Origin of the sequence: Haloferax sulfurifontis ATCC BAA-897 (assembly GCF_000337835.1) — an archaeon.
In the GTDB taxonomy this organism is placed as follows: Archaea; Halobacteriota; Halobacteria; order Halobacteriales; family Haloferacaceae; genus Haloferax; species Haloferax denitrificans.
The window spans coordinates 53,711-109,125 of sequence record NZ_AOLM01000002.1; the positions used below are offsets into that span (position 1 = coordinate 53,711).

The 55,415-nt window shown below is 68.0% G+C and carries 54 protein-coding genes, 1 tRNA gene and 1 pseudogene (2 of these 56 running past the window's edge); 24 read left to right on the forward strand and 32 right to left on the reverse strand.

Annotation, left to right across the window (positions count from 1 at the left end; all coding sequences use genetic code 11):
• Window positions 1–1,059 carry the 3' portion of an MgtC/SapB family protein gene (locus tag C441_RS00325; RefSeq protein WP_007273266.1) on the forward strand. Its footprint begins 315 nt before the window's first position, so 1,059 of the gene's 1,374 nt are visible here — the last part of the coding sequence; the start codon falls outside the window, past its left edge; it ends in the stop codon at window positions 1,057–1,059.
• Window positions 1,060–1,297: 238 nt separating this feature from the next.
• Complete coding sequence (locus tag C441_RS00330; RefSeq protein WP_004969325.1) at window positions 1,298–1,732, forward strand: disulfide bond formation protein B; 435 nt, start codon at window positions 1,298–1,300, stop codon at window positions 1,730–1,732.
• A 37-nt stretch (window positions 1,733–1,769) separates the two neighbouring features.
• On the opposite strand, the gene C441_RS00335 is transcribed toward C441_RS00330, so the two are convergent.
• From C441_RS00335 to C441_RS00360, 6 genes are all read right to left on the reverse strand, one after another.
• The gene (locus tag C441_RS00335) at window positions 1,770–3,293 is read right to left on the reverse strand and encodes a DASH family cryptochrome (RefSeq protein WP_007273267.1); all 1,524 of its coding nucleotides are present in this window, start codon (window positions 3,291–3,293) and stop codon (window positions 1,770–1,772) included.
• A 90-nt stretch (window positions 3,294–3,383) separates the two neighbouring features.
• A complete protein-coding gene (locus C441_RS00340) occupies window positions 3,384–3,923 on the reverse strand; it encodes a DUF7344 domain-containing protein (protein ID WP_007273268.1) in 540 nt (179 codons plus the stop codon).
• A gap of 8 nt (window positions 3,924–3,931) precedes the next feature.
• On the reverse strand, window positions 3,932–5,941 hold the full coding sequence (locus C441_RS00345) for a SpoVR family protein (protein WP_007273269.1): 2,010 nt from the start codon (window positions 5,939–5,941) through the stop codon (window positions 3,932–3,934).
• Entirely contained in the window at window positions 5,938–7,257 is a 1,320-nt protein-coding gene (locus tag C441_RS00350; protein WP_007273270.1) for a YeaH/YhbH family protein, read from the reverse strand. The genes C441_RS00345 and C441_RS00350 overlap by 4 nt, the downstream gene beginning before the upstream one ends.
• On the reverse strand, window positions 7,248–9,521 hold the full coding sequence (locus C441_RS00355) for a PrkA family serine protein kinase (RefSeq protein WP_049920347.1): 2,274 nt from the start codon (window positions 9,519–9,521) through the stop codon (window positions 7,248–7,250). The genes C441_RS00350 and C441_RS00355 overlap by 10 nt, the downstream gene beginning before the upstream one ends.
• Before the next feature lie 2 nt (window positions 9,522–9,523).
• Window positions 9,524–11,596 carry a PrkA family serine protein kinase gene (locus C441_RS00360; RefSeq protein ID WP_007273272.1) on the reverse strand — a complete coding sequence of 691 codons (2,073 nt, stop codon included), beginning with the start codon at window positions 11,594–11,596 and terminating at the stop codon, window positions 9,524–9,526.
• A gap of 580 nt (window positions 11,597–12,176) precedes the next feature.
• On the opposite strand from C441_RS00360, the gene C441_RS00365 reads away from it, so the two are divergent.
• Together C441_RS00365 and C441_RS00370 are read left to right on the forward strand one after the other, a co-directional pair.
• Complete coding sequence (locus C441_RS00365) at window positions 12,177–12,557, forward strand: DUF5820 family protein (RefSeq protein ID WP_007273273.1); 381 nt, start codon at window positions 12,177–12,179, stop codon at window positions 12,555–12,557.
• A 24-nt stretch (window positions 12,558–12,581) separates the two neighbouring features.
• On the forward strand, window positions 12,582–13,031 hold the full coding sequence (locus C441_RS00370; protein WP_007273274.1) for a UPF0179 family protein: 450 nt from the start codon (window positions 12,582–12,584) through the stop codon (window positions 13,029–13,031).
• Window positions 13,032–13,121: 90 nt separating this feature from the next.
• On the opposite strand, the gene C441_RS00375 is transcribed toward C441_RS00370, so the two are convergent.
• Window positions 13,122–13,988, reverse strand: coding sequence for a succinylglutamate desuccinylase/aspartoacylase domain-containing protein (locus C441_RS00375; protein ID WP_007273275.1), 867 nt, complete (start codon window positions 13,986–13,988; stop codon window positions 13,122–13,124).
• A gap of 120 nt (window positions 13,989–14,108) precedes the next feature.
• Entirely contained in the window at window positions 14,109–14,594 is a 486-nt protein-coding gene (locus C441_RS00380) for a DUF309 domain-containing protein (protein ID WP_007273276.1), read from the reverse strand.
• Between the two features lie 89 nt (window positions 14,595–14,683).
• On the opposite strand from C441_RS00380, the gene C441_RS00385 reads away from it, so the two are divergent.
• Complete coding sequence (locus tag C441_RS00385; RefSeq protein WP_007273277.1) at window positions 14,684–14,872, forward strand: hypothetical protein; 189 nt, start codon at window positions 14,684–14,686, stop codon at window positions 14,870–14,872.
• Between the two features lie 161 nt (window positions 14,873–15,033).
• Window positions 15,034–15,117 (forward strand) — tRNA-Leu (locus tag C441_RS00390).
• Window positions 15,118–15,931: 814 nt separating this feature from the next.
• On the opposite strand, the gene C441_RS00395 is transcribed toward C441_RS00390, so the two are convergent.
• Window positions 15,932–16,201 carry a hypothetical protein gene (locus C441_RS00395; protein WP_007273278.1) on the reverse strand — a complete coding sequence of 90 codons (270 nt, stop codon included), beginning with the start codon at window positions 16,199–16,201 and terminating at the stop codon, window positions 15,932–15,934.
• 91 nt (window positions 16,202–16,292) lie between these two features.
• Here C441_RS00395 and C441_RS00400 point away from each other — a divergent pair, with 91 nt between their 5' ends.
• The 3 genes from C441_RS00400 to C441_RS00410 all read left to right on the forward strand — a co-directional run bounded on the left by C441_RS00400 (window position 16,293) and on the right by C441_RS00410 (window position 18,894).
• Entirely contained in the window at window positions 16,293–17,090 is a 798-nt protein-coding gene (locus C441_RS00400) for an inositol monophosphatase family protein (protein WP_007273279.1), read from the forward strand.
• Between the two features lie 96 nt (window positions 17,091–17,186).
• Window positions 17,187–17,657: an Lrp/AsnC family transcriptional regulator gene (locus tag C441_RS00405; protein ID WP_004044674.1), complete on the forward strand. Its 471-nt coding sequence runs from the start codon at window positions 17,187–17,189 to the stop codon at window positions 17,655–17,657.
• Between the two features lie 118 nt (window positions 17,658–17,775).
• Window positions 17,776–18,894 carry a DUF63 family protein gene (locus C441_RS00410; protein ID WP_007273280.1) on the forward strand — a complete coding sequence of 373 codons (1,119 nt, stop codon included), beginning with the start codon at window positions 17,776–17,778 and terminating at the stop codon, window positions 18,892–18,894.
• Window positions 18,895–19,133: 239 nt separating this feature from the next.
• Here the strand turns inward: C441_RS00410 and C441_RS00415 are convergent, their stop codons facing one another.
• Together C441_RS00415 and tbsP are read right to left on the reverse strand one after the other, a co-directional pair.
• Window positions 19,134–20,822 (reverse strand): YcaO-like family protein, encoded by a 1,689-nt coding sequence (locus C441_RS00415; protein ID WP_007273281.1) that lies wholly within the window; start codon window positions 20,820–20,822, stop codon window positions 19,134–19,136.
• Between the two features lie 49 nt (window positions 20,823–20,871).
• A complete protein-coding gene (gene tbsP / locus C441_RS00420; protein WP_049920349.1) occupies window positions 20,872–21,699 on the reverse strand; it encodes a transcriptional regulator TbsP in 828 nt (275 codons plus the stop codon).
• 366 nt (window positions 21,700–22,065) lie between these two features.
• On the opposite strand from tbsP, the gene glyA reads away from it, so the two are divergent.
• The 5 genes from glyA (at window position 22,066) to C441_RS00445 (ending at window position 25,799) form a co-directional block, all read left to right on the forward strand.
• Window positions 22,066–23,313: a serine hydroxymethyltransferase gene (gene glyA / locus C441_RS00425; RefSeq protein ID WP_007273283.1), complete on the forward strand. Its 1,248-nt coding sequence runs from the start codon at window positions 22,066–22,068 to the stop codon at window positions 23,311–23,313.
• A gap of 106 nt (window positions 23,314–23,419) precedes the next feature.
• Window positions 23,420–23,719 carry a DUF211 domain-containing protein gene (locus tag C441_RS00430; protein WP_007273284.1) on the forward strand — a complete coding sequence of 100 codons (300 nt, stop codon included), beginning with the start codon at window positions 23,420–23,422 and terminating at the stop codon, window positions 23,717–23,719.
• Window positions 23,719–24,288: a VIT1/CCC1 transporter family protein gene (locus tag C441_RS00435; RefSeq protein WP_007273285.1), complete on the forward strand. Its 570-nt coding sequence runs from the start codon at window positions 23,719–23,721 to the stop codon at window positions 24,286–24,288. Before C441_RS00430 ends, C441_RS00435 begins: the two co-directional genes overlap by 1 nt.
• 99 nt (window positions 24,289–24,387) lie before the next feature.
• Entirely contained in the window at window positions 24,388–25,281 is an 894-nt protein-coding gene (folD, locus tag C441_RS00440; RefSeq protein WP_007273286.1) for a bifunctional methylenetetrahydrofolate dehydrogenase/methenyltetrahydrofolate cyclohydrolase FolD, read from the forward strand.
• Window positions 25,282–25,286: 5 nt separating this feature from the next.
• Window positions 25,287–25,799, forward strand: a complete 513-nt coding sequence (locus C441_RS00445; RefSeq protein WP_007273287.1) for an NUDIX domain-containing protein — start codon at window positions 25,287–25,289, stop codon at window positions 25,797–25,799.
• A gap of 28 nt (window positions 25,800–25,827) precedes the next feature.
• On the opposite strand, the gene C441_RS00450 is transcribed toward C441_RS00445, so the two are convergent.
• Window positions 25,828–26,061 (reverse strand): DUF7385 family protein, encoded by a 234-nt coding sequence (locus C441_RS00450; RefSeq protein ID WP_007273288.1) that lies wholly within the window; start codon window positions 26,059–26,061, stop codon window positions 25,828–25,830.
• Window positions 26,062–26,120: 59 nt separating this feature from the next.
• A complete protein-coding gene (locus C441_RS00455) occupies window positions 26,121–26,831 on the reverse strand; it encodes a DUF7117 family protein (RefSeq protein ID WP_007273289.1) in 711 nt (236 codons plus the stop codon).
• Between the two features lie 125 nt (window positions 26,832–26,956).
• Here C441_RS00455 and C441_RS19755 point away from each other — a divergent pair, with 125 nt between their 5' ends.
• Entirely contained in the window at window positions 26,957–27,103 is a 147-nt protein-coding gene (locus C441_RS19755; RefSeq protein ID WP_004969297.1) for a hypothetical protein, read from the forward strand.
• A gap of 611 nt (window positions 27,104–27,714) precedes the next feature.
• On the forward strand, window positions 27,715–28,002 hold the full coding sequence (locus C441_RS00460; protein ID WP_004044685.1) for a PadR family transcriptional regulator: 288 nt from the start codon (window positions 27,715–27,717) through the stop codon (window positions 28,000–28,002).
• Between the two features lie 15 nt (window positions 28,003–28,017).
• On the opposite strand, the gene C441_RS00465 is transcribed toward C441_RS00460, so the two are convergent.
• Window positions 28,018–29,286: an AI-2E family transporter gene (locus C441_RS00465; RefSeq protein WP_007273290.1), complete on the reverse strand. Its 1,269-nt coding sequence runs from the start codon at window positions 29,284–29,286 to the stop codon at window positions 28,018–28,020.
• A 221-nt stretch (window positions 29,287–29,507) separates the two neighbouring features.
• Here C441_RS00465 and C441_RS00470 point away from each other — a divergent pair, with 221 nt between their 5' ends.
• Window positions 29,508–30,860: a class-III pyridoxal-phosphate-dependent aminotransferase gene (locus C441_RS00470; RefSeq protein WP_007273291.1), complete on the forward strand. Its 1,353-nt coding sequence runs from the start codon at window positions 29,508–29,510 to the stop codon at window positions 30,858–30,860.
• Between the two features lie 60 nt (window positions 30,861–30,920).
• Here C441_RS00470 and C441_RS00475 read toward each other — a convergent pair whose 3' ends face one another.
• From C441_RS00475 to C441_RS00485, 3 genes are all read right to left on the reverse strand, one after another.
• Window positions 30,921–32,318, reverse strand: coding sequence for a hypothetical protein (locus C441_RS00475; RefSeq protein ID WP_007273292.1), 1,398 nt, complete (start codon window positions 32,316–32,318; stop codon window positions 30,921–30,923).
• Window positions 32,319–32,384: 66 nt separating this feature from the next.
• The gene (gene fen / locus C441_RS00480; protein ID WP_007273293.1) at window positions 32,385–33,365 is read right to left on the reverse strand and encodes a flap endonuclease-1; all 981 of its coding nucleotides are present in this window, start codon (window positions 33,363–33,365) and stop codon (window positions 32,385–32,387) included.
• A 27-nt stretch (window positions 33,366–33,392) separates the two neighbouring features.
• On the reverse strand, window positions 33,393–34,013 hold the full coding sequence (locus tag C441_RS00485; protein WP_049920350.1) for a GNAT family N-acetyltransferase: 621 nt from the start codon (window positions 34,011–34,013) through the stop codon (window positions 33,393–33,395).
• A 58-nt stretch (window positions 34,014–34,071) separates the two neighbouring features.
• Between C441_RS00485 and C441_RS00490 the strand changes: the two genes are divergently transcribed.
• Both C441_RS00490 and C441_RS00495 read left to right on the forward strand, forming a co-directional pair.
• Window positions 34,072–34,653 carry a class I SAM-dependent methyltransferase gene (locus tag C441_RS00490; RefSeq protein ID WP_049920352.1) on the forward strand — a complete coding sequence of 194 codons (582 nt, stop codon included), beginning with the start codon at window positions 34,072–34,074 and terminating at the stop codon, window positions 34,651–34,653.
• A 21-nt stretch (window positions 34,654–34,674) separates the two neighbouring features.
• Window positions 34,675–35,091 (forward strand): DUF3054 domain-containing protein, encoded by a 417-nt coding sequence (locus tag C441_RS00495; protein ID WP_007273296.1) that lies wholly within the window; start codon window positions 34,675–34,677, stop codon window positions 35,089–35,091.
• A gap of 96 nt (window positions 35,092–35,187) precedes the next feature.
• On the opposite strand, the pseudogene C441_RS00500 reads toward C441_RS00495, so the two are convergent.
• A pseudogene (locus C441_RS00500) lies at window positions 35,188–36,557 on the reverse strand (MFS transporter).
• Window positions 36,558–36,785: 228 nt separating this feature from the next.
• Between C441_RS00500 and C441_RS00505 the strand changes: the two are divergent.
• Together C441_RS00505 and C441_RS00510 are read left to right on the forward strand one after the other, a co-directional pair.
• Window positions 36,786–37,034: a hypothetical protein gene (locus tag C441_RS00505; protein WP_007273297.1), complete on the forward strand. Its 249-nt coding sequence runs from the start codon at window positions 36,786–36,788 to the stop codon at window positions 37,032–37,034.
• Between the two features lie 72 nt (window positions 37,035–37,106).
• Entirely contained in the window at window positions 37,107–38,105 is a 999-nt protein-coding gene (locus tag C441_RS00510; RefSeq protein ID WP_007273298.1) for an ornithine cyclodeaminase family protein, read from the forward strand.
• 102 nt (window positions 38,106–38,207) lie between these two features.
• On the opposite strand, the gene C441_RS00515 is transcribed toward C441_RS00510, so the two are convergent.
• The 6 genes from C441_RS00515 to rqcH form a co-directional block, all read right to left on the reverse strand.
• Entirely contained in the window at window positions 38,208–38,759 is a 552-nt protein-coding gene (locus C441_RS00515) for a hypothetical protein (protein WP_007273299.1), read from the reverse strand.
• Window positions 38,760–38,926: 167 nt separating this feature from the next.
• Entirely contained in the window at window positions 38,927–39,361 is a 435-nt protein-coding gene (locus C441_RS00520) for a hypothetical protein (protein WP_007273300.1), read from the reverse strand.
• Between the two features lie 50 nt (window positions 39,362–39,411).
• Window positions 39,412–40,482 carry an mRNA surveillance protein pelota gene (locus C441_RS00525; RefSeq protein ID WP_004969282.1) on the reverse strand — a complete coding sequence of 357 codons (1,071 nt, stop codon included), beginning with the start codon at window positions 40,480–40,482 and terminating at the stop codon, window positions 39,412–39,414.
• Window positions 40,483–40,589: 107 nt separating this feature from the next.
• Window positions 40,590–41,285, reverse strand: coding sequence for a DUF4013 domain-containing protein (locus C441_RS00530; protein WP_007273301.1), 696 nt, complete (start codon window positions 41,283–41,285; stop codon window positions 40,590–40,592).
• Between the two features lie 64 nt (window positions 41,286–41,349).
• The gene (locus C441_RS00535; protein ID WP_007273302.1) at window positions 41,350–42,057 is read right to left on the reverse strand and encodes a DUF4013 domain-containing protein; all 708 of its coding nucleotides are present in this window, start codon (window positions 42,055–42,057) and stop codon (window positions 41,350–41,352) included.
• A 180-nt stretch (window positions 42,058–42,237) separates the two neighbouring features.
• On the reverse strand, window positions 42,238–44,346 hold the full coding sequence (gene rqcH / locus C441_RS00540) for a ribosome rescue protein RqcH (protein WP_007273303.1): 2,109 nt from the start codon (window positions 44,344–44,346) through the stop codon (window positions 42,238–42,240).
• 108 nt (window positions 44,347–44,454) lie between these two features.
• On the opposite strand from rqcH, the gene C441_RS00545 reads away from it, so the two are divergent.
• The gene (locus C441_RS00545) at window positions 44,455–45,804 is read left to right on the forward strand and encodes a hypothetical protein (RefSeq protein ID WP_007273304.1); all 1,350 of its coding nucleotides are present in this window, start codon (window positions 44,455–44,457) and stop codon (window positions 45,802–45,804) included.
• A gap of 96 nt (window positions 45,805–45,900) precedes the next feature.
• Window positions 45,901–46,344 carry a GNAT family N-acetyltransferase gene (locus C441_RS00550; RefSeq protein WP_007273305.1) on the forward strand — a complete coding sequence of 148 codons (444 nt, stop codon included), beginning with the start codon at window positions 45,901–45,903 and terminating at the stop codon, window positions 46,342–46,344.
• Between the two features lie 12 nt (window positions 46,345–46,356).
• Here C441_RS00550 and C441_RS00555 read toward each other — a convergent pair whose 3' ends face one another.
• From C441_RS00555 to C441_RS00580, 6 genes are all read right to left on the reverse strand, one after another.
• On the reverse strand, window positions 46,357–47,460 hold the full coding sequence (locus C441_RS00555) for a mechanosensitive ion channel family protein (protein ID WP_007273306.1): 1,104 nt from the start codon (window positions 47,458–47,460) through the stop codon (window positions 46,357–46,359).
• A gap of 294 nt (window positions 47,461–47,754) precedes the next feature.
• Window positions 47,755–49,413 carry a tRNA uridine(34) 5-carboxymethylaminomethyl modification radical SAM/GNAT enzyme Elp3 gene (locus C441_RS00560; RefSeq protein ID WP_007273307.1) on the reverse strand — a complete coding sequence of 553 codons (1,659 nt, stop codon included), beginning with the start codon at window positions 49,411–49,413 and terminating at the stop codon, window positions 47,755–47,757.
• Between the two features lie 129 nt (window positions 49,414–49,542).
• Window positions 49,543–51,777: an OB-fold nucleic acid binding domain-containing protein gene (locus tag C441_RS00565; RefSeq protein WP_007273308.1), complete on the reverse strand. Its 2,235-nt coding sequence runs from the start codon at window positions 51,775–51,777 to the stop codon at window positions 49,543–49,545.
• Window positions 51,778–51,902: 125 nt separating this feature from the next.
• Window positions 51,903–52,430: a YIP1 family protein gene (locus C441_RS00570; RefSeq protein ID WP_004969273.1), complete on the reverse strand. Its 528-nt coding sequence runs from the start codon at window positions 52,428–52,430 to the stop codon at window positions 51,903–51,905.
• 83 nt (window positions 52,431–52,513) lie between these two features.
• Window positions 52,514–53,101, reverse strand: coding sequence for a thymidine kinase (locus tag C441_RS00575; protein WP_007273309.1), 588 nt, complete (start codon window positions 53,099–53,101; stop codon window positions 52,514–52,516).
• A gap of 118 nt (window positions 53,102–53,219) precedes the next feature.
• Entirely contained in the window at window positions 53,220–53,798 is a 579-nt protein-coding gene (locus C441_RS00580) for an NADPH-dependent FMN reductase (protein WP_007273310.1), read from the reverse strand.
• Between the two features lie 97 nt (window positions 53,799–53,895).
• Between C441_RS00580 and C441_RS00585 the strand changes: the two genes are divergently transcribed.
• Entirely contained in the window at window positions 53,896–54,237 is a 342-nt protein-coding gene (locus tag C441_RS00585; RefSeq protein ID WP_007273311.1) for a DsrE family protein, read from the forward strand.
• A gap of 13 nt (window positions 54,238–54,250) precedes the next feature.
• Here C441_RS00585 and C441_RS00590 read toward each other — a convergent pair whose 3' ends face one another.
• Window positions 54,251–54,895 carry a helix-turn-helix domain-containing protein gene (locus C441_RS00590; RefSeq protein ID WP_004969270.1) on the reverse strand — a complete coding sequence of 215 codons (645 nt, stop codon included), beginning with the start codon at window positions 54,893–54,895 and terminating at the stop codon, window positions 54,251–54,253.
• A 34-nt stretch (window positions 54,896–54,929) separates the two neighbouring features.
• Window positions 54,930–55,415, reverse strand: partial view of an alpha/beta fold hydrolase gene (locus C441_RS00595; protein WP_007273312.1) — the 3' portion only. 519 nt of this gene lie beyond the right edge of the window; 486 of the gene's 1,005 nt are visible here — the last part of the coding sequence; the start codon falls outside the window, past its right edge; it ends in the stop codon at window positions 54,930–54,932.

Consider the following 55,415-nt stretch of genomic DNA (forward strand, 5'->3'; position numbering starts at 1 on the left):
ACCGAAGCCAACGACGCCCGCCGCGACGACGCCGGAGTCCCCCGGGTAGACGACCGCGGCGTGAGCCTCTCTCTCACCACGTCCACGTCGCTTCTGGTCGCCTACGCGGTCGGCGCGGCGGTCGTAAGCGGCTTCGTCATCGAGGGGGTCGTCGTCGCGCTCACCTCGTCGCTCCTGTTGGTCCTGCGGCGCGAACTCCACGGGTTCGCGCGGCGACTGACGACGGACGAGGTCCGAAGCGCCGTCGAGTTCGCCATCATCGCGTTCGTCGTCTACCCGTTGCTCCCCGAGGGGCAGGTCGGCCCGTGGGACGCCGTCAGCCCCCGGACCGTCTGGCTACTCGTCGTCGCGGTGAGCGCCATCGGCTTCGTCAACTACGTCATCATCCGGCGGTACGGCGAGCGGGGCATCGCCATCACGGGCTTTTTCGGCGGGCTGGTGAACTCGACGGCCGTCATCGGCGAGATATCCGGTCGGACCACTCGAAACCCGTCGATTCGGCCGCTCGCGGCCGGCGCGATTCTGATGGCCGACGCGGCGATGGCGCTTCGGAACCTCTCGCTCGTCGCCGTGTTCGTCCCGGAACTCGCGGTCGAGGTGGGCGTCCCCCTCGGACTCATCGTGCTCGTCGGGGTGAGCTACGCGCTGTATTCCCTCGAATGGGACGTCGACCTCGACGTGGCGTTCGAGTCGCCGTTCAGCCTCGAAAGCGCCCTTCGGTTCGGCGTCTTCTTCCTCCTCGTCCTGCTCGCCTCCGCGGCGGCACAGGAGTACTTCGGCGCGACCGGGTTCGTCGTGACGAGCTTCCTCGGCGGGCTCGTGTCGAGCGGGTCGGTCGTCACGACCGCCGTCACGCTCTACAGCGGCGGTACCATCGGTGAGACGACCGCCGTCGTCGGGGTCCTCGCCGGCACCGCCGCGAGCATCGCGGTCAAGGTCGCGCTCGCGGCCAGCGTCGACCGGAAACTCCTCGGGCCGGTGGCCCGCCGGAGCGCGCTCCTCGTGGCCGCCGGCCTCGTCGGGGTCGTCATCGTCACCACCGTCGGCGTTCAGCCCTGAGCGGTCGGCATCGACACGGGCGTGCAACCGACGCCTGACGCGGGCGTGTGAGCGGCGCGCCGACCGGTCGCCGGGCGAGCCGATGGCTTGAGGTACGCCGAGGGCTATCGTCGCTCCACGTCCAACAAGCGATGATACTCGACTCGACTCGACGAGACCGTGGCGAACCGCGCGGGGAGCGACAGCGGTCGGCTCCCAAACCGAACGGAACGAGGAACGTCCTCGGGAGCGCCTGAGCGTGTCGGACGCGACGCGCGCCGCGCTCGCCGCGGGAACCCTCGTCGCGCTCGCCGCGACGAGCGGGAGTCTCTACTTCAGCCTCGGCCTCGGACTGACGCCCTGTGACCTCTGTTGGTACCAGCGCATCCTGATGTACCCGCTCGTCGTGGTGCTCGGGGTCGCCGCGGTCGAAGACCGGCCCGGCGTCTGGAAGACGGTCCTGCCGCTCTCGCTCGGCGGCCTCGCGCTCTCGGGGTACCACTCCTATCTGCAGGTCGCGCCGGGCGCGACGTGCACCGTCGGCGGCCCGTGTACGTCCATCCAGTATTCGATGCTCGGCGGGCTTCTGACGATTCCGCGACTCGCGTTCATCGGGTTCGCGCTCGTGACGGTCCTCGCGGTCGCCGTGGCCCGAATCGGCGGCGAGGCCGACGACGCGTGGGGGATGACGTGACCGCGGTCGGGACCGCGCTCCGAGCGCCGCCGTCTCTCTACCTCTCGTCGAGGTCGACCATCGGCTCGGGGTAATCGACACCCAGCTCGACGCCGTAGGACGCCTGTTCGTCCTCGCTCAGTTTCCACGGTTCGCGGGCGTACTCGGCGGGTAACGCGTCGAGTTCGGGGAGCCACGTCGTCACGTACTCGGCGTTCTCGTCGTAGCGCTTCGCCTGCCAGCGCACGTCGAACGAGCGGTCCCGCGAGTCGTTGCCGACGCCCGCGATGTAGGCCCAGTTGCCGTAGTTCGACGCGGGGTCGTAATCGACCAGTCGCGTCTCGAAGTAGGCCGCGCCGCGTCGCCAGTCCAGTCGGAGGTCGTTGGCGAGGAACGACGCGGCGTTCTGTCGCCCGCGGTTCGACATGTAGCCCGTCGCGTTCAGCTCCCGCATGTTCGCGTCGACGAAGGGGATGCCCGTTTCCCCCGCCGCCCAGCGCTCGAACCGCGCGTCGTCGCGTCGCCAGTCGATGTCGGTCCGCTCGCGGATGCCCTCACGGCGGAAGAAGTCGCTCCCGTGTTTGGCGAACTGGAACTGGAAGAAGTCGCGCCAGCGGAGTTCGAAGACGAGCCAGTACGTCGAGTCGTTGGCGACTCGGCGGTCCTCGTAGCGGTCCACCTCTGCCTTGACGTATCGCGGCGAGAGACAGCCCTCGTTCAGCCACGGCGAGAACTTCGAGGAGTAGTCGGCTCCGAGCAGTCCGTTCCGCGTCTCCTTGTACTCGCGGAGGTGGTCACCCGCCCAGACGTACGACTCCACGCGGTCGAGCGCGGCCGTCTCGCCGCCGTCGAACGGGAGGACGCCGCGGTCGTCGGGTGCGGGGTCGAACTCGGCGTCCGAGTTCCCGGCGAGGTCCGAGACCGCGGGAAGGTCGCCCGCGTCGGGCGCGTCTCGGGGGAGCGGCGGGACGGTCGGTTCGGAAAGCGGGTCGCCGCCGGCGGGGTCGCCGCCGCGCGCGCTTCCCGGCCCAGTCTCCGCGTCTGCGTCGGCGTCTTCGGCGGCCGACTCGACCGCCTTCCGAAACGTCGTGTACGTGTCCGGGAGCGCCGACAGCGCCATCGGGAGGTCGTCGACGTGGGTGAGCGTGTGCCCCCAGAAGCGCCGGAGTTCGACCCCGTCGTCCCGGAGCTCCGTTTCGACCGCCGATTCGACCGCCGATTCGACGCTCGACTCCTCGGGCGTCGGGCGCGTGTGGACCGTCACGACATCGGCGTCGACGGTGGTGGCCACCTCGGGGAGGACGGACTCGGGCGTCCCCTCGCGGACGAGGAGGTCGCTTCCGCGGTCGCGGAGCGACGCCCGCAGGTCGGACAGCGCTTCGAGGCGGAAGCGGGCGCGGTGCGCGCCGGTCTTCTCGAACACGAAGGAGTCGGGACCGCCGAACGGTCGGTCGCCGTACTCGCGGGGGTCCACGCAGTAGACGGGGACCACGCGGTCGGCGTCACAGGCGGCCGCGAGCGCCGCGTTGTCGTGCAGGCGGAGGTCGCGGCGGAACCACGCGAGCGAAGTTGACTCGGACATCGTCGGCGGCGCTTAGGATGGGGGTGACTTGAGTCGAACGGCGGATTCGGGGCTGAGAGAATGTGACGACCCTCGACCGCGCCGCCCGACCTACGTCCGGCTTCGCGTCTGTAAGCCGAGTTCCGCGCCGGCGACGACCGCGACCGCGGTGAGCGCGAGGCCGGCGACCAGCCGCGGGTCCACGCCGCCGATGACGGGGACGCCCATCCACCCGGCGACGAGGAGCGCGAGGCCGGCGAGACACGTCGCGAGCGACAGGAGCGCCAGCGGCGGCTGTGTCGGCTCCGGGTCGGCCAAGAAGTGGTCGAGTTCCGCCGCGGCCGAGCCCAGCGAGACGGTCTTCCCCCGCGAGTCGTACGCGACGATGCGGAGCGAATCGAGTTTGGGGAGGTGCGTCTGGTGAAGCGAGATGTAGACGCTCTGCCGGACGTTCTTGGGCGGCGGCGACTCGCCGGACTCCGCGACCGCGATGTACTCCGCGAGGTCGCCGACCGACTCCGGCCCCGCCGCGTCTCGCAGTCGTTCGAGCGCGAGCCGTCGCCGCTCGTTTCTGAGCACGTCGTGGATGTCGGCCTCGTCGAGCGAGTCGTCCGGAGAGTCGTCCACCGCCGGCGGCTCAGCGTCGACCATCGCCCCGCTCAGAGCCAGTCATCGGGCTTCGTGTCGTAGTCGACCTCGCCGGCGGCGATGCGCGCTTCCAGTTCGGGGGCGAGGTCGTGTTCCTCGAACGACTCGCCGTCGTACCGAATCCGGATGGCCCGCTCTTCGGGCGTCGGCTCGCGCCCCCGTCGCCGGGCGACTTCGACCTCGTGTTCGTCGAACTCCTTCGTGATGGTCATCAGGTTCACCGGGCGGCCCCAGAGGTGGTAGACGCGCTCCAAGACGCCCTTGGCCTGCTTCATGTCGAGGATGACGCCGTTGTACTGGTGGCCCAACAGGAGTTCCCCCCGGTTGTCGAAGTTGCCGTCGTACACCGCGATGGTCGGCTTCCCGAAGTTGGTGAACTGGAACAGGAGCTTCTTTTTCACGTCCTGATACTCCGACGAGGAGACGCGGAACTGCCGCGACGACTGGGAGAACTCGTAGGCGAAGTAGTGGTTCGCGCGGACGAACTCCTCGGAGAGGAACGCGTCGAGGAACGTCACGTCGTTGTGGCTCTCGCGAATCTCGCGCATGCGGTCCCAGCCGGCGGTCTTGTCCACGTCGGCGACGGCCTCCGCGACGCTGTCGTACACCTCGTCGTCGAACATGTACCGCGAGAGCTGTTCGAGCTCGGAGCGCCGAATCCGGCTGAGGAACCCGCGGTTCTGCGACTTGACCAGCGAGTAGTGTCGCTCCGCGAGCCCCTCGTAAGTGAGCAGTTTCCACGGGTAGGCGTCGAGGTCGAGCGACTCGTCGCCCGAAAGCGCCCGGTCGAGCGTCTCGTGGTCGACTCTGGGGTCGTCCGGGCCGAGTTCGGACAGTTCGTCGAGGGAGTCGGCGCTGACGCCGTCGATGGCGGGGTCCGCCCGGAGGAGTTCCTGCACCTCGTCGAAGTCGACCGTCTCGCGGAAGTTGCGCCACGTGACGCCCTTCACGCGCAGGAGCTTGTCGGCGACCTCCGCGCGGTTCGTCGAGTTCTCGATGTACTCCCACAGCTCCTTGCCGAGCTTGTAGGGGTTGAGTCCGGGCGACCCGAGGACGCGCGACTGGTGGTCGGCGTAGGTGATGAACTCGTCCGTGCCCGCGAAGCGCTCGTCGCCCATCATGAGCGACTCCCAGTAGGCCGCCCAGCCCTCGTTCATCACCTTCGTCATCTTCTGGGCGGCGAAGTAGTACGCTTCCTCGCGGAGCATGTCGAGGATGTCCTTCTGCCACGGCTCCATCTCCTCGGCTTTGCCCGTCTCCTCGTCGTACCGCATGCCGTGTTCGCGGACGTACGCGAGCACGTCCTTCCGGGGGTCGGTGAGCTTCGCGGCCTCGCGTTCGGCCTCCTCGGCCGCTTCGAGCCACGCGTCGTCGAACACCTCGCGGCGCACGTCCTCGGAGATGTCGAGGCTCTCCAGCTGGGCGCGGATGTCGCCGGGGATGCGGCCGTCCTCGTCGGCGGCGGCCTCGCGGATGGTCCGGTGCTGGTCGATGGTGTCTTCCAGACAGAGGACGGCGTCGATGAACTTCTCGATGTCGTCCCGGCTGATTTCGGGGTTCTGGACGTACCGCTCGATGGTCTGGGCGTGCCGTTCGAGCATCGCCGCGGCGGCGAACTGCCCCTCGTCGGAGAACAGCCCGAACCACTGGTTGTTCTTGAAGAAGTCCGAGTGCGCCTCGACGTGCGTGATGACGGCCTTCTGGTCGGCAAGCGAGTTCGACTCCTGGAGGAAGGCGTTCGCGGGGTCGTCGTTGTTGACGATTTCGAACGCCTTGCCCATGCCGAACTGGTCGGTCTTCCGCTGGCGGTCGTAGGTCATCCCCCACCGCCAGTGCGGATACCGCTCTTGGAAGCCGCCGTAGGCGATGAGCTGGTTCATCTCGTCGTAGTTGACCACCCAGTAGTTCACCGGGTAGGGGTCGAGTCCGAGCTTCTTGGCGAGCGCGCCGGCCTCCCGGACGGGCTCGTCGAGTCTGGCGGCCTCGCGCTGTGCGTCTCTGCGGTGTCGTCTGAAACTCATTCTGCTGTCGCCTCCGTGCTGAGGATGGTGTAGATGGCGTCGATGACGTCGTCGGGCTCCGAGACGTACGCGACGACGACGTTACCCTGCTCGCCGAGGCTCCGCTCGACCTCTTCTGCGTGCGTGGCGTTGATTGCGGTCCCGCCGGGTTGGGTCTCCACGTAGGCGTGGAGGTTCGCGTCAATCTCCTGCATGAGCGGGACGACACGCTCTTTCGTGTCGTTCGAGGAGTTCTCGGAGTCGCCCGCGGCGAAGACGTAGCGGTTCCACTCGCGCCATGGGTAACGCTCGTCCAAGACCTCCTTGGCCAGCTCGTAGGCCGACGAGATGCGCGTCCCGCCGCCCGAACGGATGCCGAAGAACTCGTCGCGTTCGACCTCCCACGCCTCGGCGTCGTGGGCGATGTAGACGAACTCGGCGTGGTCGTACTTGCCCGTGAGATACCAGTCGAGCGGGGTGAACGTGCGCTCGACGAGTTCGCGTTTCGTCTCCCGCATCGACCCCGACACGTCGCGGATGTTGACGACCACGACGTTCGACTGCTTCTTCTCTACGACCTCGGGGTGGCGGTAGCGCTCGTCCTCGCGGCGGAACGGAATCTCGCGGAGCCCCTCCCGGCGGATGCGCTGGATTGCCGTCGTCCGCTCGACGTTCTCCTCCATCTCCGCGAAGGAGGCCCACGTCCCGCGCTCGTCGTCCGGAATGCGGCCCCACTCGTCTTCTATCCACGCCATCGAGACGAGGATGTTCTGCTCGCGGCACCACTCGAACACCTCGCGGGCGGTGGTACCCTCGACCTTCATCGCCTCGCGGACGAACTCCTCGTCGAAGTCCATCGCCAGCTTGCGCTTCAGGCCCTCCTTGAACAGGCGCTCGAAGTCGAGGGTGCTGTGGGGGCCGCTCCGGGTGATGTCGGTGAAGTCGCCTTCGACCTCCTCTACGACCTCCTTGCCCTTCGGTTCGAGTTCGAGGCCGAGTTCCTCGTCCAACGCCTCGGCGAACTGCTCGGGGTCCATCTCGTAGTACTCGTGTTCGGCCCCCTCCTCGCCCGGTTCGCCGTCTTCGCCGTCGCCGTCGCCGGGTTGCGGCTGGCCGAGCGGCTGGCCCACGTCGGGCGTGCCGCCTTTGCCCTGTCCGACGCCGCCCATGTCGAGGCGGTCGTACTTGAACTCCGGCAGGTCCACGACCTTGATGGGTATCTTGATGTCCTTCGACCCGGACGCGCCGAGGTCGCCGTAGGAGATGAACTCCTTGAGGTCTTCGCGGCGCTCTTCGCCCACTTCGCGGAATCGTTCGAGGTCGTCTCTCAGTCCCATGTGTGGCTCACCTCCTTCATCACGGCGCGGCTGGTCAGTTCGGCCGACGCGGCGGTGTAGCCGCGGTCGACCAGTTCGTCGATGGTGCGGGCTTTCACCCGCGCCGTCTCGGTGTTCGCCGGCGGGTCGTCCCACTGGCGGGGGTCGAGGTCGGAGAACAGCCGGCGCACGTCCTCCCAGTCGTGGGTTTCGAGCACCGTCCGGATGACCGGAATCTCGGTGAGGTCAACGTCGGAGACGGTGAATCCCTCGTCGCGGTTCTCCCACGCGTAGCGGTTGAGTGCGGTGATGACCTTCTCGTTGCGGAACTCCTCGACCGACTCGGAGGGCTCGTTGCCCTCGTAGTCGCCCGGCGAGAAGCGCCCGAGGTGCTCGGTCTCGAACAGCTTCATCAGAAGCGGGTCGGGGTCGACCGGCCCGCGCTCGGTCTCTATCTGTCCGTCGGACGCCCACGCGTAGACGTGTTCGACGTACTCCTCGACCGTCTCGCGCTCGACGCCCTTGTCGGCGAGGAGCGCGTCGAGCACGTCCGCCTCCTGCCGGTCGAAGATGTACGATTTGACCATCGCGATGCGGCCCTCGTACTCCGAGGACTCCGCCCGCGAGAACACCGGCGCATCGGAGAGTTCGGCGACCATCTCGTCGAGCACGTCGGTCGGCATCACCACCGACGACACGTCGAGGTCGGGGTGTCTGCGGTCGATGCGGTCGTGAAGCAGGTCGGCGATGACGTCGCGGGTGAACGTCACGGGAATCCCGTGGGTCCCCTCCGAGTCGCCGATGAACTCGAACGCCGACACCTCGTGGCGCTGGTCGCCGACCTGCAGGTAGCCGCGGTCGAACAACAGCGCCTTGTCCACGAGGTCGAACTCGACGTCCGGGTCGCGCGGCACGTCGTCGCCGTCGAGGCGGGTCACGACGCTGTAGAGCGCCGCGGCCTCGACCGCGTGCGGGGCGAGTTCGCGGGTTCGGACCTCGCCCGGCCCCTCGCGCACGTCCAGCGAGACGGCCTCGGCGACGCGGTCGGCCATCGCCTCGGGGTCGTCGGTCCAGACGCTCGTCTCGTTCGTCAGCTCGCGGCGGATGAGTTCGGCCTCCAGCGAGAGGTTCGTCAGGTAGCGGAACTCGTGTTTGTTGAGCCGGCGCTTGAGCGCCTTCAGCGGGTCGCGGCCGTTCCGGTCGGCGTACTTGTCGAGTTCGGCGTCGAGGTCCGGGTTCGAGATGATGACGAGCTGGGTGTCGATGTCCATCCCGATTCCCTTGTCCAGTTTGACGTGGCCCTCGTCGGGGACGTTCAGGAGCTTCTGGAGCAGGTCGGCGTGCTGGGTGGCGTCCTCGACGATGGTGAGGAGGCCGTTGCCCTGCGAGAGCACGCCGTCGTAGCTGAACGCCTGCGGGTTCTTCCGCCCGCGGGAGTTCAGCTCGCGGAGCATGCTCGGCATCCACGACCCGACCAGTCGCTCCTTGGGCGAGCCGTCGTCCTCCGAGTGGAGGACGCCGACGCCGCGGCCGACGTCGACGACGTAGTTCTTCACCCGGAGGTGTTTCGGGTCCGTGACGGCGCTGAAGAGGTCGCTTTTCCCCGCCCGGCGGAACTCCTCTTCGAGGTAGGTGTACGCCTCCAGACAGAACGGGTCGAGGTCCTCGTCCACGTCGATGGCGATGTGGTCGCCGTTCCTGCTGTTGAGGTCGGCGAGCAGTCGCTTGCGGACCTCGGCGGGGAACACCGAAAGCGGGTGCGACTGGACCGGGCTCTCGTACCAGTCCTCGTCGTCGGCGTCGACCTCGCCGCCGTAGGACAGCCCGCGGGTGTCGTCGGCGTTGGCGACGTTCCACTCGACGGTGTAGCGCCGCCCCGCGTCGGTCTTCGAGTACTCCCGAAGCCCGTTGATGAGACAGCGTTTCAACTCGGATTTGCCCGTGGCCGTCGGGCCGTCGAACCAGACGATTTTCTCGGCTTTGCCGCGGTCGGCGGCGATGGTCCGCAGGTCGTCGACGAAGGCGTTGAGCACCTCCGTGTTGCCGAGGACCGCGTGCTCGCCGTCGTTGGCGGGGTCGTCGAAAAAGCGGTAGCGCTGTTTTTCCTCGCCCTGTTCGACCACCTGTCGGGTCCCCATCGACTCGATGGCCTCCAAGAGGTACTTCGACGCGTGGGAGGCGATAGACGGCGACTCGAACGCGGCGTCGACGTACTCGCCGAGGCTCATCGGCTCCTCGTAGGTGCCGCGGAGCGCCTCGTCCGCCTCGCGGATGTAGTCTCGCATGGTCACCCTTCGAGTTCGGCCTTCGCCACCTCCGCACCGGCGAACTCGAGCACCTCCCGTGCGCCGTCGCGCGAGTAGCCCTGGTCGACGAGCGCGTCGATCCACGCGTTGCGCTCGTCGTCGTCCAGTTCGTTCGCGCTCACGAGCGCCGAGAAGTTGATGTTGTGCTTCTTGTCCTCCCAGAGCTTGCGTTCGAGGGCGCGGCGGAGGCGGTCGTTGTCCTGCGGGTTGAACGACGTCCCCTCGCGGGCGCGCCGGGAGACCCAGTTGGAGACCTCCTGTCGGAAGTCGTCCTTGCGGTCCTCGGGGATGTTGAGCTTCTCTTCGACCGCGCGGAGGAACTTCTCGTCGGGCTCTTGGTCGCGGCCCGTCAGTTCGTCTTCGACCGTCGCGTCGTCGATGTAGGCCATGACGTGGTCCATGTACTTCTCGCCCTGCCGGCGAATCTCGTCGATGTCGTAGGCGAGGGCGTGGCGCACGTCCTCGATGGCGCGCTCTTTGTACTCCTCGCGGACCATCTCGAGGTAGCGGTGGTAGCGTTCGAGGTTCTCCTCGGGAATCGACCCGTGGTTTTCGAGGTTCTCTTCGAGGTGGGTGAACGAGGACAGCGGCGAGAGGTAGCCCCGACCGCGGTGGGTCGCGTCCATGATGGCCTCGGCGATTTCGTCGCCGATGAACCGGGCGGAAACGCCGTCCATCCCCTCGGCGATGTCGGCTTTCTTCTCGCCCTCCTCGCGGAGTTTGCGCACGTCCACGTCGTCGCCGTCGTCCAGCTCGCCGTTGTAGGCCTTCGCCTTCTGAACGAGCGAGATGGTGTCGGAGTCGGGTTCGACGATGCGCGTCAGGACGCCGAACAGCCCGGACATCTCCAGGGTGTGCGGCTCGACGTGGATGTCTGGCACGTCGGCGTTCCGGAGCATCTTCCGGTAGATTTCGGCCTCCTGTTCGTATTCGAGGACGTACGGGAAGTCGATGCGCTTGGTCCGGTCGTTGAACGCCTCCATCTTCTCGTCGCCTTTCTTCTCGCGGTACTCGGGCATGTTCGTCCGCCCGACGATGACCTGGTCGATGTCGATTCGGGGGTTGTTCTTCGGCTTGATGGTCTGTTCCTGCGAGGCGTGCAGGAAGTCGTAGAGGAACTCCCGCTGGAGCTTCAGCAGTTCCTCGCCGGAGAAGATGCCGCGGTTCGCGTTACAGAACGCGCCGGCGTAGTCGAACGCCCGGGGGTCGGACTCGCCGTACACCGCGAGTTTCGAGTAGTTGACGTCGCCGGTGAGTTCGGTCTCGTCTTGGTTCTTCTTGTCCTTCGGCTCGAACGTCTCGATGCACTGGCGTTTGTTCTCGGAGGCGACGAGCCGGACGATTTCGATGTGGTTCTCGACGACCTCCTCCAAGTCGTCGTCGTAGTGGGCGAGCAGTCGGTCCATGTAGAACTCCGAGGCGGGGTCTAACGCCTGGTCGTTCCGGATGGTGTAGGGCGCGTCGAGGTTCTCGTTCAACTGCTCGATGACCACGTCGCGCTGTTCCTGCGGGAGCAACACGAGCGGGTCCTGATTCATCGGCGACTGGACCACGTCGTCGGACGGGTCCTGGTCGCGGATGACGTCGCCGATGTTCGTCCACCGGAAGGTGTACATCCGCCCCTCGTCGGACATGGTGTAGTCCTCGAAGTAGCGGCGGGCAATCCAGTCGAAGTGCGACTTCCCGGAGCCGACGGGGCCCAAGAGGAGTTTGATGCGCTTTTCGGGGCCGAGGCCGCGGGCCCCCGATTTCACCTTGTTGACGAACTCGTGTATCGACTCGTGCACTTCGCGGCCGTAGAAGACGTTCTCTCCGTCATGAAGGGGGTCTTCGGAGGCCATGAGGTACTCCACGACGCCCGCGTCCTCGTCGTAACGGGTGCCGTAGAAGTCGAACATGTCCGCCACGCGCTGGTGGGCGTTGCGAGCGATCTTTGGGTGAGCGTAGACCTCTTCCAAGTACCACTCGAAGCTCTTGGCCTCGCGGAGGTCCGCGGGCACGGAGTCTTTGTAGTGCTTGCTCAGGTCTGCGAGTGTTTCAATTTCGCCGGTCATTGTTCGTGGAGCCTCGTCGGACCAGCCGTCCGGAGACGACCGAGGGCGACGCGCCCGCGTTCGCGGGTCGCAGACGACACACCCAGAGCCACGGACCCGCGGCGACAGACCGCGGGCGGTGAATCGAAGTGCGTCGCCGCCGCTACGCGCTCACGACGGGTCGGCGACGGGCGACAGAATCGGCGATTTGCGGACGATGCGTGACGGCTCGCTCGGCCCGGGGACCGAGACTACCAATCAATGAGAGACGTTAACATATAACGCTTTCTGTGAAAGTAGTCAACTGATTGTCTCGAACGCCAACCAATCCAGATACGTACCACATCGGGTGACCCTTCGACTGACCGACGTGTGTCGATTTAATCGGCGATTCAGTCCGTTGGCGGTCTCGTTAATCTCGTCGGCTGGGATTCATGTCGTCTCCGTCCGGTCACGTTTGAGGGGTGAACCACGCCGTCGAGTCGGCGTCAAGCCGCTGTCGAGCCGCCGTCGCGGCGACGCGCGAGCGCGACGCGAGGGCGCGACCGGCGGGCGCGGCGGAAGCGGGAAGGCTTAGGACGCGCGGCGGACTAGCACGCCCATGACCGACCTGCCCGACGGGTGGACGCTCTGGAACGACGAACCCGAGGGGCGGCGCATCCTCGCGTATCGCCCCGACGTGTTCAACGAGAGCGCCTTCCCCGCCGAGTGCATGCCGACCGTCTTCGTCTGGAACGGGTCGCGGGCGAACCGTCCGGGCGCGACGCAGATACGCACCGAGACGTGGCACGCGGTGCTCTATCTCGAACCCGAAATCGAGGTCGTCGTCGAGGCGTTCGACTCCCGCGAGGCGGCCGTCGAGGGGGCGACCGACATCGCCGGGCGGTTTTCCGACGGCGAGATAGACTACCGGAGCGCCTACCAGGTCCCCCGCGAGGACTACTTCGCGAAGCTCGACGAGCTGACCGGGCGGGAGCCTTAACCACCTCGCAGGAGAACCACCGCTATGACCTCCGTCACTCTCGTCGGTGCCCGCCTGACCGACCCCGGCACCGAGTTCGTCTACCGCGGCGAATCGAGCGCCTGCGAGGGCTGTCCGTACCGCCGCCAGTGTCTCAACCTCACCGAGGGCGTCCGCTATCGGGTCCTCGACGTGCGCGAGAACACGCAGGTTCTCGACTGCGCCGTCCACGACGAGGGCGTCCGCGCGGTCGAGGTCGAGCCGGCCCCGGTCACGGCGAACGTCCCCTCGAAGGGCGCGTACGCCGGGAGCAAGGCCAGCCTGCAGGGTCCCTGCCCGCACACCGAGTGCCCGAGCCACGAGTACTGCGTCCCCGAGGGGGCGGAGTTCGACCAGGAGTACCGCATCCACGACGTACTGGGCGACCCCCCGCACGACCACTGCCACCTCGACCGGAACCTGACGCTCGTCGAGTTCGAACCCGCCGACGAATAGGGCTTTTCTGCGGTTCTCGGTCGCCGACGCGGTGACTCGAATCCTCGGGGAGGGCGACGAACAGACGGGAGAACCGAGAGAGCCGACCGACTACGGGAGCGTGCCGACCTTCTCGCCGGCGTAGCCGAAGATGTCCGCGTAGCCGTACGCCGAAAGGAGAATGGGGTAGAAGTCGCGGTCGGCGACGAACTGCTCGGCGTCGGCGCGGGCGAACGTCTCGCCCGCCGAGACGGGTTCGAAGTTGGTCGCGTGGACCTCGTACTGGTCGGCCGGCGGCTTGGGAAGCCGTTCGAGCAGGCGGAACACGTCGAGGCTGTGCTCCTCGGGGATGCCGAGTTTCAGCCGGTCGTCTTCGGTCTGCGACGCGGTTTCGTCGGGTGCGCCGCCGTCTTTCCCCCCGTCGCTCGCAATCGCGGGCGCGGGGAGGGCGTTGGTCGCGGTGAGGAACGCCCGGATGAGCCAGTAGGCGTTGTCGGCGGCCTCGTCGGACTTCTGGAGGCCGGCTTCGACCTCGATGGTGTGGGCGTGTTCGATGAGGCGGCCCTCCGCGAAGTGGTTCGTCTCGACGGCCACGTCGACCGGGAGGCGAGGGAGAATCGACCGGGAGATGGCGTCGACCGTGTCCACGATGGCGAACGGCTCGGCGTACGACTGGGTGGAGTGAATCGAGAAGGCCGTGGTGCCGCGGACCTCGCGGCCGAGGTCGTGGGCGAGGCGTCGCTCGTGGCTCTCGGCGTTTGGGTCGCCGGGGAACGCCCGGTTGAGGTCGTCGTCGAGGTAGCGCTCGTCCGCCGCCAGCGCCTCCTCGTTGGCGACGATGAGCTTCACCGGCCGCTCGACGTCGGGTTCCTCCGCGACGAATCGCTCGATGGCGCGAGCACCACAGGGCTCGTCGCCGTGGATGGACCCGACGACCGACACTTCCGGCGTGCCGTCACCGAGTTCGTAGATTCGCATTGCCGGTTCCTAGAACTGGACGCTAATGGACCTTTAGATTCTCCCGGTTCGCGCCGCTTTCGCCGACGCGTCAGCCGAGACAGTCGCCTCGGAACTGCGGCATCTCCGGGTCCGACGCGGTCAGTGGTCGAGTTCCTCGGCGTACTCGTAGTCGGCGGGATAGGCGGTCGCGCGGTGTCCGTCGAGGGCGATCTGCCAGCCGTGGAGCGCCGTCGGGTCGTCCAGCGCCGCCCGGAGGGTCGCGCGCACGTCGTCCACGTCGACGCCGTAGAAGTCGCTCGGGACGCCGCGGATGTACTCCAGCGCCGTCTCGAACAGCGACCGCATCCCCGCGTCGTTCTCGAAGTCGAAGTGCTTGTACGCGCCGGCGGCGACCTGCACCATCCCGTGGAGGAAGGCGCTTTCGGCGGTCCCCGCGCCGTAGTTGTACCACTCGTCTTCGAAGCAGTCGTGGCTCTCGTGGAAGTCGCCGGAGTTGAACAGGCGGACGCCGTGTTCGACCGCCCGCCGGAGCGTCGCGTGCTCCCACGTCCGCAGGTCGTCGTCCCACCCCGACGGGTTGCCGAGCGGCGGGGCGACGCTCGGGTCGCGGGTGTGTTCGTCCATGTGAGTCAGGGCGACCGGGAGGCCGGTAACTCCATCGGTGGCGCAATCGGTCGCGCGGTTTTTTCCTGCTGGCGCGACAACGGTCGGACGTGACGGACGCGATAGACTGCACCTACTGCGGGAGCGACGTTCGGCGTCACGACCCCGTCTTCGTGGAGGAACTCGACGCCGGCGAGCGCGTGCCGGCGGGCGCGTTCTGCAACTACGCGTGCCTCTCGTCGCACATCGACGCGGCGGGGCTCGCGACCGGAGCGTCCTGCGAGTGGCGACCGGAGTAGTCTCCGGACCCGCTCGCCCCGGTCCGGCCGACCGGACCGGGGGCCGTGTTCGCCTCGTCTGCGGCGTCGCCGTTGTCGGTCTCCTCGTCGTCGAGCGGCTCGGCGGCCTCGTCTGACGTTTCGCAACGTTTTAGCGGTCCCCCTGTCGTACTTGAGTACGCGCGAGGGTAGCTAAGTCAGGAAAAAGCGGCGGACTCAAGATCCGCTCCCGTAGGGGTCCGTGGGTTCAAATCCCTCCCCTCGCACTTCTGCCGAAACACGACGCGATGAGCGGCGAGTACGCCCTGCGGGATTCGAATCGGGGAGCGGAAGCGACCGTGGTGGACCTCCTCCACAGGTGAGCATACGGACGCCGAGGAGGACCGCCGTGCCAATATAAACCGACCGATCGACCGCCGACGCCGTCGTTTCTACTCCCGTGAGCTTCTCGGCCACGCCGCCGCGACAGCGACGCCACGCGTCTCCAGCGGCATCCCGAACGATTCATCATGAACAGACCACGTTTCCGGTGAAAAGGGCCGGAGGGGAGCCGACCGAGGACGACATTCGACGACGACTTCGACTAGGCTGTCGGCCGAACTGACTATCAGTGTTCTCTGACTGTCCAAAATATATCAGAAACATTCATTATGTTATCGGGCCTACTGTAGTGTTGCCGGAAGCGCAAGGACGCACCGGATGACCAAACCGAATCCCTCGGACGACGTGAAAGGCGTCGACGACGGTACGCATCGCAAGGTGCGGAGGAATGGAATCGACACGAACACCGAGTCTTTCGTAACAGGAAGACGAGGTCAAAGTGCCGAAGAGGAACCGAAACAGCCCCGTAACCGCTCTGCGAGCGAGTGGCAGGAAGACCAAGTACCGGACCACGAGGAATCGGAGTTCGGGAACTCGGCGCAAGCCGAAAACGGTCGTGAGGGTTGTGGAAAACGTCTTCCGTCCGGGTTCTAATTGCGGATTCTGGCTTTTCCGTTATCTGCCCTTCGAGCGAGTGGTCCGCCTCGCGGGGGCGCGCAGTTCACGACCCGTCGAGTCGGTGGCGCGTCGGCGACGACGTTACGGCCGAACCAACTGACTCATCAGTCGCAGATACTCCGAGGCGACGAGCGGTTCGTCGGCCGCGGTCCGCTCGACGGCCGCCACGCCGTGTTTCAGTTTCTCCTTGAGCGGACTCGGCGGCACCTTGTGGCCGACCACGCGAGACGCCGTCTCGACGTGCTCCAACGCGGTCTCGGCGTCGCCGGCTCTGACCGCCGCTCTGGCGTCGTCGAAGGACGCCGCGAGCGACTCGCGGAGCCGCGCCGGGAGGTCGATAGCGTCTGACACGCCACGAGGTAAACCGCCCATCGACATAAGCCACCGGGCCGCGCCGCCGTCGGGTCGGTGGATATAGGCACCTGCCGGTCCTGCCACGCCCATGAACGAACTCGACGCCCGAGCGGACCGGGCACAGCGCGCGGCCCGAGACGGCGGCGCGGTCGCGCGGCGCGCCTTCAGAACCGGCGTCGCCGTCGAGACGAAAAGCGGGAAGACGGACGTGGTCACGCAGGCCGACAGAGACGCCCAGCGCCGCGTCGTCGACCGAATCCGCGGTGCGTTCCCCGACGACCCCATCGTCGGCGAGGAAGAAGACGAACTCAAGTCGGTTCCCGAGTCGGGGCCGGCGTGGGTCGTCGACCCCATCGACGGCACGAACAACTTCGTGCGCAACGTGCCGGTCTGGGCGACCGCGGTCGCCGCCGTCCGCGACGGGGAGCCGATCGCGGCGGCCAACTACCTGCCCGCGCTCGACGACTGCTACGCGGCCGACGACGAGACGGCCTACCGAAACGGCGAGGAGATTTCGGTGAGCCAGCGCGACGACCCCGAGACGTGTACGGTCTGTCCGACGTTCTGGTGGGACTACGACGCCCGCGACGAGTACGCGGCGGCGACCCGCGCCATCGTCACGCGCTTCGGCGACCTGCGGCGCTACGGGAGCATGCAGGTCGTGCTCTCGTACGTCGCCGACGGTTCGCTCGACGGCGTTATCACCAACAAGCGGGCGAACCCGTGGGACTCGGTCGCCGGCGCGCACCTCGTTCGGATGGCCGGGGGTACGGTCACCGACCTCGACGGGGACGAGTGGCGACACGACTCTGAGGGACTGGTCGCCTCGAACGGGCGCGTCCACGACGCGGTGCTCGAAGCGGCGCGGGAAATCGACGGCCGGTAACACCGACGGGCCGGGAGGTGAGTGGCCTCCGACGGCAGTCGACGACCCGAATCCCCATCCGCAAGTGCGAAGTCACCCCCCATCAGAAGGGATAGCATGGACCTCGACGCGACGGACCGGGCGATTCTCCGGATTCTGATGGAGGACGCGCGGACCCCGTTCAGCGAAATCGCCCGCAGAATCGACATGTCGAGCGCGACGGTTCACGACCGGGTCGGTCGGATGGAGGACGCCGGCGTCATCGAGGGGTACCACGCCCACGTCGACCCGCGGCAGGTCGGGCTGGGGACCTCCGCGCTGGTCGGGTTCCGAGTCAAGCAGGGCCGCGAGAAGGAGGCGCTCCAACAGCTCCGCGACATCGACGGCGTCCAAGAGATCAACCTCACCACCGGCGAGTGGGACGTGATGCTCCGGGTGTACGCCGAGGACACCGACGCCCTGCGCGAGCTCATGTTCGACCATATCGCCGAGCTCGACGGCTTCTCGCGGTCCCAGACGATGGTCATCCTCGGGACCGAGTACGACGACCCGGTGTTGCCGATTCGCGAGCCGGACGACGAGGACTGACCCCCGCCCGTCGCGGAACTGAGTCGCCGCGCCGAGACCTGCGCGAAGCGTGCGAGAGACCGGAACCCTCAACAGGCCCGCCGTCGGGGTATCGGCTATGGCAACGGTAGCAGAGCGAATGGGTCTCGACCCCGAGCGCCTCTGGGGGCTCGGCGTCGCGGCCATCCTCGTCGCCCTCGTCGGCGGGTCGCTCGCGTTCCCTCGCGTCGTCTACGACGGTTTCATCTGGCACTACTTCTGGGGCCCCGTCCAAGCCGACGCGAACTCGGCCGTCTGCGCGGTTCGGGCGGGCGGCGTCACGCAGTACCTCGATACGGCGTCGGCCTGCGCCGCCGCGGCCGAACCCGTCGCGTACCCCGGTTATACCCTCGTCTCCGAGGTCGGGTACATGGTCACGCTCGTCATCGCCCTCTCGGGCGTCGTGTTCCTCCTCCGCCGCCTCGACATCGGCGAGAGCCCGCGGTTCTTCTACGCCCTCTTTCCGTTCATGCTGTTCGGCGGCGCGTTCCGCGTGGTCGAGGACGCCAACGACGCCCCCGGCGTCGCCGACGCGCTCATCACCTACCCGCTGAACACGCTCGTCATCAGCCCGGTCATCTACGTGACCGTCTTCGCAATCACGCTCGTCGCCGTCGTCGGGAGCGTCCTCGCCGAGCGTCGGGGCCTCGTCGACGACTACGTGAAACCGCTGTTCGGAGCCGGCCTCGCGGTGCTCGCGGTCACCCTCGGCTATCTCCTGTGGGCCGGCCTCACCGGCGCGCAGGGCGCGACGTTCTACCCGCAGGTGCTCGTCGTCATCCTCGTCGGCGCGACGCTCACCGCCGCCGCGACGTGGTGGCTCGTCGAGCGCTTTGCCCCCGAAATCAACGAGGGGACCGGCTACATCGGTCTCGTCGTCATCTGGGGCCACGCCGTCGACGGCGTGGCGAACGTCATCGGCCTCGACTGGATGACCGCGCTCGGCGCGGGGAACAACCTCGTCCCGAAGCACCCGGTGAATCAGGCGGTCGTCGATTTCACTGCCTCCACGCTCCCCGCGTCGGTGCTCGCGGTCACGGGCGACGCGTGGCCGTTCCTGCTCGTCAAGCTCGTGGCCGCGACGGCCGTCGTCTGGGTGTTCGACGAGCAGATATTCGAGGACAGCCCGCGCTACGCGATTCTGCTTCTCATCGCCGTCCTCGCGGTCGGGCTCGGACCGGGGAGCCGCGACATGCTCCGCGCGACGTTCGGCGTCTAATCGGCCCGTTTCTTCCGTTTTCTCGCTCTCTCGCTCTCCAACCCTATCGCGTATCGCTTCTCTCCCGACGAAGCTTCAAGTACCGAGCCGCGGCCACCGCCGCTATTCTGTGACGCAGGCCGCGCGGCGACTCGCGGGTGTCCGGCACACCGCCGCGCGGACCCGATTCGGCCCGCCTGCCACGCGGCCGCCCGTGCCGGCTGTCAGCCACGAAGCCCACGAATCCCGTGACCCGCCAGCTACGGGAACGGGTGGAACTCGCGGTCCAGTCGCGGCTCGAAGCCGAGGTCACGCGGCACCGACTCGGCGCGGTCGGCGAAGTACGGCTCGCCGATAAACAGCGGTTGCGCCGCCGGAACGAGCACGCGGACCGCCTCGAATCCGAGGCGCTCCACGTCGCGCGGCGTGGTCCGCGCCGCGTAGGCGTCGAGGCCGGCGTCGGCGACCGCCGAGACGACTGCGTCGAGTTCGGCCGCGCCCGCCGGAACCTCGTCGGGGCCAACCGAGTCCGCGGGGATGGTTGCGTCCGGCGAGACGAACGTCTGTGCGGGCTTCGGGAAGTCGGCGTAAGTCGCAATCGCGCCGCCCTGCGTCGCGGCCTGCTCCGGTCCCATGGCGCGCAGTTCGGTCCAGTTCTGAAGCGCCTCGGCCAGCGCGGAGCGAGCGGCGCGGTTCGCGTCGAGGGCCGCGCCGGAGCCCATGGCGAACTCCGGCCACTCGCCGTCGCGGTGGACCGCCACCGCCACGACGGGCACGTCCACGTCCTGCGTCACGAGGAGCGCAGTCACTTCCAAGGACTCGGAACGGGCGCGGGCCGCCAGCGTCTCGAACGTCTCGTCGGTCACGTCCAGTCCGAGCGGGTCGAACGTCGAGTACCACGCGAGCATCGTCGCGTCGCGCTCGACGACCTCGTACAGCCCCGAGAGAACCGCCTCGGTCCCGGAGTTGCCGAGACCGAGGCCGGTCGTAATCGACGGCTTGTGCCGCTCCGACGGCGGCGGGTAGTGGACGAACTCCGCCGGGAGCGAGACGGTCGCCCCGGTGGCGAGGTCCTCGCCTTCGACCCACTGAATCGGCTCTTCGGGGTCGGGGTCGCGGAACGAGTCGGGCCTGACGAAGCGACTCGGCGGCACCGCGGCCGGTCGGGACGCCGCGGGCGCGACGGCGAACTCGCTGGTTCGGTAGACGCCCGCCGAGTAGCGTTCCAGCGCCTCGCCGAGCGCCTTCATGTAGGCCTCGTCCCAGCCGGCGGCCGCGCCGCCGGCGAGTTCGGCCGCCCGAGTGTCGGCGTACACCGTCGTGTCCGCCGTCTGCGCGACGTAGTACGGAAGCGGGAACGACTCGCGCTCGCCGACCTGCGTGACGATGCCGACCCGGTCGTCCACGGCCGACTCGGCCCGCGCGAGCGCGTCGTCTAACTCGACGGCGCGGAAGTCGCGGTCGAGGGTCCGGTCTCGCTCCGTCGGCGACGGCGTCGGGAGAACCGACCGCTCGGGACCCGGGACTTCGACGACGGTCCCGGCCACGTCGTCGCCCGCGAGGAGCGCGATACCCCGTCGTCCGGCGATAGCGCCGGCGAGTCGAACGGCCGCGCGGTCGCCCCCGGGCCGGCCGCCCGACTCCGTGGTGGACGCGACGCGCGCCTGGAGGTCCGCGAAGTCGGCGCTCCCGGGGTCGAACGCCGAGACAGCCGCGTCGAGGTCGGCCACGGCGTGACCGCCGACGCCGCCGATTTCGACCGCGAGCCAGCGCGAGGCGGCTTCGTCGGCCGCGTCGAAGGCGTCGCTTCCGGCCGCGGCGACGACGAAGCCGAGGTCGAACGAACCGAGCGAGTCGGGGGCCGTCTCCGCGACCGTCGCGTCGATGTCGGCGCACGCCGCGCGAATCGACTCGGCGGCGGGACCGCTCCCGACGAGTCCGATATCCATGCGCGCGACGAGGGGAGGCGGAGGGAAAAAGCGAGGGGGACGCGGTCGGCTACGCGTCGAGCAGTTTCTGGGCCTCGTCGGCCAGTTCGTCCGCGCTGGCGGCGACGAGTTCGTCCGCGCCGAGCTTCAGACGGAGCCGCGGGCGGCCGACGTCGATGGGGACTTTCTCGGTATCGATGAGGCCGAGTTCTTCGAGCTTCGTCTTCGTCCGGGAGAACGTCGCCTTGCTGGCGATGCCCACGTCCTCGCCCCACTTCGAGATGTCGTAGAGGAGGACCTCGTTGCGGGCGGCGACGAGAAGCGAGATGGTCACCTCGTCGAGGCCGTCGCCGTCGCCGCGGGCCGACGACAGCGAGGCGAGCATGGCGTCGAAGTCGGCGAGCGTCTCCTCGCCGATGTCCTCGCCGAGCGTCTCGCGGACGCGCGACAGCGGCGGGGTCCGGAGCTTGAACTCGGGCGCGTTCTCCCAGTGGGTCTGATGGGCCTCGAACGCCGTCTCGACGAACGCCTCGTCGTCGGTGACGAGGCCGGCGACCTTGCCCCCGGCGGCGACGAGCGCGACGACCGAGTTCGGCGTGACGAACAGCGTGTTCTCGACCTCGTCGGCGGCGGTCCGCATCGAGAGCGCGCCGTCGGCGACGAGGTTCGCGGCGTTCGAGGCGACGATGAAGTCGTCGAGGACGTCTTTCAGGATGCCCTCGTCGGCGACGAGACGGATTTCCGGGAGGTCGTCGTCGACGTCGGTCGCCACGGCGACGAGCCCCTCGATGACTTCGGCGGTCGGATTCGCGACCAGCACCTCGTCTTCCGACGAGGAGAGGACGGACTGGATGATGTCTTCTACCCCCTCAGCGAGTAGATTAGAACGAATAGCCATAGCTTGAATATCGCCAGTAATATATTTAATATTAACGCAAGACGACCGGCAGAACGTATTCGAAATCGAGTTGTACCAACGCTGTACCGAGCGAATTGAGCGATACGTTTCAGAAATTTTACTCCAAGAGAAGAGTGGGAAAATCGAATTCGAACCGGCTGACTCGGTCGGGAAGGAGTCGTCGCCCGCGAGAGTCGCCCCGAGCGGTCGACTCGGGTCGGAGACACGTCCGCGACGGGTGGCATCACGCGTTCGTGTATCTGTTCACGGTAGCACGCCACAGAATATACACGGGTGTGCAACACAACACCGGCAGGCGTAGCCAAATGGGACACATTTATGCCGTAATTGGCCCGGATACTACGTATGGACTACAGCCACGTCCGCGACGTCGACCCCGCCGTGGCAGACGCCCTCGACGGCGAGGTCGAACGCCAGCGCGACACGCTCGCGATGATCGCCTCGGAGAACCACGTCAGCGAAGCGGTCCTCGAAGCACAGGGGAGCGCGCTGACGAACAAGTACGCCGAGGGCTACCCCGGCAAGCGCTACTACGCTGGCTGTGAGTACGCCGACGACGTGGAGAACCTCGCCGTCGAGCGCGCGAAGGAACTCTGGGGCGCAGAGCACGTCAACGTCCAACCCCACTCCGGCACGCAGGCCAACATGGGCGTCTACCTCGCCATGCTCGACCCCGGCGACAAGATCCTCTCGCTGGACCTGACCCACGGCGGCCACCTGAGCCACGGTCACCCCGCGAACTTCACGGGCAAGCTCTACGACGTCGAGCAGTACGAGGTCGACGCCGAAAGCGGCTACATCGACTACGACCAGCTCGCCGAGAAGGCCGCGGAGTTCGAGCCGGACATCATCGTCTCCGGCTACTCCGCGTACCCGCGGGCCGTCGAGTGGGAGACGATTCAGGAGGTCGCTGACGACGTGGACGCGCTCCACCTCGCCGACATCGCCCACATCACGGGCCTCGTTGCCGCCGGCGTCCACCCCTCGCCGGTCGGCGTCGCCGACTTCGTCACCGGCTCGACACACAAGACCATCCGCGCCGGTCGCGGCGGCATCATCATGTGCGACGAGGAGTACGCCTCCGACATCGACAGCGCCGTCTTCCCCGGCGCGCAGGGCGGTCCCCTCATGCACAACATCGCCGGCAAGGCGGTCGGATTCAAAGAGGCGCTCGAACCCGAGTTCGAGGAGTACGCCCAGCAGGTCGTCGACAACGCGAAGGTCCTCGCGGAGACGTTCCAGGACCACGGTCTCAGCGTCGTCTCCGGCGGCACCGACACGCACCTCGTGCTCGTCGACCTCCGCGACTCGCACCCCGACCTCACCGGCGGCACCGCCGAGGAGGCGCTCGAATCGACGGGTATCGTCCTCAACGCGAACACCGTCCCCGGCGAGACGCGCTCGGCGTTCAACCCGAGCGGTATCCGCGCCGGCACGCCCGGGCTCACCACCCGCGGCTTCGGCGAAGACGAAATCCGCGAAGTCGGCGAACTCATCGTGAAGGTCGTCGACGCCCCCGAGGACGACGACGTGCTCGCGGAGGTCTCCGAGCGCGTGCAGGAACTCTGCGACGCCAACCCGCTGTACGAGTAGGCGACGCCCGCGGGCGACCGCCGCGGTTCGGCGGCCGGCGCGTTCGGTTTTTCAAACCCCTCTGCCGAGTAACACTATTAGCCGCGCCGCCGTATCGTCGACCGACATGGCTCCGATTCGTCGGCTCGTTCTCGACGTGTTGAAACCGCACAGCCCCTCGACGGTGGCGGTCGCCCGCGAGGTCGCCGACGCGCCCGGCGTGGCCGGCGTGAACGCGACGCTCCTCGAAACCGACCGCGAGGTGCAGAACCTCAGACTCGTCGTGGAGGGCGAGGCCGTCGACGCCGACGAGGTCGAGCGCCGCGTCCGCGACCTCGGCGGGACAGTCCACTCGGTGGACGAAGTCGTCGCCGGCGAGACGCTGGTGGAGTACCGAACTCAACCGCAGGACCCGTCGCCGTCGTGATGTCGGCTCGGCTCGCCTCGCTCCTGCGTGACGACCGCGTCCGCGCCATCTCCCGTCGGTACTTCGTCTCGAACGGCTTCGACGGCGCGCTGACCTGCATCGGTCTCGTCATCGGCGCGTACCTCACCGGCGTCACGGACGGGGTGACGGTCGTCGAAATCGGCGTCGGCGCGGCGGTGGGGCTGACCACCTCCGGCGTCTGGAGCGTCTGGGAGATAGAGCGCGCCGAGAAGCGGGCCGAACTGGGCCGCATCGAGGACGCCATGCTGACCGACCTCGACGGGACCGCGGTCGAACGCGACAAGGTCGCGGCGCGGGGAATCAACGCGGTCGCCAGCGGGCTCGGCCCGCTCGTCGGCATCGTCATCCCGCTCCTCCCGTTTCTCGCGGTCGGCACCCTCCTGTCGATGACGTGGGCGACGCTCGCCTCGGTCGCCCTCGGGACGGCCATCCTCTTTGCGTTCGGCGCGTACATGGGGTCGATATCGGACCAGCGGTGGTACGTCGCCGGCCTGCGGATGGCGCTGGCGGGCGTCGCGGTGGCCGCCGTGAACCTGCTGTTCGGGTGAGAATGTATAGGCACATGCATGTATATTTTGGTCTATTCTCAGCCGAGAATACGCACGAATCCGAATCTTTGAAATGGGCTGGGCGCGCTGTCTGAGACAATGACGACCATCATCGACGGCAACGCCGTCGCCGAGGAGATTCGAGACGGGTTGGCCGACGCCATCGACGCCCTCGACGAGGCGGGCGTGAAGCCGGGTCTCGCGACCGTCCTGATGAGCGACGACCCCGCCAGCGAGACGTACGTCTCGATGAAACAGCGCGACTGCGAGGAGGTCGGCATCGAGGCGTTCGACTACGGGCTCGACCCCGAGACGCCCGCCGACGAGCTGTACTCGCTCGTCGACGACCTCAACGACGACGACGAGGTCCACGGCATCCTCGTCCAGATGCCCGTCCCCGACCACGTCGACGACCGGACGGTCCTCCGCCGCATCGACCCCGCCAAGGACGTCGACGGCTTCCACCCCGAGAACGTGGGCCGCCTCGTCGCCGGCGACGCCCGCTTCAAGCCCTGTACGCCCCACGGCGTCCAGAAGCTCCTCGCCGCCGCCGACGTGGAGACCGAGGGCGCGGACGTGGTCGTCGTCGGCCGCTCGGACATCGTCGGCAAGCCGATGGCGAACCTGCTCATCCAGAAGGCCGAGGGCGGCAACGCCACGGTCACGGTCTGCCACTCGCGCACGGACGACCTCGCCGCGAAGACCCGCGAGGCCGACATCGTCGTCGCCGCCGCGGGCGTTCCCGAACTCGTCACCGGCGACATGCTCTCGGAGGGCGTCGTCGTCATCGACGTGGGCGTCAACCGCGTCGACGCGGACAACGAGAAGGGCTACGAACTCGTCGGCGACGTGGAGTTCGACTCCGCGAAGGAGAAGGCCAGCGCCATCACGCCCGTCCCCGGCGGCGTCGGCCCGATGACCCGCGCGATGCTCCTCTGGAACACCGTGAAGGCCGCCGCCGAGGCCGAGGACGTCGACGTGGACCTCCCCTGAATCGGATGGAGAGACAGATGGGTGCACCACCAGGCATTGACGGCGAGTGGACCGTCGACAACGACGGCGTCGTCCGGCGTCGAAACCACCGTGACCTCGACAGCGAGACGTTCGACCGCCTCGCGTCCCGCATTCGAAACGGCCTCGACTGGGGCGTCGCGGGCCTCTGCGAACGGGACGGGGCGGTGCTCCTCGTCCGCCAGGACGGCAAGTGGGTCCTGCCCGGTGGCGGGGTCGAAGCCGGTGAGTCGAAGACCGAGGCACTTGTCCGAGAGATGCGAGAAGAGACTGGCCTCGACGCGACTGTCGGGTCACTGCTGGTCGTCACAGAACAGACGTTCACACACGGCGACGACCACGCGACGTTCCACTTCGCCATCTACGACACAGCCGTCGCGGGCGACCTCACCGACGACCCCGGCCTCGAAGACGAGGCCATCGCCGACGTGTCGTGGTTCGAGACGCTCCCCGCGGACACGCTCGACCGCGGGCTGATTCGGTTCCTTCGCGGGCGCTGACCGGCCGCGCGTCCGACCCGCTTTTTTCTCACTCGTGAGTCGCCACGAGCAGTCGATCGCCGTCTCGCCGGACGCAGAATCGAGTGCCGGCGTCCACGTCGAAGCTGTGCGCGTCCCGGTCGGAGATGAGCAGTTGCGAGAAGTCGTCGCCGCAGGCCGGACAGGCCACGCCGTCGCGGTTCTCGACGAGCATCGTGTCGCCGTCGTCGCGGAGCAGTTTCACCCGATGGCGCACCTCGTGGATGTCGAACCCGGCAGTCATCGTCGGCGAAGGGTCGCCGCGAGGCAAAAACGTTCGGTGAGCGCGGTGGTCGGGCGGCCTCAGAACAGCGCCGCGAGCGTGTCGCGGGCCGACGCGAGCGCGTCGAGGTCGTCGTCGACGACCGCGGTGTGTAGCTCGCGGGCGGCCTCGACGAGCGCCTCGGACTCCGCAAGCGAGACGGCTCCGTCGAGCGCCTCGACGCGCTTGCGGTGGTTCGAGAGGGTTTCGAGCGTCGTCCTGCCCTCGGGGTTCGGGTTGTCGTCGAGCCACGTCGAGAGGTCGCGGCAGTAGGCGTCGATGGCCTCGGCGTAGGCGAGGCCGCGGGCGTCGACCATCGAGTCCGGGACGGCGTCGGGGTCGGGGCGCTCTCCCTCGTCGGCGCGGCGGAGCAGGGTGATGACGTAGAGCTGTTCGTCGTCGGTGGGGCGGTTCGACCGGGCGACCACGTCGACCGCGTGGAGGAGTTCGTGGGCCGCGAGCGGGGTGTCACCGAGCGGGAGCAGTTCGCCCCCGCGGATGTAGCCCGTCTGCCGGACGTAGTCGCGGAGGTCGGATTTCAACGCCGGCGCGGCGTCCCGAATCGACCCGTCGCCGACGGCGGCGCGGTGCGCCGAGAGGTCGAGGTCGGTCTGCATGGCGGTGTGGCGCTCCCTGTCGCCGACGCCGACGCTCCGGAGGCTCCCGCACTGCGGGCACGACACGCTTCCCGTCTCGTAGTACGACCATCGGTGGTCGCACTCCTTGCACTCGCGCTCGCCGCGTATCTCCATGCTGTGCGGTTCGTCCCGACGGCGCAAAAGCACGGCGACCCGGAGCGGCAGGCCCGACGCCGGAGAGAGCGGTGCCCCCGAGGCGACCGCCGGGCTACATACGTCCGGCGACCCACCATCGACGCATGCGAAGCGAATCCGAGGTCCGAGAGCAGTACGAGTTCCTGAGAGACGAACTCGACTCCGAGGAGATGCGACACGAGGGCGTCAGAAAGCTCATGACGCACTACAAGCGGGCGCTCGGCTGGGTACTGGAAGAAGAACACATGTGAGTCATCCAATATAAATATCCCAGCGGACCGGAATCCGGGGAGCATCCGGAATTCGACCCGTACGTGCCACGCAGACGGACAGTTAGCCGCGTTGTCAATGCTTGGCACGCGTCGTTATCTTTAAGTGAAACCGAACAGTAGCCGATAGTGACGCTTCGCTTTGGAGGGCCGAAGCGTCAGCGGGGACCAATTCAGGGCGGCATGCCGTGCCGGAGATTTCCGGCACGGCTTGCTTTCCTTCTGTGCGAAACTACGACTCGAGACCGAGCGGTCCGTCTCTCGCCGTCCGTGCGCGGTGCCCCGTCGCTCCGAATCTGTCGAAAACAACACAGGAGGGCTGTGAGCTACTTCGACGCCCACGGAGTTCCGGTTCCGACAGCCGCACCATGTTCATAGATAACAATTAACAACATAGTTGCCGTAATTCGTTCGAGTCGTCCAGCCGTGGACATATCCAGTCCTCGAAACGGACAGTTCGATGAATTAGTAAATTGGTCAACATAACTGTGGCCGGAAGATTCCGGGGACTGGCGCGTTTTCGAGGGTAAATCGTCGACCGAGGTCGATATGTTTATCTGAATTAGACAGTAACATACGAGTCGAATTTACCGATGTACGACCTGACAGGATTCCAGCGAGACCTGCTGTACGTCATCGCTGGTCTCGAAGAGCCGCACGGACTCGCTATCAAAGAAGAACTCGAAGCCTACTACGAAAAGGAGATTCACCACGGGCGGCTCTACCCCAACCTCGACACGCTCGTCGAGAAGGGCCTCGTCGACAAGGGACAGCGCGACCGCCGGACCAACTACTACACGCTCACCCGCCGCGGTCGCCGCGAAATCAAGGCCCGCGACGAGTGGGAAGCGGAGTACGTCCCCGAAGACTTCGAGGCGTGACCGGGGCGACTCGGGCTACCCGTCCACGCCGGCGTCGGACGGCGACCGTGAGTCTCGACCTGACCCGGTCTCGTCTCGGTCGGTAAACGTCTCCGAAGCGTCCGACTCGCCCTCCGACGGCCGTTCGGTTTCGGCTGTTTCTCGCGTCGCGTCGTCCGCCTCGTCAGCGGTTAGCTCCTCGACCGGCGGGCCGTCGATCAAGTGCGCCGGGTCCACCATGTACGGCCGAATCGGCTTTCCAGCCAGGAGCTCCGGCAGGACGAGTCGGGCGAAGTTCACGAACAACACGAGTATCATCGGCATGAGGAAGATGCCGTACCAGCCGAAAAGTAGCGGACCGAACGTGTACGCGAGCATCACGGCCCCGACGTGGAGGCTCCGACCGGAGACGTACGGCCGGAGCACGAGGTCGGGAATCGTGTCCACGATAACGAACGAGACGGCGGCGAAAAGCAGGACGAACCAGAGTCCGGGCGGGTTCGCAATCGCCGCTTCGATTCCCATGTAGCCCGCGACGGGGACGTAGACGAGCTTCATGCCGACGACGGGGATGAGGCTCGCCACGCCCGCGAGCAGACCGATGAGCGCCGGGGCGGGGATGCGGACGCCCGTCGGCGCGAGGACGTTCAAAAGCGAGTACGCGATGACGCCGATGGTGCCCGTGAGGATGGCGTTCAGGATGTTGCCGAAGAAGATGTTGTTGAAGTCGCGGTCCACGCCGCGCATGTAGGCTTCGAGGATGCCGTGGTCGTCAGCGAACATTGACTGGCCCCACCGCCGCAGGCGGTGGCCGTCGCGGAGGAGGTAGAACGCGAACGCAATCATGACGAACAGGTGAATCGCCCCGACGCCGAGGAAGGCGAAGGTGTTGGCGGCGACGCTCAGCGAGTCGAACACCGAGCCGACCGCCTCGGGCGTCAACACCGACTGGAAGTCGTACTCCAACAGCGCCTGCGGGCTGGCGATTCCCTCCAACAGCGTCGGGTCGATGCCGTAGGCTTCGAGGTCGATAGGCACCTCGTCGGTCGAGAGCCGGTCGGCGTAGCGCAGGAACTCGCGGAGCGCGATGGTCGCGGCGTAGACGACGAGTCCGAGCACGGGGAGCGCGAGGGCGAAAAGCGCCACGGCGGCCGCGAGGCTCGGAGGCCTCACCCGGCGACGAATCCGCCGGTAGATGGGCCGCGTGGCGTAGTAGATGAAGAGACCGAAGACGAACGTCCCGATAAAAGAGTAGACGACGTAGGTGAGCGCGCCCGCGAGGACCAACGCGAGCGACCACCACATCGCGCGGGAGCGCTGAATGTCAGGGAGAGCCATACCCAATCACGCACGCGGAGGCGTCAAAAGCCTATCGCGGGGGCGACAGGTCACGACGGGACGCCGTCACGACCCGCCGCCGAAGCCGTCGTTTCGCGCGACGAAACCGACCGACTCGGCCGCGCCGCGACCGATATTACATCAATAATAACGAACGTCTTAACTCACGTGTCGCCGTACCGAGTCGCATGGACCGAGAGACGGCGGTGCCACGCGTCGATTCGATGCCCGGCGAGAAAGCGCGCGAGTGGGTTTCGTACCACCACGAGCACGCCGCGCCGAGCACGTACGTCTACGACTTCGTCTGGGACATCACCGCGGAGTCGGAAGGCCCCTTCTGCACCGACGTCGACGGCAACGTCCTCCTCGATTTCACGAGCCACGTCGCGGCCGCGCCGCTCGGCTACAACAACCCGAAGCTCGTGGACCGCATGGCCGAGTTCGACCTCGTCGACCCGACGAAAATCGCCGGACAGGACTTCTACGTCAGCGACGGCTCCGCGCCCGGCGAGGAGCGGCTCCCCGGCCCCGCCGCGCTCATGGACAGGCTGACCGACCTCACGAGCCACTACGGGATGGACACGGTGTTCCTGTCGAACTCCGGCGCCGAGGCCGTCGAGAACGCCATCAAAATCGCCTACGACCACGCCGACGGCGCGAAGTACGGCGTCACTTTCGAGGGCGCGTTCCACGGCCGCACTCTCGGCGCGCTCTCGCTCAACCGCTCGAAGTCCGTCTACCGCCGCAAGTTCCCCGAGATTTCGGGCGTCCTCGACGTGCCGTTCTGCGACGACCGGACCTGCTCGCCCGCGACGTGTTCCTGCGGCTTCTTCCCCGACGCCGACTCCGCCGTCTCCAAACTCCGACAGAAGCTCCATCCGAAAAAGGGCCACATCGACGCCGACGAGGTCGCCTACGTCATCGTCGAACCGATACAGGGCGAGGGCGGCTACCGCTTCCCCTCCGACGCCTTCGCCGAGGAACTCGCCGCCGTCGTCGACGACTACGACCTGACGCTCATCGCCGACGAGATTCAGACCGGCGTCGGCCGCACCGGCGAGCTGTGGGGCACCGACCACTACCCAATCGAACCCGACATCATCACCGGCGCGAAGGGCCTCCGCGTCGGCGCGACCATCTCGAACGACGAGATATTCCCCGACGAGCCCTCGCGGCTCTCCTCGACGTGGGGCGCGGGCGACATCGTCGCCTCGATGCAGGGCGTGTTCACCCTCGACGCAATCGAGGAGTACGACCTGCTCGACAACGCCGTCGCCCGCGGCCGGCAGTTCATCGAGCGCCTGCGCGACGACGCGCCCGACACCGTCGTCGACGTGCGCGGCAAGGGCCTGCTTCTCGCCGTCGAGTTCGACACCAAAGCGCGCCGCGACGCCGTGCAGGAAGCCGCCCTCAAGCGCGGCCTGCTCACCCTCTCGTGCGGCTACAAGGTGCTTCGAATCCTCCCGCCGCTCGACGTGACCGACCGCGAAATCGACCTCGGCGCGACGATGCTATTGGACGCCATCGGGGACGTGTCGTAGTCGCGGAGCCGCCGCGAGCGGTCGTCTCGGCGTCGCGTTCACCGACTGCGCGCGTCGCCGTCAGGAGCCGTCGACAATCGTCCCGTACACCTCGCCGAGTTCGCGCATCTCGCTCTCGCCGACGAGGTAGTACGTCGTCGCGTCCACGCGGTTTCGCCACATCGGGAACGTCCCGTCGGCAAACTCGATGGCGACTTCGCCGGCGTGAATCAGGTTCGCCGCGTCCTGCGCGAGCACGCCCGCGAACGGCGAGTCGTATTCGTCTCTGACCGACCGGAACCGACGGACTGCGCGTCGCTTCGCTCGGAACGTCCGACCCGAGTCGTAGCCGGTGTCGCCGGGTGAGACGCCGAGTTCGTCGAGGGCGAACTCGCGGCCGCGCCGCCCGAGGAGGGCGACGGCCGCCTCGACGACCCGCTGGACGGTGTGGCCGTGTCGGTGACCCTCGGGGCCGTAGTTGAGCCGGTAGTCGCTGTCGAAACATATCGAGAGGAGTTCCCAGCGCGCCGCGCCGTACGGCGTCTGTCGGTCGGAGTCGTGCTCGTCGCTGAGTCGGTCCCGCACCTCGCTCGCCGTTGGAAACGTCGCTATCGACTCGGTTAGCGTCGTCAGCGCCGAGTCGAGCGCGTCCGCGTACGAGCGCGCCTCGTCGCCGAGGCCCGCGCGATAGCGGTCGCGGTAGTACCGCGCGTTGGCGAGGCGCTGTTCGGCCTGCAGGTAGGTCGCGTGCGCGTCCGCGACCGCGCCGCCCGTGAAGTCGTCGCCGGCGGTCGTCGTCTCGCCGTCGAACCGCTTTCGGTACCGGGACTCGAACCGGGCGAACGCGAGGTCGCGCTCGACGAAATACAGATACGCGAGGTCTCGCGAGGGGTCCGAGACGGCGTAGTCGCCGACGGAGTCGAGGACGGCTTCGGCGCTCGACTGGATGGCCCTCCCGCGGTCGGCCAGTCGCTCCGGGTCGGCCTCGTCGAGGACGAACTTCGCGGCACCGACGGCTTCGCCCGCGAAGGACAGTCCGACCGTGGCGTACCGCAGTCGCTCGTGCGCGTCGGACGCCGACCGGGCCGACTCCAGCCACCCGCCGGAGGGGTCGCCGTGGTCGAGCGAGAACTCCAGTTCCCTCGGCACCGAGTCGACGTCGACCCGCTCTTTGAGCGTCTGCGCCCGCTCGACGGTCCGTTCGAGTCGGGCGACCGCCTCGTCGGCGTGCGCGTCGGAGACCGCCGGTCGCCATACGTGTGCCGGCGGATTGGGATACACCGTCGTCAGCCAGTCGGTAATCGGGTCGGGGAGCCACGTCGGCCTGAACCAGCCGATACCGCCGACCGCGCCCGCGCCGCCGACGAGGCCGAGCAGTTGGCGACGCGAGAGCGAAGAGCGGTCGTCGGGGCGAGAATTGTCTGTGGAAGGGGCGTCCGAGGGAGAGTCGTCGACGGGAGGAGCGTCGTCGGGGGACACACGCCGGAGTTCCGAACCGGCCCGTGTAAACGTGTCGGCGGACTGTCTGCTCGGGGCGAACGCGGCCTACGTCCAGCGGTCGAGGCCGGTCTGCGTGACCGACTCCTCGATGCGCTCGAAGCCGCGGCGGACCTCCTCGGGGTCGACCTCCCACGTCTCGGTGACGAACTCGCGGGCGGCGGCCACGTCGGGGTCGATGTCGGTGTCGTAGTCGTAGTCGTCGGTGACCGGCGGGTCCAAGAAGAACTCGCGCACCCGGTCGGCGTTGGGGATGGTGTCGCCGCGGGCTTCGAGGACCGACCAGAGGTCGCCGTGTTCCGTGACCACCTTCACGGCCGTCTTCGGGCCGATTCCCGTGATGCCCTCGTTGAAGTCGGTCCCGCAGAGCATGGCGATGTCGACGAGTTGCTCGTAGGTGATGTCGTGTTTCGCCAGCGTCGCGTCGAGGTCCATCAGCTCGGGGTTCCCCTTGCTCGTGAGCTGTCGGAGCGTGTAGGGCGCGCCGAACAGGAGCGTGTCGTAGTCCTCGCTTCCCACGTAGTCGGCGTCGCCCTTGCGGGCCATGTAGGACGCCTGCGCCTCGCCCTCGGCGGGCGCTTCGACCACCGGCACGTCGAGAAGCGAGAGGAGTTCGCGGCTGGTGTCCTGAATCGTCTCGGTGAGCCGCTGGGTCCGGGCTTCCATCCGGGCGGCCTCGACCGCGTCGCCGGCCTCACGAGCCGCTTCGAGGCGTTCTTCGGCCTTCTCGCGCTGTTCGCGGCGCTTGGCCACCTCGTCGTCTTTCATCTCGGTGACGCCGCCGTCGAAGACGAAGACGGGCGTCAGGTCGTGTTCGAAGAACTTGGGGAGTCCCTGGACGATGCCGACGAGGTTGGCGACCTCCTCGCCCTCGGTCGTCGTGTACTTCTCCGAACTCGTCCACTTGACCGTCGTCGTGAGATAGCGGTACAGCCAGTTGTGGGCGTCGACGGCGACGACGCTCCCGGCCACCTCGTCGAACGACACCTCGGAGAGCGCGGCGAGCGTCCGCAGGTCTGCGTTTCCCATTTGCTCGGCCTTCGGGGGCCGAGGGTTTCAATCGTCCGAGTGAACGCCGTCGATTTCCGGGGGACTCACGCCCTCGCGCGCCGCGAGAAACGTCCGCTCCGGGTCGCCGAGGTCGCGGGCGCGGTAGCGGTCGAGGCCGGACTGATACGCCTCGCGGGAGACCGCGGCGGGCGCGTCGGCGGGGCGCTCCAACACCAACTCGGCGACGCCCGTCTCGCGGCCCGTGAAGCCGAATCCGGCCTTGTGGCACGCCTCGTAGGCGAAGGGGTTGTTCGCGGCGATGCGGACCGTCTCGTAGCCGCGGTCGGCGGCGGCCTCGCAGGTCCGGCGGAGCAGGTCCGGACCGAGTCCGTCGCCCCGGCGGTCCCGCCGAACCGTGACGTACCGAAGCCAGAGCGTCGTCGGGTCGGTCCGGTCCTCGTTGAACGCGACCGCGGCGACCACGTCCTCGGCCAAGGGCGGCAAAGAGTCGGGGCCGCCGGTCGGCGCGGGGCGGTCGTCGTCGAGGGGCGGGAGGGGCGCGTCTGGGTCGCGGAGCACCGTCTTGCCCGCCGCCGCGGTGACGAACTTCCCCGCGTAGGCGAACCGCCGGTAGTCGAGGCGGAGTCGCGGGCCGTCTTCGGGCCACCCGAGCAGGTTGAACTCCATGGCCGAGATGGGGCCGCCGCGCGCAAGAACCTTCCCCGGCGGAGCCGTGGACCCGACCATGCACGGCGCAGGCGACGTTCGGTTCTTCGACCGCTTCGCACCCGTCTACGACCTCGTGATGCCGCCCGCCGACCCCGGCGCGCTCGCCGACGCCCTCGGCCGCGCCGACCGCCCGGTCGAGCGCGTCGTCGACATCGGCGGCGGCTCCGGGCGGGCGACCCTCGCGCTCGACGTTCCCGAGCGAATCGTCCTCGACCGCTCGGCCGGGATGCTCCGCCGGGCGCGCCAGCGGGGCCTCGACTGCGTCCGCGGCGACGCCCGAGAACTCCCCTTCGCCGACGACTCCCTCGACGCCGTGACCGTCGTGGACGCCTTCCACCACATGCCCAACCAGCGGGGCGTCGCCGAGGAGGTCTTCCGCGTCCTCGCGCCCGGCGGGGTGTTCGCCGTCAACGAGTTCGACCCCGACACGCTCCTCGGGCGGGGGTTGGTCGCCGCCGAGCGCGTCGTCGGCTTCGGGTCGGCGTTCGCCACGCCCGACGAACTCGTGCGCTTTCTCGAACGCGTCGGGTTCGACGCCGGGGTGGTCGAACGCGGCTTCGAGTACACGGTGGTCGGAAAAAAGCGGGAGAGCCATTAGGGGGGCGACGAATCCACGCCTATGGCAACCTCGACGTCGTTCTTAGAGGAGCGACTCGATGCCGGGGCGTTACCCATCGCCGTGGGCGACGTGCTCGCCATCTTCCTCCTCGTCACCGTCGGCGTGATTCAGCACAACGGAGTGTCGTACCTCTCGGCCGACCCGGTCGGCTGGGTGCTCACCGCGGTCCCGTTCCTCATCGGATGGCTCGTCACCGCCCCGCTTTTGGGCGCGTACTCGCCGGGCGCGGCCGAGTCGGCGAAGTCGGCCGTCCCGCTCGGCGTTCGCTCGTGGCTCGCGGCGACCGTCGTCGGCATGGCGATTCGCTGGACGCCGCTTTTCGAAGGCGGCGTCGAACTCACGTTCGTCGCGGTCATGCTGGTGCTCGGCTCCGTCGTCCTCGGCGTCTGGCGGACGCTGTACTTCAAACTCGTCTGAGCGTCGAACGCCGACCACCGAGTTCCGGCCCCCGAACCGCACCGAAGAATCAACCGAACCCGCATTTTCTGCCGGCCGTCCCCGCCCGTCCCGGAGTCAGGCGGGCGTCGGCCGCCGCCGCAACAGCGTCACGCCGAGGAGCGTCGCCGCCGTCGCGAACCCGGCGAGGACGAAAAACAGCGCCGTCGAGTCGGCGACCGTGAGGATGTAGCCGGCGATGGCACCGCCGAGCGCGCCGACGCCGAACACGCCGAGGTAGGTAAAGCCGTACGAGAGGCCCCGCAGACCGGCGGGCGTGTACTCCGCGACGGTGGCTTGGTAGAACGGCTGAACCATGAACAGGAAGAAGCCGAGGAGCGCACAGATGGCGAGGAGCGGGCCGACGCCGAGACTCGCCACGGGGAGAAAGGCGACGGCGATGACGGCGAGCGCGCCGAAGCCGGCGACGATGCCGCGTTCAGTCCTGATTCGGTCGGTGAGTTTGCCGCCGACGTACTGTCCGAAGACGCCGACCGTCAGGAGGCCGGCGTAGACGAACAGCTCCACGTCGAGCGTCGGCGCGCCCCCGGCCGACCCGGACGCGAGGGCGGCGGGCAGGAGTTCGGAGACCGGAATCGGCTCGATGCCGATGACGGTGCCGAGGAGGTCCGGCAGGAACGTCGTGACGCCGCGGTAGTAGAGCCCCGAGAACATCACGAGCGCGAAGACGAGCGCGAATCCGCCGGCGAAGAGGTGCTTCGACTGCGAGACGAACTCGGCGAACGAGGAGACGCCCGCGCCGGCCTTGTCGTCGCCGCCGGTGTCGCCGTCGTCGCCGGTGTCGGCCCCCTCACCGCCGTCGGCCGCGGCGACCGCGGCCTGTTCTTCGAAGTTGGCGCGGGTGGCGAGCGCGGCGGCCACGAGCGCCGGGAGCGCGAGCACGCCGGCGACGAGGTGCCAGTCGAAAACAGCAAGAGGAGCGCGGTGACGAAGGGACCGAAGCCGATGCCGAGGTTCCCGGCGATGCCGTGGTAGGCGAAGCCGGTTCCGCGCTCCTCGACGCCGGTGCTGATGAGGCGGAGTCCGGCGGGGTGGTAGACGCTTGCCGCGGCACCCCAGACGACGAGCGCGAGGGCGACGACGACGAGGTTCGGCGACAGCGCGAGCAGGACGAACGACCCGGCCATCCCGAGCAGACAGGCCACGATGAGGCGCTTGGAGCCGACGCGGTCGACGAGGATGCCGCCGGGGAGCGCCCCGAGTCCGAACAGCGCGAAGCCGAGGCCGGTCATCACGCCCAGCGAGGCGGTCGTGACGGGAACCGACGCGAGACCGAGGTCGATGCTGGCGAACTCGCCGAGCCAGATGGCCACGAAGATTGGGATGGACAGTTCGTACGTGTGGACCATCCCGTGGGCGAGCATCACCAACGCGACGATGGAGCGGTCGTTGCGGTTCACGTCTCCGGCCACGGTACCGACTCCCATAACGGTGTGGAGTTCCGGCAGGCGACGCGCGCGCCGAGCCGACTGTTCGAAGCCGAGGCACAACCCACAGTATCGGATTTGTGATGTTCTCTGTCGGCGGTCAACCCGACGCAGTCTGTCGATTATTCACTCATGAGTTATGAGAACGTTATCGGAAGGTCACGAAGAGAATATCAGTCATCTATGGGAAAGAACTATACCACTTACGTCCGTAGTATGGTACATATTATGACCGGATATTACGACTACATTCTTGGACTCATCCCGCTCGCACTCCTCGGCATCACCGGCACGCTTACCGTCGCCGGGTTGCAGTTGACCACGGCAGTGCCGATGGCCGCGGGCGTGGCCGCGCTCCTCACCGGCCACGCGCTCTTCGTGAACGGGCCCTCGTCGCCGTCCCCGTCCCGCTTCGACGAACACGCCGGTCCCAACGCCGCTGACGCCCCTTCTCCGTCGGTCCTCGACGCCGACTAATCCCCATCGCACGCCCGCCCGGCCGGTTCGCCGGCCCGCAGGGTTTTGACCGCAGGTCTCGTTTTTCCGACCATGACAGCGACGTTGTTCCTCACGAGCGACGAGGTTAGCGGACTCGCGACGCCGGCCGAGTACGTCGAGGCCGTCCGCGAGGGCTACAGACAGCGCGGCGAGGGCGCGCCGGCCGAGCCGCGAACGAAGCTGTTCAACCGCGAGCCGCCGGGGATGCTCACCTCCTACGCGGCCGTGTTGCCCGAGACGGGCGCGATGGGCGGCTACATGTACTCCGCCGGCTTCGGCGCGGAGGACGCGTGGTTCATGACCCCGCTTTTCGACGCCGAGAGCGGCGAACCGCTGGCGCTCCTCGACGGCGCGAGCATGAACCCGTTCAAGACCGGGGCGGCGGGCGGCGTCGCGGTCGACGCGCTCGCCCGCGAGGACGCCTCGACGCTCGCGCTCATCGGGAGCGGCGCGCAGGCCCGCGGCCAGCTCCGTGCGGTTGCGACCGTCCGCGACCTCGACACCGTCTGGGTCTACTCGCCGACGAAGGAGAGCCGCGAGTCGTTCGCGGGCGAGATGGACCGCACGCTCGACGCCAGCGTCGCGGCCGTCGCCTCCAGCGCCGCGGCCGTCGAGGGCGCCGACATCGTCGTCACGGCCACGACCGCCACGGACCCGGTGTTCGACGGCGACCTGCTCGAACCCGGCACGCACGTCACCGCGATGGGGCAGTACCACCCCGAAAAGCGCGAACTCGACGAGACGACCATCGAGCGCGCGACGTACGTCCCCGACCTCCGCGAGCGCGCCACGATGGACGCCGGATCGTTCCTCGCCGCCGTCGAGGCCGGCGTCGTGGACGAAGACCACATCCACGCCGAACTCGGCGAGGTCGTCGCGGGCGTCGCCGCCGGCCGCGAGGACGACGAGGAGATAACCGTCTTCGACAGCGGCGGCACGGGCATCGAGACGGTCGCGGCGGCGCACATGCTCTACGAGAAGGCGCGCGACGAGGGACTCGGGACGACCGTCGACTTCTCGCCGGCGAGCGAGTCGCTCACGGGGGAGTAGAACGGACGGAGGTGTCTCGATTGGCGAGCGACGGCTCGCCGACGCGGTCGTCACGGCTTCGCGGCCGCGGAAAAACCGCCGGTAACCGGCGTTCGTGCTCGCTCAGAACGTCGTCGGCCACGGACGGGGGAACGCCTCCGGCAGTTCGGTGTTTCCGGGTGCGTCTGCGACGCGTTCCGGAACGATTGGGCACAGGACGACGACACCGGGTTTCGATATCGTGACCAGCCCAGCGTCTGCCGCCGCCCGAACGTCTTCGACGTCGTCGAACAGCGCCTCGGGATAGTGGTCCGAGACGTGCGGCGAGGCGACGATGTCGGCCACCGTCTTCCCCGCCGCCGTGTTGACGAGGTTGACGTTCCAGTGGGGCGAGTACCCGGACTCTCCGGGGACGAACTCGACGACCTGTGCCTGTAACGTCCTGTCGCCGCCGATGAGGTAGATGTCGTTTTCTCCGCGTTCCGTCACTCCCTCCTCCACCCCGTGAGCGACGTAGTATATCTCTTCTTCTTCGTACCACCCGTTTGCGACCGAGACTCCCGCTACGGCGGTTCCAGTCGCGCCGACGCCGAGGGCGAGGCCGCCCGCGAGCAGTCCGGTCGTTCGGAGGAACCGGCGACGGGTCGGGCCGTCGCGAGTTGCTGTCTTTGTCATAGTCGTTGTCCTTCGAAATCGGCGAGTCGGGGGCGGTTCCACCCGGTTCGGCGATTCGACTGAACGAGGGACGAGAGAACAGATAGCGGTTTTTCGATATCTCACACCACTCCGTACCGGGTCTCTTCCAAATCTGGTGTGAATGTCGCCCCACTGCCGATATCGCGTCACAGCGTCGCTCGCGCGACCCGCTCGGTCCCGACGAGGACGACCGGGACGAACGCCAGCGCCCCGACGCCGACGACCGCCGGGACGACGACGCCCGGCCAGAACGTCCCCAGTTCGGTCTGCGCGAACGCGCCGAGCAGGGCCGTCCCGCCGACGACGAGGCTGTAGTAGGCCGACCGAATCGGGAGCGTCGGCAGGTGGCCGGGCCGCGGCCACGACCCCGTTCGGACGTAGCCGCCGCGGAACGTGCCGACGGCGACGGCGCTCGCCGCGAGCGCGGTGAGACCGGACAGCGACACCGCGGCTCTCGGGGTCGCGAAAAGCAGGAGCCAGAGCGTCGGAATCGCCAGTACCGACACCTCCCACGCGGCGAAAAACACCTGGTCGAGCCAGCGGTCGACCCGCCTCGTCGCCTCCGAGAGCCCCCTCCGCATCACGACTAAAGTGGGTTTCGGGCGGCTAAACGGTTTCTCCGGCGGCGCGGCTACTGCAGGCGGTACCGGAGGACCGCGGCGATGCCGCCGAGGTTCTTCAACTGCTCGCCGGGCTGGAACTCCGCGGAGAACACGGTGACCTCGCCGCCCTTCTGTTCGACCGAGTCGATGATGTCGTTCACGTCCACGTCCCAGTCGCCGTCGCCCTGTCGCTCCGCGCGGAGCCGCGAGTCGAGGAGAAGCAGGTGTTCGACCGCGCCGAAGTCCGCGGCCTCCGCGACCTGTTCGACGCCGTAGGCCGCCTTCGCGCCCGTCGAGATGTTCTCCATCAGTTCGTCGATGAGGTTGGCCTCCTCGGCGATACGGGTCTGTTTCTGCACGTCGTCGACCGCGCCGCGCTTCAGCACCTCGTGGACGCCACGGTCGCCGACGCCGGCGGTGTCGACGGTCGTGACGATGGTTTCTGCGACCGCGGGGAAGTTGTCCTCGAAGTAGTCCATCGCGTCGTTCTTCGTGAAGCCCGGCCCGGCGAGGATGATGGCGTCCACGTCGAGATGCGACAGCGCGGAGCCGAGCTCGTCGAACAGTTCCGAGCGCGGGCGGGCGTACTCGCCTTTCCCCGTCGGCTTCGTGAGCGAGGCGTACTCGTCGGTGCCGTACTGGGCGACGGTGTGGATGTAGGCCGCGCCCTCCTCGACGGTCGCGATGGCCACGTCGGGGTTTTCTGCGGCCTGTTCGGCCGTCTCGATGCGGTCTATCTGGTCGGCCTTGAAGTGCTTCTCGATGGTTATCTCGGCGCGCTCCTCGACGTTGAGCGTGTGGTGGTGGCCGAGTTGGTCCTCGCGGGAACAGGAGACGATGACGCCGCCGACGCGGAGGCGGTTGGCGAACCGCGCGAACTCCACGTCGTCGACCTCGATGGTGACGTTGAGGTGCTCGCGCTCGCCGCCGGTGTCCCGCATCTGCTCGTCGTCGCGCTGGATGCGGCGGGTGGTGTCGCCGGAGACGAGGTCACCCGGTTCGAGGACGTACGAGAGGTGCCAGAGGTCGTCGACGTTCTCGGGGACGAGCGTGATTCGCTCGCGCCCCTCCTCGCCGCGACCGCGGCTCGAAATGCGCATACACGTCCGGTCGTCGGGGAACGGAAAAGAGTCCTGCTATCGCGGTCACCCGGCGGCGGTCGGCGTCGACGGTGGCAACGCGGCCGTCGCCCGGCGTCTCGCTTCGCTCACCACCCGGTCGACTGCCGGCCCTTGCCGGTGGCGTCGGCGAAGCCGCGGGCCCACAGGTAGTACGTCATCACCTGCACGTAGAACAGGACGAAGAAACCGACGACGATGGCCGAGAGAAGACCGCCGATGAAGCCGAGCACGACCGCGACGACGAGCGCGAGCAACCACGCGACGGCGTACTCGCCGGTGAGCGCGCCCGAGACGATGGTGCGCACGTCGAAGCCGGCGCTAAGGGTCCCCTCGATGGCGAAGTTCGCCCCGGCGGCCGGAACGAGGTAGGCCGCGAGAAGACCGAGCGCGAACACGAGGAGGCCGAGCACGAGCGAGACGATACCGAGCCCGAGACCGCCCGCGGACGAAGCCGCCGCGCTCCCCGTCGCCGCCTCGGAGACGGTGAACGTGCCGATACCGATGACGACAGAGAGGAGTATCGCCGGGACGATGGCCACTAACGCCCAGACGAACGTCACCACGAACAGTTTCAGGCCGTCGACGAACAGCCCGCCCCAGTCGGTGAACGAGGGAGCGGCCTGCTCGCCGTTCGCGGCCGCCCGCATCGCCCTGACGAAGTAGCCCTGCAGGATAATCCCCGGGAGTATCAGCACGGAGAGCAACGAGAGAACCCCGCCGATAATCGTCGTTGCGAACCAGTCGTCGCTTCGCTTGAGAAACCACAGCGCGTCGGAGAGCATGCCGTGGTGTCGCGTCGCTATCGGCTTAGATATTCCGTCGAAAAGTCGAGTTCTCGCTGACAGTTCAGACGGCGGGCTGTTCGCCCGGCGTCTCGCCTTCGTCCATCATCTCGACCTCGTGGAGTTCGCCCCACGTCTTGCCGATGATGTAGTAGGCGGCGACGGCCGCGTAGAACGTCACGAACGCCCCGACGACGAAGCCGAGAAGCGGGATGACGTTCAGGACGCCGACCACGATGGACGACGCGAACAGCACCGCGAAGGACATGAGCCACGCGGTGGCGTACTTGCCCGAGGTCAGGATGGGCCGGAGCGTGCCGAAGTCGAACGCCGAGCCCATGCGGTCGGTCTCGGCGTAGTTCGACAGCGCCGCCGGAATGAGGTACGCGGCGAACAGGCCGAGGACGAACGCGAGCAGGAGGCCCACGAGCGCCACGATGCCGCCGACCGCGCCCGCGGCGTCGGAGCCGCCGGCCGCCGCGCCGACGATGCCGGCGAAGCCGAACACGCCCGCGATGATGGCCGGGACGAGCGCGTAGACGAACGCGATGGCGAAGCCTTTCACGCCGTCTATCGCCATGTCGCCCCAGTCGTCGAACACCGGCGGTTGCTCGTCGCCCTTCATCGTCGCGCGGACGACCCGAAGGAGATAGCCGATGACGAGGAACGTCGGGACGATGAGGATGCTCAGCAGGCCGAGGACGCCGCCGATGAGGACCGTCTTTACCCAGTCCTCGCCGTTTCGAAGGTAATTGAGTGATTCTGAAATCATGATGTTTCACCGAGCGCCACCACCCACCCACCGGCCGTTCGGCCGCGTGAGAACCGCGGGTTGACACGCACGCTCGATTCAACATTACGACGAGAAAGTATATAATCTTGTACCCGACGCGCCCGAATAATTGAATATTAAGCTTTCTAACGCCAGACTACCGGACGACGACGGCGATGCTCACTCGTCGACGATATCGCTCCCGCCCGGCGGGAGGAACTCCTGAATCTGGTCGGGTGATGCGATTTTTCTGACGAACGACTTGTCGGCGAACCGCTCGCGGAGCCGGCGGTAGCACAGCTTCGCGGCGTCGTTCTGGGCGTACTGCCCCGGCGTGAGCGTCAGCGTCGTCTCCGCGCGCGCCTCGATTGCCGACGGCGGGCCGCCGATGACGCGCGTCTCGTCTTCGCACTGGATGCCGACCGCGACCTTCGCGGGCACGTCCTCGAAGTACTCGCGGTCGCCGCGGATGACGAAGCTCCCCTTTTCGATGTACTCGCCGGATTCGGGCGTCTTCGACACCTGCGAGGGTTCGACCATGTAGGCGTCGTCGGCGAAGCGGCCCTCCTTCCAGATGGAGGAGTACGAGACGGCGAACTGCGCGGCCTCCCGGAGTGTCTCCTCGGAGAAGTCGACCGCCTGCGCGGGCTCGCTCGGCCCCGTCGCCTTCAGGAGCGTGACCGGCCCCCCGTGGGCCTGCGTGTGGAAAAAGCGGTCGTGCTTGCTCATGTACTTCTTCACCAACTCCTCGTTTTGGTCGGCGTTGCGGCCGCCGACGACGAGGTAGCCGGTGGAGGTGTGGAACCAGCGGAACCGCTCGAACCAGTGTTCCGTGGACTTGACGGGCACCGAATCGAGCGCCAGCCAGTCGGTCTCCTCCGGCTCTTCGTCCTCGTCGTCTTCGTCCTCGTCGTCGTCGTCGGCCTCCCACTCGTCGCGGCGCTTCTTCACGGCCGCCAACTCCTCGCGGGTGTCCTCGATGGCCGCCAGCGCGCCCTCCTTTTTCTCCTCGATGCGCTTTGCCTCGGTGTAGAGGCGGTCGGCGTTCTTCTCGACGCCCATCGACACCTCGAGGGTGACCGTCGCGTCGTCGAGGTCGACGGTGACCGTGCCGTTCGCGCCGTCGACGTTCGTGACGGCCTCGGCCTCGGGGATGCCCTGTTCGGCACCCTCCGCGAGCGTCTCGCCGATGTCGTCCCACGGGACGCCCTCCTCACGCGCGCCGCGGACGGTCGACAGCACGTCGTCGACGAGGTCGTAGTTGGCGTACAGCAGTTCGGCGCGCTCGCGCTCGTCTTGGGCCTGCTTCTCGAAGCCCTCGATTGCGCCCTCCTGCTGGTCGATGATGCGCTGTTGCTTGGCGATTTGCTCCTCGAAGTTCGGGCGGTCCGAGGTCGCCTCCTGCTCGTCGGCGGTCAGGTCGAGCCGGAAGAAGTACTCGTCGAGCGCGTCGTTGAACGTGTCGTAGGCCTCCTCGTCGAGCCCGGCGTTCTGGTGTTCGCGCAGGGGGAAGGGCGTCACGTCCACGACTTCGCCGTCGTCGTCGAGGTAGAGCCGCGGGTCGAACTCCCCGGAGCGCACTTGCTCGCGGAGGTCGACGATGGCGTCGTAGATGGCGTCGTAGTCGTCGTCGGTGGCGTCGGCGATGTCGAGGGTCTTCTCCACGCCGGCGCGGGTACACAGCTCTTCGGCGTAGAGGCCGCCGAGGTTCAACTGCGTGGCGAGCGTCCGAACCACGTCGGTGTCGGACTGCTCCATGTTCCGGCCGAGGGCGTCGCGGCTGACGGTGAGGGGGTCGAGCCGCGAGGCGGGGTACTCGTACTGCGACCCCGGCGCGACCGTCCGCGACTTGAGTCGCACCGTCTCCAGACTGCGGACGACTTCGCCCGTCTCGTCGAGCACGGCGATGTTGCCCTGCCCGAACAGTTCGACGACGATTTTCGTGTTCTCGTCGCCCCGCTCGAACGTGAACGTGAGGATGCGGTCGAACTCGTACTGCTCGACGCCCGCGAAGTCGGCCCCGTTGAGCCGGTTTCTGAGCATCATCGCGAAGTTCGGCGGCCGACCGGGGGCGTCCGGCACGTGCTCCTGTGCGGCGAGATGCGCGCGCTTTATCTCGCCCACTTCGAGGAGGAGTTCGAGCCGACCGCGGTCGAAGTCCCGCATCTTGAGGCGAAGCAGGTCGTCGCCGTAGAGGTACGCCTTGTCGACCTTCGCGCCCTCGTACCGGTTCAACTCGGTGACGAGGGCCGCGAGGTCGACGCTCGTGAGTTCCCGCTTCGGGTCCATGGACTCGCTTTTTGTCGGCGAACGAAAAGGGGTGTCGTTTCCGCGGATGCGACGCCCGTCCGAATCGGGGAGAAGACACTTGTCAATCAGTCCGAATGTGTTCTGTGAATGCGTCCTCGCACCCTCGCACTCGCCGCCCTCGCCCTCCTCGTCGCGCTGGCCGGACTCCCGGTCGGAAGCGCCCCGGCCGAAGCACGACCACCGCCAGAGGCCGTCTGCGGCGTCTGCGGTGAGACGTTCGAGGAGACGGCCGACGACGCCGGCGTCCCGCTCACCGTCGAATCGAGCGCGCTCCGGGTCCGCGTCGGCGACGACGGCGTCGGCACGTGGACCGCCCGCGTCGAACTCGACGACCAGTCGGCCGCGACGTTCCGCGAAAACCCCGAACGGCTCGACAGCGTCGTGCGCCGGACCTTCGAAGACCACCGCGTGTTCACCGACGACCGCCGACGCCTCGAAACCCGGATGGACGGCGACACCGCGGTCGTGACGTTCGAGGTCCCCGAGATGGCGTCCCGCGGCTACGGGGACGTGCTGGTCGTGGACTACTTCCACGACGACGGGGTCAGGGGTACCGTCTACGTCGATGCCGACCGGTTCGTCGTGACCGGCCCCGAGGGGTCGGCGCTCCTCACCGCGCCCCCCGGGACTCGGACCAACGAGACGGCCGCCGTCTGGAGCGCCGACGACGGGGACGCGTCCAGCGTCGGGAGCCAGACGTACCTCACGTTCGGCCCCGACGCTGGACTGGCGACTGCGGCCGCGGCCTACGCCAACCTCGCCGCCGACTCGGGCCCCGGCGTCCTCACGAACCTCGCGTGGGTCGCGTTCGTCCCGACGCTCGCGCTCGCCATCGGCGTGCTCCTCATCCGGCACTTCGACCGCCGGTTCGACGACGGCCGGGGCGCGCGGCGCTTCGGGCCCATCGTCGCGGGACTCGGCGTCCTGTGGGGCCTCTGTCTCCTCGTCGTCCGGGCGTTCTCCGGAAGCTTCGCCGCGATTGCGTGGCTCCTCGCCCTCCAACTGGTCGCGCTCGGCGTCGTCTCGGCGGTCCGGCCCGAGGCGCTCGGATTCCGTCGCCTCGTCGCCGCCACCGTCGTGCCACAGGTCGCGCTCGCGGTCGCTACCGCGATTACGATGCCGGGTCCGAACCCGTGGTTCTCGCTCAGCGCGCTCGCGTTAGAGGCCGCCGTGGTGCTGTTTCTGCCTCTCGGCTACGCGGCCCGGCGCGACGAAGGCACGCGCCCCCTGTCGCTCGCCATCGTCGCCGCGCCCGTGGCCTTCGCGCTTCCGCTGGTTCCCTTCGGCGGCTACGGCGTCCTGTTCGTCGGAATCCTGCTCGTCGTCTGGGTGCTGGTGACGCTCGCGGCCGGGGCGCTCGTCTACCGACTCGGCTGGGCGCTCGGCGGCGAGTCGGCTCGGGGTCAGGCCGACGACAGCACGCGAACGACGGCGTAGCGACCGCCGAAGCCGAGTGCGAAGCCGACGGCCGCGAGTCCGACATGATAAACCTCGCTCCGCAATCGTCAGGTAGCCCCCCGCGGAACTGCCCTCATGAGCGAACCCGATGTCCGCGTCGCGGTCACCGAGGGCGAGCGCGCCGACGCCTTCGCCGTCCGTAAGGCCGTCTTCGTGGACGAACAGGGCGTCGACGAGGAACTGGAGTGGGACGAACACGACGACCCCGACGCCGAGGCCGTTCACTTCGTCGCCTCCCGCGGCGGCGACCCGGTCGGCGCGGCCCGCCTGCGCGAGTACGAACCCGGCGTCGGCAAAGTCGAGCGCGTCGCCGTCCTCGAATCGGCCCGCGGCGAGGGCTGGGGACGGCGACTCATGGAGGCGCTCGAATCCGAGGCGCGCGAGCGCGGGTTCGACTCGCTCGTCCTCCACGGCCAGACGACCGCGGAGGGATTCTACCACGGTCTCGGCTACGAGACGACGAGCGACGAGTTCGACGAGGCCGGCATCCCGCACGTCGAGATGCGGAAGTCGCTGTAACGACGCCGTCGCCTAATCCTCCGAGACCGACCTCTCGACCGGCCGACTCCGGCGGTCCTCCCGTAGCTGGAAGCCGCCGGCCTCCTCGCGGGCGAGCAGTTCGCGCTGTGGGTAGGGAATCTTGATTCCCTCGCGGTCGAACGCGAGTTTCACGCTCCGCAGGACCTCCGCTTTCGCCTGCGCCCGGCGCGGGGCCGAGGGGTTCGTAATCCAAAACCGGAGTTGGAGCCCAATCGCGGAGTCGCCGAACGTCGTCGGCATCACCTGCGGCTTCGGCACCTCCTCGACGAACTTGAGGTCCGTGAGCGCCTCCTCCGCCACCGACTCGGCGTGTTCGACGTCGGCCTCGTAGTCGATGCCCACGTCGAGGCGGAGCCGGAGGCGGTTGCGCTTCGTCCGGTTCGTTATCTTCGCGTTGGTCACGCGGTCGTTGGGGAAGACGACCGTCTCGCCGTCGGCGTTGCTCAGCCGGGTGTTGATGATGGTGATGTCGGTGACGATGCCCTCGGCGTCGTCGATTTCGACCCAGTCGCCGAGTTCGAACGGTCGGGAGAACATCAACACGAAGCCCGCGATGAGCGACCCGAGGGTCTGTCTCGCCGCCATCCCGACCACGATGCCGAGGAAGCCCGCGCCGACGAGCAGGCCGCCGATTCTGACCTGCCAGACCGTGAGCGCCGCCATCCCGACCGCGAGGAGGACGACCAGCTGGAGGACGCGGAAGACGATGCCCTGCTGGTGGGCGTTGATGTTGTCGGAGGCCGTCGCGTACGAGTCCAGTTTCTCTTCGAGGACGTTCGTCCCGACGAGCGCCCCGGCGAACAGCGCGACCGTCAGCCCGAGTTTGGCGGCGTTCGGCACCGCGACGGCGAGCACTTCGGCGAGGTCCGCGGCGACGCCGGTGTACCCCCAGAGGAGCAACAGCGACAGGGCCGCGCCGACGAACACCGCGAGTTGGAGCGTCCGGACGACGACCGTCGCGGGGAACAGCCACGCGGCGTCGGTGACGGCGTCCGGTACCCGCGGGTGGGCCAACACCCGCGTTCGGATTTCGGCGGTCGCCCGCGAGACGAGCCGCGGCGCGAGAAAGACCGCGATGCCGAGCGCGAGCGCCACGAGCGCCGCCGAGATGCCGAGTCGCTCTTCGGTCGAAACGAACTGTGCGAGCGTCGAGCGGAGGTCCTGAAGCCACGTCGCCGCCTGCCCCGAACCCGCCGCACCCCCCTGCGGTGCCGTTCTACCGTGTTCGGTGGGTCAGGCAGTAAAAGCGTGACGGAGCGACACTCAGGAGTGAGAATCGGGAGCCGTGGTTCGTCGGCTACGGCCGCTTCGACACGTAACGCCCACCTTTTTCCGAGGCTCGCTTCGCTCGCCTCGCAAAAATCTGGACCAAAAAACAGCCGAACTAGCCTACAGCCGCTTCGACACGTACGGGCCGTCCTGATGGTAGCCGAGCTTCTCCTTGTAGTACTGCCGGACGCCGATGCCGGAGATGACCGAAATCTTGTCGTAGCCGGCGTCGCGGGACAGTTCCTCGGCGCGCGCGAGGAGCTTCTTCCCGTAGCCCTTGTGTTGCCAGTCGCCGTCGGCACCGATGCCCGCCTCGGAGCCGTAGACGTGGAGTTCGCGGACGAGCGCGGCGTCCTGAAGCTCGCGACGGACCGGGTTGCCGGGGAACCGGAGCCGACAGAAGCCGACGAGCAGGTCCTCGACGGGGTCCTCGAACGAGATGAAGTGCTCCGTGCCGCCGGCGACCTCGTAGGTCATCACGTCGAGTTCGATGCGCTCGGGGTCGGGGTCGGCCTCGTTCATGCCGACTTCGCGGGCGCGGATGTCCCGCTGGACGATGCCGCGCTCCTCGGCGCGCTGGGCGGCCAGTTGCCGGAGGTTCGACTTCCAGACGCCGGCGTCGATGAAGTCCGCGGGGATGTCGCGCTGGACGCGCTGGAGGCGGGTGTACTTCGGAATCATGCCCATGACCTCCGCGACGATGTCGGCGGCCTCCTCGTTGTTCAGCGGCTCGTACTCGTCGCGCCGCCACATGTCGTAGGTAATGGTGTCGCGGACGATGAGCGTCGGGTAGATTTTGAGGTAGTCGGGCCGCCAGTCGCTGTTTTCGAACAGCTGGCGGAAGTCCTCCAGACACATCTCCTTGGTCATCCCCGGCTGGCCGGGCATCATGTGGAAGCCGACCTTGAACGCCGAGTCGCGGAGGCGGCGGTTGGCGTCGATGGACGCCTGCACGCCGTGGCCGCGGTGCATCTCGCGGTTGATGCGCTCGTAAGTCGTCTGGACGCCGACTTCGACCTTCGTCGCGCCCAAATCGAGCATCCGGTCTATCTGCTCCGGGTCGCACCAGTCGGGCTTCGTCTCGAACGTCGTCCCGATGTTGCGGATGTCGTTCGTCTCGTTTTCCGCGATGACGTCCTCGATGTACTCGAACTCGACATCCTCGGGGTCGGGCTTGAACGACCGGTCTTCGGCCGGTTCCGGCTCCTTGTCGAGGTCGTAGTCGTTCATGGCTTCGAGCGCCCGCTTGACGAACCACTCCTGGTAGTCGTGGCTCCGGGCGGTCATCGTCCCGCCCATCAGGATGAGTTCGACCTTGTCCACGGGGTGGCCGATGTGTCGAAGCTGTTCGAGGCGGAGCGTGACCTGCCCGTAGGGGTCGTAGTCGTTCTGGACGCCGCGGGCGGCCGCGGGCTCGTGGCCCGTGTACGACTGCGACGAGGAGAACTCGCTCGCGGGCCCGCCGGGACAGTAGAGGCACTTCCCGTGGGGGCACATGTGCGGCGAGGTCATGATGGCGACCGGCGAGACGCCGGAGGCGGTGCGGACGGGCTTGCGCTGGACGACCTCTTTGACCTCCTCGCGGCGGTCTTCCGGGGCGTACTGCAGAATCTCGGCGTTCTTCGGGACCTTCGGCGAGGAGTGTTCCGAACAGGCGTCGAGCTTTGCGGATTCGAGGTCGTCGCGGTCGACGTCGCCCGCGAGGATGCGCTCGACGAGCGCCTCGCAGGTCCGCTCGAACGCCTCGGACTCCGTCTCGGTCTCGGCGCTCACGGACACACCTCCCGTTCGGCGACGCGGTGGCGGTTCATGGGCGCGAATCGGGTCGTTTCGTGGATAAGCGTGTCGCTCGGGAGGCTGGAACAGGGACCTCCGTCGAACCGCGCGAGGAGGAGTCTGGATTGCGGCTTAGAACTGCTCGGCGGCGGCGTCGAGGACGGCTTCGAGCGCCTCGTCGCGCGCGCCGGTCAGGAACTCGATGCGACCCTCGCGGATGCCCGCGGCGGCGAGGCCGGCGGCGGGCGCTTTCTCGGCGGCCGACTCGACGACAGCGCGGAAGTCGAGGTCGCCGGTGGCGCGGAGGTAGAGTTCGTCCATGCCGAGCGCGACGGTCACGAAGGCGTCGCCCTCGCGGGTGCGGCGGTGGAGTTCGTCAACGAGCAGGCCCGTCGGCGGGAAGTCGAAGCGGTGACTGTAGGCGTCGGAGTCGAGGACGGCCGCGGAGATGGCGCCGACCTCGCGGCGTTCGAGGTTCGCCTGCGCCGTCTCGATTTCGTCTTCGAGCTTGATGCGGAACTGCTCGGAGACGTGGCCGGCGAGGCCCTCGTCGGCGTCGAAAAGCAGGTCGGCGATGAGTTCGCGCTTGTCCTGATACGACTGGTAGTAGGCCTCCAGCGCGACGGCCTCTCGGAGCTCGCGGACGCGGTCGGCGTCGAAGCCGTGGGACTCGGCGAGGTCGAGGTACTGCTGTGGGCAGTTCTCCCAGTAGCTGACGGCGGGGAGGTGCGACACGTCGTCGCGCACGTCGTCGTTGACGGCGACCGAAAGCGTCGAGGCGAGCGCGCCGACCGAGAGGTCGCGGGCGTCGGCTCCCTCGCGGGCGGGGTTGACGAGCACGTCGACTTCCTCGGCGACCTCGTCGTCGGCGGGCGCGGCGTCGACGACGACGCGCTCGGAGCCGTAGACGCCGAGCAGGCCGAGGCCGTCGAGGGACTCGGCGGTCGAACCGGCACCGAGGAGGAGCACGAGCGGGAGCTTCTCGTCGTGGCGGTCGCGGTCTTCGAGCATCCGCGTCACGTCGTTCGTGGCGGCGTCCATGCCGTAGACGGCCTCTTCGAGCGGGCGGCGGGTGAAGTAGTGGTACTCGGCGTCGTCGCGGGGGTGCTCCTCGCGGATGAGCGGGAGCACGGCGCGCTCGACGGCCGCGCCGGCGACGTAGCCGTCGGCGGTGGCCGTGTGGCGGACGACGATGGGGCGCGATTCGAGGACGGCGCGGCGGATGGCCTCCGCGGCGTCGAGAAGCGACTTGCCGACGGCGGCGACCGGCTCGTGGGCCGCGAGGGGCGCGACGGCGTCCGGGCGGGCCTCGTCGGAGAGGGCGTCCGCGAGGCGCTGGCTCACGGTGTCGGCCTCGTCGCCGTCGAGAATCGTCAGCTCCTCGGTCTCTATCTGGAGCTCGCCGCGGCGGCGCTCGACCTCGCCGTCGATGCGGACGTAGTCGCCCACTTCGACTTCGGGGTACGCGCGGACGCCGGCCTCGACGAAGGCCGCGCAGTCGGCGATGGCCGTCTCGTCGCGGAGTTCGAACACCGTCGGGCCGCCGGTCTGGCGGACGCTGGCGATTTCGCCCTCGACGCGAATCACGTCGCCGACGCGGTCGTCGATGCTGTCGAGCGTCACGCGCTCGGCCCCGGCGTCGTCGGACTCGGCGTCAGCGTCGGACTCGGATTCGACTTCCTGCTCGGCGTCGGATTCTGCTTCCTGCTCGGGTTCCGAATCGCTCTCCGGTTCCGGTTCGGTGTCCTGCTCGGACTCGCCGTTGGCGGCGATGTCGTCGACGACGTCGCCGGCGGTCGGCGCGCGGTCCTCGTCTCCGGCGTCGGACTCGGACTCGGACTCGGACGCGGCGTCCTGTTCGGGTTCAGGCTCGGGTTCCGCTTCCTGCTCGGACTGCGAGTCGGCGTCGGACTCGGAGTCGGCGGTCTCGGACGACGTGCTCGCGCCGGCGGGCTTCGTCGTCTTGCCCGTCTTCGGTCGCGTCTTGACGGTCGACGGACCGCTACTTTCGGACTCCGTTTCGACGGGCTGGCCGTCGGCGTCGCCGTCGGGGTCGTGGATGCGAGCGCCGCGGAACTCCGAGTCGGACTGACGAATCGACCAGCCGAGGTCGATGTTGCCGTTGTCGCGGACGTTCTTGACCTGGACGAACACCTCGTCGCCCGGCTCCCAGTCGAGGGATTCGAGGCGGCGGTCGAGTTCGCTACGGTGCAGTAATCCGGTCACGTTCGAAGCGAGGTCGACGAAGACACCGAAGTCGGCGTAGCCGTCGACGGTGCCTTTGTAAAATCGGCCGGGGACGAGCTGGTGGGGGCTATTGCCCCGGAATTCGAACCAGACGTCCTCCTCGTGCGTAATCCAATCCATTGCGTTGAGCAAACAACCCCTAACTAAAACGATTGTCGAAAAACGCTCAGGAGAGATTCGCGCGTTCGCGGGCGAGAAATCGGCGCTCGGTCGGTCGAAACGGGTGAAATACGGGCCGGGTCGACTCAGACGAGCGCGAGCGCGGCGGCGAGTTCACCGAGGGCGCGGAAGCCCCCGAAGGCGTACCCGAACACCACGCCGGCGGGGACGGCCGCCGCGACCGCGGCCTTCGGCACCGTCGTCTGGTGGACCTCGCTGATGCCGACGACGAGGAGTACCGCCCCGTAGACGGCACAGAGGGCGCGGACGCCGGGAATCGGGAGGCTGGCGAAGGCACAGGGCGCGGCGGCGTAGGCGATGACCTGCACCGTCTCGCTCACCCCCGCGCGGCGGGACAGAAGCGGGATGAGAAGCGCCGTCTGGATGGCCGCCGTCAGGTGGAGCAACGCCGGCGCGACGAACAGCGCGACGACGAGCAGGGCGACGAGCGCCGACACGACCGGGCCGCCTTCGATGGCCGGAATCGTCGCCGGCGCGAGGGCGAACCCGAGGCCCTGGTAGACGAGCGCCACCGCGATGGCGAACACGAGGCCGGGCGCTTGGTCGCCGGGGGCGACCCCGTCGCGGAAGAACTGGCGGGGACGAACGACCACGGCGACCCACGCGCGGAGGAGCCCTGTCAGCCCGCGGTCGCGGCCCTCCCGTGGGGTTTCGACCCAAGTAGTCACGATAGCCTCTAGTCCCGCCGGAGGGTATGACAGTTCCGGCACCGCGCCTCGTAGGACTCCTCCGCGCCGACGAGGATGGTCGGGTCGTCCACGTGGGCCGGCTCGCCGTCGATGAGCCGCTGGTTCCGGGTCGCCGGCTCGCCGCAGACGGTGCAGATTGCCTGAAGCTTATCGACGTACTCGGCGAGCGCCATCAGTTGCGGAACCGGGTCGAACGGTTCGGCGCGGAACGTCTGGTCGGTCCCCGAGACGACGACGCGCTTGCCGTCGGCGGCCAGCGCCTCGCAGACGTCGACCAGTTCGGCGGAAAAGAAGTTCGCCTCGTCGATGGCGACCACGTCCTCGCCGTTGAGTTCCTCGGCGATTTGCCAGACGCCCTCTCCCTCGGAGGGGACGACGCTCGCCTCCCACGAACGACCGGCGTGAGAGCCGACCGTCGTCTCGCCGTAGCGGTCGTCGAGCTGGGGCTTGAACACCGAAATCTCCTGTCCCGCGATTTCGGCCCGGCGGAGGCGTCGGAGGAGTTCCTCCGTCTTCCCCGAGAACATAGAGCCGGAGATGACCTCTATCCATCCGCTCTGCGTGATGGCGTGCATATCCTGACTGGGGGACGAGGAGAGTCAAAACGATTGTTCATCTGCCGCGACGGTCGGGAGTCAAGACGGGTCGGTCCACCGAACCCGCGCCGCGTTCGAAACGGCGCGTGGCGACTGCTCAGTCGTCCGCGCCGACGTTCTCGCCGCTTTCGAACGTCGGGGGCTCGGGCTCGATGTTGGCGTAGACGACCGCGTCGCGGCCGAGTCGCTCGACCCGCTCGCGCAGGTCCTCGCTCGCGAGGTCGTCGCCGTCGAACGACGAGGAGACGCGGGGGATGGCGACCTGATGGGGGAGCACCCACGAGTTCAGCGACCGACAGACAGACCGGAGGTGTTCGAGGGCCGTCACGGGGAACGAGCCGCCGGCGACGGCGAGGAGGCCCACGGTCTTCTCGCCGAACTCGTCGAAGCCGCAGTAGTCCAGCGCGTTCTTGAGGACGCCGGAGTACGAGCCGTGGTAGACCGGCGTGCCGAGGATGACCGCGTCCGCGCCGTCGACGACGCGGACGAGTTCGGCCGAATCGCCCTGCTCGTCGAAGTCGGCGTCGAGCGGCGGGAGGTCGTACTCGCGGAGGTCCACGAGCTCCGTCGTGCCGCCGGCGGCCGACGCGCCGGCGAGGACGTGTTCGAGTGCCAATCGGGTGTAGCTGTGGTCGCGGAGACTGCCGCAGACGGCGACCACGTGTGGTTGCATCATACCCTGTGTCTCCGTGACTGCGTGAAAACCTCGTCGGCCGCACCCGGTCGTGTCGGACGGGCGCAACACACAGGGAGCCGGGGGACGAAAGCCGGATATGAACGTCGTCTTCCACGTCTCCAGCGCCGACCTCGGCGACTGGCGACACGCCATCCGCAACGTCCGAAACCTGCTCGACGACGAGACGGTCGAGACGGGGAACATCACGCTCCTCGCCAACGGCGACGCGACGCTTCTGTTCCTCGCAGACTCTCCGGTCCGCGACCGCCTCGACCCGCTGTTCGAGGCCGGCGTTCGCTGTTTCGCCTGTCGGAACTCACTCGACGGCCGCGGGTTCGACGCTGACCAGCTGGCCGACGGCGTCGAAGTCGTTCCTTCGGGCGTCGGCGAACTCGTGAAACGGCAGGCGGCGGGCGACGCGTATCTGAAAGTGCCGTAGGCGTTGGCGCGCGTCACCCCGAACCGGCGAACTCCCGGAGCACCGTCGCCTCGGCCTTTCGGAGTAGCTCGCCGGCCGTACTCGTCGAGCAGTCGAGTGCGTCAGCCACGTCCGCGACCGACCCCTCGCGAGGGATTTCGTAGTAGCCGGTCGAGACCGCGGTCTCCAGCGCGGCCCGCTGTCGGTCGGTGAGCTGTGAGGGGGACCGCCGCCGGTCGAAGGGCCGCACGCGTTCGACCGTGACGTCGCCGAGCGCCGCGATGTCGTCGTGAAACGCGCTAAGCGCCGATACCTCGCCGACCGCCTCGAACCGGACGGAGCCGGTGGCGTGGAACACCACCGGCGGGAGGAATATCACCCGCGAGTCGGCGATGACTCCGAGAAGCGGGTCCGCGAACTCGTAGTCGCGCTGGTGGAGGAAACCGTAGGTCCCCTCCGCGCCCTCGACGAAGTGCGCCCGAACGAGCGAATCGACGCCCGAGACGAGCGCGTCGGCCGCGTCTCGGTCGCCGTCGAACCAGAACAGCGTCGTCGCGTCGGCCGTCGGACTCCACATCAACAGCTCCGCCCGGTCGACCGGCGAGTCGCGCATCATCCCGCGCTGGAGCGGGTGGACCAGTCGGTCCGGGTAGTCGACCGAGAACTGGGCGTGTTTCATTCCGTCTCGACCGACCGTTTTTCGGTCCGGTATATCAAACGCAGTGGTGCGATTCGGCGGCGGCGGTCGACCCCGAGAAGTCCCTCGAAGCATCCGGGTCGAGCGACCGCGCGGCGCGGCGCTGTTCGTCCAGCACGCCGGGAACGCTCCAAAGGAGCGTCCGGAGGTGGTCTGCGCCGCGCACCTCTCGAATCCGAGCCGCGGGAACCTCCGATTCGAGGCGTTTCGCGCCGGCTATCGGGACGTTCGTGTCGGCGTCGCCGTGCCACAGGGACACGTCGGCCTCGATGTCGTCGAAGGAGATGTCCCACGGCGCGGCCGCGCTTCGGAAATCGTCGAGGACGCCCCGGCGCGACCGGCTGACCGCCGCCACGAAGTCGTCTCGAACCACCGCGGCGACTCCGTCTGGAATCTCTCCAGTCGCGTCGCCGGCCGTGTACTGCGCGACGACGAGCGAGGGGCCGAGTCTCCCGGCGAGCCGCGCCTGTCCGCGGAAGAGACCGCCGAGGAGCGCCGGCGC

Excerpts from the sequence above, each read along its gene's own strand:
- C441_RS00535 (WP_007273302.1), bottom strand. The coding sequence starts at position 42,057 with ATGATTTCAGAATCACTCAATTACCTTCGAAACGGCGAGGACTGGGTA.
- C441_RS00435 (WP_007273285.1), top strand. The coding sequence starts at position 23,719 with ATGTCGGCTCGGCTCGCCTCGCTCCTGCGTGACGACCGCGTCCGCGCC.
- C441_RS00580 (WP_007273310.1), bottom strand. The coding sequence starts at position 53,798 with ATGATGCAACCACACGTGGTCGCCGTCTGCGGCAGTCTCCGCGACCAC.
- C441_RS00345 (WP_007273269.1), bottom strand. The coding sequence starts at position 5,941 with ATGAGTTTCAGACGACACCGCAGAGACGCACAGCGCGAGGCCGCCAGA.
- C441_RS00490 (WP_049920352.1), top strand. The coding sequence starts at position 34,072 with ATGCACGGCGCAGGCGACGTTCGGTTCTTCGACCGCTTCGCACCCGTC.
- C441_RS00460 (WP_004044685.1), top strand. The coding sequence starts at position 27,715 with ATGTACGACCTGACAGGATTCCAGCGAGACCTGCTGTACGTCATCGCT.
- C441_RS00510 (WP_007273298.1), top strand. The coding sequence starts at position 37,107 with ATGACAGCGACGTTGTTCCTCACGAGCGACGAGGTTAGCGGACTCGCG.
- C441_RS00525 (WP_004969282.1), bottom strand. The coding sequence starts at position 40,482 with ATGCGCATTTCGAGCCGCGGTCGCGGCGAGGAGGGGCGCGAGCGAATC.
- C441_RS00565 (WP_007273308.1), bottom strand. The coding sequence starts at position 51,777 with ATGGATTGGATTACGCACGAGGAGGACGTCTGGTTCGAATTCCGGGGC.
- C441_RS00380 (WP_007273276.1), bottom strand. The coding sequence starts at position 14,594 with ATGGACGAACACACCCGCGACCCGAGCGTCGCCCCGCCGCTCGGCAAC.
- C441_RS00505 (WP_007273297.1), top strand. The coding sequence starts at position 36,786 with ATGACCGGATATTACGACTACATTCTTGGACTCATCCCGCTCGCACTC.
- C441_RS00430 (WP_007273284.1), top strand. The coding sequence starts at position 23,420 with ATGGCTCCGATTCGTCGGCTCGTTCTCGACGTGTTGAAACCGCACAGC.
- C441_RS00530 (WP_007273301.1), bottom strand. The coding sequence starts at position 41,285 with ATGCTCTCCGACGCGCTGTGGTTTCTCAAGCGAAGCGACGACTGGTTC.
- C441_RS00445 (WP_007273287.1), top strand. The coding sequence starts at position 25,287 with ATGGAGAGACAGATGGGTGCACCACCAGGCATTGACGGCGAGTGGACC.
- C441_RS00375 (WP_007273275.1), bottom strand. The coding sequence starts at position 13,988 with ATGCGAATCTACGAACTCGGTGACGGCACGCCGGAAGTGTCGGTCGTC.
- C441_RS00350 (WP_007273270.1), bottom strand. The coding sequence starts at position 7,257 with ATGGGACTGAGAGACGACCTCGAACGATTCCGCGAAGTGGGCGAAGAG.
- rqcH (WP_007273303.1), bottom strand. The coding sequence starts at position 44,346 with ATGGACCCGAAGCGGGAACTCACGAGCGTCGACCTCGCGGCCCTCGTC.
- glyA (WP_007273283.1), top strand. The coding sequence starts at position 22,066 with ATGGACTACAGCCACGTCCGCGACGTCGACCCCGCCGTGGCAGACGCC.
- C441_RS00465 (WP_007273290.1), bottom strand. The coding sequence starts at position 29,286 with ATGTGGTGGTCGCTCGCGTTGGTCCTCGCGGGCGCGCTCACCTACGTC.
- C441_RS00550 (WP_007273305.1), top strand. The coding sequence starts at position 45,901 with ATGAGCGAACCCGATGTCCGCGTCGCGGTCACCGAGGGCGAGCGCGCC.
- C441_RS00585 (WP_007273311.1), top strand. The coding sequence starts at position 53,896 with ATGAACGTCGTCTTCCACGTCTCCAGCGCCGACCTCGGCGACTGGCGA.
- C441_RS00400 (WP_007273279.1), top strand. The coding sequence starts at position 16,293 with ATGAACGAACTCGACGCCCGAGCGGACCGGGCACAGCGCGCGGCCCGA.
- C441_RS00495 (WP_007273296.1), top strand. The coding sequence starts at position 34,675 with ATGGCAACCTCGACGTCGTTCTTAGAGGAGCGACTCGATGCCGGGGCG.
- C441_RS00545 (WP_007273304.1), top strand. The coding sequence starts at position 44,455 with ATGCGTCCTCGCACCCTCGCACTCGCCGCCCTCGCCCTCCTCGTCGCG.
- C441_RS00515 (WP_007273299.1), bottom strand. The coding sequence starts at position 38,759 with ATGACAAAGACAGCAACTCGCGACGGCCCGACCCGTCGCCGGTTCCTC.
- C441_RS00455 (WP_007273289.1), bottom strand. The coding sequence starts at position 26,831 with ATGGAGATACGCGGCGAGCGCGAGTGCAAGGAGTGCGACCACCGATGG.
- C441_RS00590 (WP_004969270.1), bottom strand. The coding sequence starts at position 54,895 with ATGAAACACGCCCAGTTCTCGGTCGACTACCCGGACCGACTGGTCCAC.
- C441_RS00470 (WP_007273291.1), top strand. The coding sequence starts at position 29,508 with ATGGACCGAGAGACGGCGGTGCCACGCGTCGATTCGATGCCCGGCGAG.
- C441_RS00355 (WP_049920347.1), bottom strand. The coding sequence starts at position 9,521 with ATGCGAGACTACATCCGCGAGGCGGACGAGGCGCTCCGCGGCACCTAC.
- folD (WP_007273286.1), top strand. The coding sequence starts at position 24,388 with ATGACGACCATCATCGACGGCAACGCCGTCGCCGAGGAGATTCGAGAC.
- fen (WP_007273293.1), bottom strand. The coding sequence starts at position 33,365 with ATGGGAAACGCAGACCTGCGGACGCTCGCCGCGCTCTCCGAGGTGTCG.
- C441_RS00365 (WP_007273273.1), top strand. The coding sequence starts at position 12,177 with ATGACCGACCTGCCCGACGGGTGGACGCTCTGGAACGACGAACCCGAG.
- C441_RS00575 (WP_007273309.1), bottom strand. The coding sequence starts at position 53,101 with ATGCACGCCATCACGCAGAGCGGATGGATAGAGGTCATCTCCGGCTCT.
- C441_RS00335 (WP_007273267.1), bottom strand. The coding sequence starts at position 3,293 with ATGTCCGAGTCAACTTCGCTCGCGTGGTTCCGCCGCGACCTCCGCCTG.
- C441_RS00415 (WP_007273281.1), bottom strand. The coding sequence starts at position 20,822 with ATGGATATCGGACTCGTCGGGAGCGGTCCCGCCGCCGAGTCGATTCGC.
- C441_RS00405 (WP_004044674.1), top strand. The coding sequence starts at position 17,187 with ATGGACCTCGACGCGACGGACCGGGCGATTCTCCGGATTCTGATGGAG.
- C441_RS00370 (WP_007273274.1), top strand. The coding sequence starts at position 12,582 with ATGACCTCCGTCACTCTCGTCGGTGCCCGCCTGACCGACCCCGGCACC.
- C441_RS00485 (WP_049920350.1), bottom strand. The coding sequence starts at position 34,013 with ATGGAGTTCAACCTGCTCGGGTGGCCCGAAGACGGCCCGCGACTCCGC.
- C441_RS00410 (WP_007273280.1), top strand. The coding sequence starts at position 17,776 with ATGGGTCTCGACCCCGAGCGCCTCTGGGGGCTCGGCGTCGCGGCCATC.
- C441_RS00520 (WP_007273300.1), bottom strand. The coding sequence starts at position 39,361 with ATGCGGAGGGGGCTCTCGGAGGCGACGAGGCGGGTCGACCGCTGGCTC.
- C441_RS19755 (WP_004969297.1), top strand. The coding sequence starts at position 26,957 with ATGCGAAGCGAATCCGAGGTCCGAGAGCAGTACGAGTTCCTGAGAGAC.
- tbsP (WP_049920349.1), bottom strand. The coding sequence starts at position 21,699 with ATGGCTATTCGTTCTAATCTACTCGCTGAGGGGGTAGAAGACATCATC.
- C441_RS00450 (WP_007273288.1), bottom strand. The coding sequence starts at position 26,061 with ATGACTGCCGGGTTCGACATCCACGAGGTGCGCCATCGGGTGAAACTG.
- C441_RS00340 (WP_007273268.1), bottom strand. The coding sequence starts at position 3,923 with ATGGTCGACGCTGAGCCGCCGGCGGTGGACGACTCTCCGGACGACTCG.
- C441_RS00360 (WP_007273272.1), bottom strand. The coding sequence starts at position 11,596 with ATGACCGGCGAAATTGAAACACTCGCAGACCTGAGCAAGCACTACAAA.